The organism is Ruegeria sp. BHSB172 (genome assembly GCF_059613165.1).
The window spans coordinates 1-55410 of record NZ_JBXWRZ010000010.1; the positions used below are offsets into that span (position 1 = coordinate 1).

General features: G+C 64.4%; 55 protein-coding genes and 1 pseudogene (1 of these 56 only partly in view). 33 read left to right on the plus strand and 23 right to left on the minus strand.

All coding sequences use genetic code 11. The features are described from left to right. Window positions 1-349 (minus strand): annotated as a pseudogene (locus AC2FM3_RS07460) (DUF2125 domain-containing protein); the annotation flags it as partial. 134 nt (window positions 350-483) lie between these two features. Here AC2FM3_RS07460 and AC2FM3_RS07465 point away from each other — a divergent pair. The 3 genes from AC2FM3_RS07465 to AC2FM3_RS07475 are packed head-to-tail and all read left to right on the plus strand — an operon-like array spanning window position 484 to window position 2569. Continuing rightward, window positions 484-1233 carry an SDR family oxidoreductase gene (locus AC2FM3_RS07465; protein WP_496680326.1) on the plus strand — a complete coding sequence of 250 codons (750 nt, stop codon included), beginning with the start codon at window positions 484-486 and terminating at the stop codon, window positions 1231-1233. Continuing rightward, complete coding sequence (locus tag AC2FM3_RS07470) at window positions 1230-1838, plus strand: enoyl-CoA hydratase/isomerase family protein (RefSeq protein ID WP_496680327.1); 609 nt, start codon at window positions 1230-1232, stop codon at window positions 1836-1838. The genes AC2FM3_RS07465 and AC2FM3_RS07470 overlap by 4 nt, the downstream gene beginning before the upstream one ends. Beyond that, a complete protein-coding gene (locus tag AC2FM3_RS07475; RefSeq protein ID WP_496680329.1) occupies window positions 1835-2569 on the plus strand; it encodes a VOC family protein in 735 nt (244 codons plus the stop codon). The genes AC2FM3_RS07470 and AC2FM3_RS07475 overlap by 4 nt, the downstream gene beginning before the upstream one ends. On the opposite strand, the gene AC2FM3_RS07480 is transcribed toward AC2FM3_RS07475, so the two are convergent. Next, window positions 2570-2866 carry an HNH endonuclease gene (locus tag AC2FM3_RS07480; RefSeq protein ID WP_496680331.1) on the minus strand — a complete coding sequence of 99 codons (297 nt, stop codon included), beginning with the start codon at window positions 2864-2866 and terminating at the stop codon, window positions 2570-2572. Window positions 2867-2914: 48 nt separating this feature from the next. Here AC2FM3_RS07480 and AC2FM3_RS07485 point away from each other — a divergent pair, with 48 nt between their 5' ends. After that, window positions 2915-4123, plus strand: coding sequence for a TIGR03862 family flavoprotein (locus tag AC2FM3_RS07485; protein WP_496680332.1), 1209 nt, complete (start codon window positions 2915-2917; stop codon window positions 4121-4123). Here AC2FM3_RS07485 and AC2FM3_RS07490 read toward each other — a convergent pair. The 5 genes from AC2FM3_RS07490 to AC2FM3_RS07510 all read right to left on the minus strand — a co-directional run bounded on the left by AC2FM3_RS07490 (window position 4090) and on the right by AC2FM3_RS07510 (window position 9370). Then, window positions 4090-4686: a glutathione S-transferase family protein gene (locus AC2FM3_RS07490; RefSeq protein ID WP_496680334.1), complete on the minus strand. Its 597-nt coding sequence runs from the start codon at window positions 4684-4686 to the stop codon at window positions 4090-4092. The genes AC2FM3_RS07485 and AC2FM3_RS07490 overlap by 34 nt on opposite strands. Before the next feature lie 73 nt (window positions 4687-4759). After that, the gene (gene holA / locus AC2FM3_RS07495) at window positions 4760-5788 is read right to left on the minus strand and encodes a DNA polymerase III subunit delta (protein WP_496680336.1); all 1029 of its coding nucleotides are present in this window, start codon (window positions 5786-5788) and stop codon (window positions 4760-4762) included. Then, window positions 5785-6285: an LPS assembly lipoprotein LptE gene (gene lptE, locus AC2FM3_RS07500; protein ID WP_496680337.1), complete on the minus strand. Its 501-nt coding sequence runs from the start codon at window positions 6283-6285 to the stop codon at window positions 5785-5787. Before lptE ends, holA begins: the two co-directional genes overlap by 4 nt. Next, the gene (gene leuS / locus AC2FM3_RS07505; protein ID WP_496680339.1) at window positions 6272-8809 is read right to left on the minus strand and encodes a leucine--tRNA ligase; all 2538 of its coding nucleotides are present in this window, start codon (window positions 8807-8809) and stop codon (window positions 6272-6274) included. The genes lptE and leuS overlap by 14 nt, the downstream gene beginning before the upstream one ends. Window positions 8810-8881: 72 nt before the next feature. After that, window positions 8882-9370 carry a DUF3576 domain-containing protein gene (locus AC2FM3_RS07510; protein WP_496680340.1) on the minus strand — a complete coding sequence of 163 codons (489 nt, stop codon included), beginning with the start codon at window positions 9368-9370 and terminating at the stop codon, window positions 8882-8884. 279 nt (window positions 9371-9649) lie between these two features. Here AC2FM3_RS07510 and AC2FM3_RS07515 point away from each other — a divergent pair, with 279 nt between their 5' ends. Together AC2FM3_RS07515 and AC2FM3_RS07520 are read left to right on the plus strand one after the other, a co-directional pair. After that, a complete protein-coding gene (locus tag AC2FM3_RS07515) occupies window positions 9650-10663 on the plus strand; it encodes a porin (RefSeq protein ID WP_496680342.1) in 1014 nt (337 codons plus the stop codon). A gap of 102 nt (window positions 10664-10765) precedes the next feature. Then, complete coding sequence (locus AC2FM3_RS07520) at window positions 10766-11425, plus strand: YggS family pyridoxal phosphate-dependent enzyme (RefSeq protein ID WP_496680344.1); 660 nt, start codon at window positions 10766-10768, stop codon at window positions 11423-11425. On the opposite strand, the gene AC2FM3_RS07525 is transcribed toward AC2FM3_RS07520, so the two are convergent. Together AC2FM3_RS07525 and ribA are read right to left on the minus strand one after the other, a co-directional pair. Further along, window positions 11409-11909 (minus strand): L,D-transpeptidase family protein, encoded by a 501-nt coding sequence (locus AC2FM3_RS07525; RefSeq protein WP_496680345.1) that lies wholly within the window; start codon window positions 11907-11909, stop codon window positions 11409-11411. The genes AC2FM3_RS07520 and AC2FM3_RS07525 overlap by 17 nt on opposite strands. Next, on the minus strand, window positions 11906-13000 hold the full coding sequence (gene ribA / locus AC2FM3_RS07530; protein WP_496680347.1) for a GTP cyclohydrolase II: 1095 nt from the start codon (window positions 12998-13000) through the stop codon (window positions 11906-11908). Before ribA ends, AC2FM3_RS07525 begins: the two co-directional genes overlap by 4 nt. Before the next feature lie 160 nt (window positions 13001-13160). On the opposite strand from ribA, the gene AC2FM3_RS07535 reads away from it, so the two are divergent. From AC2FM3_RS07535 to AC2FM3_RS07555, 5 genes are all read left to right on the plus strand, one after another. After that, on the plus strand, window positions 13161-13847 hold the full coding sequence (locus AC2FM3_RS07535; RefSeq protein ID WP_149775464.1) for a response regulator transcription factor: 687 nt from the start codon (window positions 13161-13163) through the stop codon (window positions 13845-13847). A gap of 192 nt (window positions 13848-14039) precedes the next feature. Next, the gene (locus AC2FM3_RS07540) at window positions 14040-14828 is read left to right on the plus strand and encodes an exodeoxyribonuclease III (RefSeq protein WP_496680348.1); all 789 of its coding nucleotides are present in this window, start codon (window positions 14040-14042) and stop codon (window positions 14826-14828) included. Window positions 14829-14916: 88 nt separating this feature from the next. Further along, on the plus strand, window positions 14917-15834 hold the full coding sequence (gene trxA / locus AC2FM3_RS07545; RefSeq protein WP_496680350.1) for a thioredoxin: 918 nt from the start codon (window positions 14917-14919) through the stop codon (window positions 15832-15834). Window positions 15835-15861: 27 nt separating this feature from the next. Continuing rightward, a complete protein-coding gene (locus AC2FM3_RS07550; protein WP_496680351.1) occupies window positions 15862-16503 on the plus strand; it encodes an LON peptidase substrate-binding domain-containing protein in 642 nt (213 codons plus the stop codon). Then, entirely contained in the window at window positions 16500-16685 is a 186-nt protein-coding gene (locus AC2FM3_RS07555) for a Trm112 family protein (RefSeq protein ID WP_496680352.1), read from the plus strand. Before AC2FM3_RS07550 ends, AC2FM3_RS07555 begins: the two co-directional genes overlap by 4 nt. Here the strand turns inward: AC2FM3_RS07555 and AC2FM3_RS07560 are convergent. Next, the gene (locus tag AC2FM3_RS07560; RefSeq protein WP_496680354.1) at window positions 16682-17908 is read right to left on the minus strand and encodes an FAD-dependent monooxygenase; all 1227 of its coding nucleotides are present in this window, start codon (window positions 17906-17908) and stop codon (window positions 16682-16684) included. The genes AC2FM3_RS07555 and AC2FM3_RS07560 overlap by 4 nt on opposite strands. Before the next feature lie 93 nt (window positions 17909-18001). On the opposite strand from AC2FM3_RS07560, the gene AC2FM3_RS07565 reads away from it, so the two are divergent. The 4 genes from AC2FM3_RS07565 (at window position 18002) to AC2FM3_RS07580 (ending at window position 24174) form a co-directional block, all read left to right on the plus strand. Continuing rightward, window positions 18002-19330 (plus strand): amidase, encoded by a 1329-nt coding sequence (locus AC2FM3_RS07565; protein ID WP_496680355.1) that lies wholly within the window; start codon window positions 18002-18004, stop codon window positions 19328-19330. Between the two features lie 109 nt (window positions 19331-19439). Beyond that, window positions 19440-20621 carry an aminotransferase class I/II-fold pyridoxal phosphate-dependent enzyme gene (locus AC2FM3_RS07570; RefSeq protein WP_496680356.1) on the plus strand — a complete coding sequence of 394 codons (1182 nt, stop codon included), beginning with the start codon at window positions 19440-19442 and terminating at the stop codon, window positions 20619-20621. A 13-nt stretch (window positions 20622-20634) separates the two neighbouring features. Beyond that, window positions 20635-23538 carry a DNA translocase FtsK gene (locus tag AC2FM3_RS07575; RefSeq protein WP_496680357.1) on the plus strand — a complete coding sequence of 968 codons (2904 nt, stop codon included), beginning with the start codon at window positions 20635-20637 and terminating at the stop codon, window positions 23536-23538. A gap of 39 nt (window positions 23539-23577) precedes the next feature. Next, window positions 23578-24174 carry a LolA family protein gene (locus tag AC2FM3_RS07580; protein ID WP_496680358.1) on the plus strand — a complete coding sequence of 199 codons (597 nt, stop codon included), beginning with the start codon at window positions 23578-23580 and terminating at the stop codon, window positions 24172-24174. Between the two features lie 13 nt (window positions 24175-24187). Here the strand turns inward: AC2FM3_RS07580 and AC2FM3_RS07585 are convergent, their stop codons facing one another. Continuing rightward, window positions 24188-24766: a transglycosylase SLT domain-containing protein gene (locus AC2FM3_RS07585; protein ID WP_496680359.1), complete on the minus strand. Its 579-nt coding sequence runs from the start codon at window positions 24764-24766 to the stop codon at window positions 24188-24190. A gap of 232 nt (window positions 24767-24998) precedes the next feature. Here AC2FM3_RS07585 and hspQ point away from each other — a divergent pair, with 232 nt between their 5' ends. Further along, complete coding sequence (gene hspQ, locus AC2FM3_RS07590) at window positions 24999-25325, plus strand: heat shock protein HspQ (RefSeq protein ID WP_490361479.1); 327 nt, start codon at window positions 24999-25001, stop codon at window positions 25323-25325. Window positions 25326-25360: 35 nt separating this feature from the next. On the opposite strand, the gene AC2FM3_RS07595 is transcribed toward hspQ, so the two are convergent. The 3 genes from AC2FM3_RS07595 to AC2FM3_RS07605 form a co-directional block, all read right to left on the minus strand. Continuing rightward, window positions 25361-26938: a gamma-glutamyltransferase family protein gene (locus AC2FM3_RS07595; RefSeq protein WP_496680361.1), complete on the minus strand. Its 1578-nt coding sequence runs from the start codon at window positions 26936-26938 to the stop codon at window positions 25361-25363. Between the two features lie 187 nt (window positions 26939-27125). Next, on the minus strand, window positions 27126-27587 hold the full coding sequence (locus AC2FM3_RS07600) for an ATP-binding protein (RefSeq protein WP_496680362.1): 462 nt from the start codon (window positions 27585-27587) through the stop codon (window positions 27126-27128). A gap of 23 nt (window positions 27588-27610) precedes the next feature. After that, window positions 27611-27949, minus strand: a complete 339-nt coding sequence (locus tag AC2FM3_RS07605; RefSeq protein WP_496680363.1) for an STAS domain-containing protein — start codon at window positions 27947-27949, stop codon at window positions 27611-27613. 96 nt (window positions 27950-28045) lie between these two features. Here AC2FM3_RS07605 and AC2FM3_RS07610 point away from each other — a divergent pair, with 96 nt between their 5' ends. After that, window positions 28046-29218: a thiolase family protein gene (locus AC2FM3_RS07610; protein WP_496680365.1), complete on the plus strand. Its 1173-nt coding sequence runs from the start codon at window positions 28046-28048 to the stop codon at window positions 29216-29218. 95 nt (window positions 29219-29313) lie between these two features. After that, window positions 29314-29769, plus strand: a complete 456-nt coding sequence (locus AC2FM3_RS07615; protein WP_496680367.1) for a GAF domain-containing protein — start codon at window positions 29314-29316, stop codon at window positions 29767-29769. A gap of 3 nt (window positions 29770-29772) precedes the next feature. On the opposite strand, the gene AC2FM3_RS07620 is transcribed toward AC2FM3_RS07615, so the two are convergent. Both AC2FM3_RS07620 and AC2FM3_RS07625 read right to left on the minus strand, forming a co-directional pair. Beyond that, complete coding sequence (locus AC2FM3_RS07620) at window positions 29773-30669, minus strand: cation diffusion facilitator family transporter (protein WP_496680368.1); 897 nt, start codon at window positions 30667-30669, stop codon at window positions 29773-29775. Window positions 30670-30706: 37 nt separating this feature from the next. Further along, entirely contained in the window at window positions 30707-30979 is a 273-nt protein-coding gene (locus AC2FM3_RS07625) for a DUF1294 domain-containing protein (RefSeq protein WP_496680369.1), read from the minus strand. A gap of 108 nt (window positions 30980-31087) precedes the next feature. Between AC2FM3_RS07625 and AC2FM3_RS07630 the strand changes: the two genes are divergently transcribed. The 8 genes from AC2FM3_RS07630 to rarD all read left to right on the plus strand — a co-directional run bounded on the left by AC2FM3_RS07630 (window position 31088) and on the right by rarD (window position 41453). Continuing rightward, window positions 31088-31657, plus strand: a complete 570-nt coding sequence (locus AC2FM3_RS07630) for a helix-turn-helix domain-containing protein (RefSeq protein WP_496680370.1) — start codon at window positions 31088-31090, stop codon at window positions 31655-31657. Next, entirely contained in the window at window positions 31657-32280 is a 624-nt protein-coding gene (locus AC2FM3_RS07635) for a LysE family translocator (RefSeq protein ID WP_496680372.1), read from the plus strand. Before AC2FM3_RS07630 ends, AC2FM3_RS07635 begins: the two co-directional genes overlap by 1 nt. 36 nt (window positions 32281-32316) lie before the next feature. Continuing rightward, a complete protein-coding gene (locus AC2FM3_RS07640) occupies window positions 32317-34764 on the plus strand; it encodes a GcvT family protein (RefSeq protein ID WP_496680373.1) in 2448 nt (815 codons plus the stop codon). Window positions 34765-34803: 39 nt separating this feature from the next. Further along, window positions 34804-35850 carry an alcohol dehydrogenase family protein gene (locus AC2FM3_RS07645; protein WP_496680374.1) on the plus strand — a complete coding sequence of 349 codons (1047 nt, stop codon included), beginning with the start codon at window positions 34804-34806 and terminating at the stop codon, window positions 35848-35850. Window positions 35851-35860: 10 nt separating this feature from the next. Next, window positions 35861-36757 (plus strand): homocysteine S-methyltransferase family protein, encoded by an 897-nt coding sequence (locus AC2FM3_RS07650; RefSeq protein ID WP_496680375.1) that lies wholly within the window; start codon window positions 35861-35863, stop codon window positions 36755-36757. 10 nt (window positions 36758-36767) lie between these two features. After that, complete coding sequence (locus AC2FM3_RS07655; RefSeq protein WP_496680377.1) at window positions 36768-37739, plus strand: GlxA family transcriptional regulator; 972 nt, start codon at window positions 36768-36770, stop codon at window positions 37737-37739. 90 nt (window positions 37740-37829) lie between these two features. Next, a complete protein-coding gene (locus tag AC2FM3_RS07660) occupies window positions 37830-40283 on the plus strand; it encodes a GcvT family protein (RefSeq protein ID WP_496680379.1) in 2454 nt (817 codons plus the stop codon). Between the two features lie 264 nt (window positions 40284-40547). After that, window positions 40548-41453: an EamA family transporter RarD gene (gene rarD, locus AC2FM3_RS07665; protein WP_496680381.1), complete on the plus strand. Its 906-nt coding sequence runs from the start codon at window positions 40548-40550 to the stop codon at window positions 41451-41453. Here the strand turns inward: rarD and AC2FM3_RS07670 are convergent. Together AC2FM3_RS07670 and AC2FM3_RS07675 are read right to left on the minus strand one after the other, a co-directional pair. Beyond that, window positions 41444-42157 (minus strand): SGNH/GDSL hydrolase family protein, encoded by a 714-nt coding sequence (locus AC2FM3_RS07670; protein ID WP_496680382.1) that lies wholly within the window; start codon window positions 42155-42157, stop codon window positions 41444-41446. The genes rarD and AC2FM3_RS07670 overlap by 10 nt on opposite strands. 2 nt (window positions 42158-42159) lie before the next feature. Next, complete coding sequence (locus AC2FM3_RS07675; protein WP_496680383.1) at window positions 42160-42570, minus strand: nuclear transport factor 2 family protein; 411 nt, start codon at window positions 42568-42570, stop codon at window positions 42160-42162. 97 nt (window positions 42571-42667) lie between these two features. On the opposite strand from AC2FM3_RS07675, the gene AC2FM3_RS07680 reads away from it, so the two are divergent. The 4 genes from AC2FM3_RS07680 to AC2FM3_RS07695 all read left to right on the plus strand — a co-directional run bounded on the left by AC2FM3_RS07680 (window position 42668) and on the right by AC2FM3_RS07695 (window position 45653). Beyond that, the gene (locus tag AC2FM3_RS07680; protein ID WP_496680385.1) at window positions 42668-43315 is read left to right on the plus strand and encodes an RluA family pseudouridine synthase; all 648 of its coding nucleotides are present in this window, start codon (window positions 42668-42670) and stop codon (window positions 43313-43315) included. Window positions 43316-43447: 132 nt separating this feature from the next. Continuing rightward, window positions 43448-44119: a YiaD family glycine zipper/OmpA-like lipoprotein gene (locus AC2FM3_RS07685; RefSeq protein ID WP_496680387.1), complete on the plus strand. Its 672-nt coding sequence runs from the start codon at window positions 43448-43450 to the stop codon at window positions 44117-44119. 132 nt (window positions 44120-44251) lie between these two features. Beyond that, window positions 44252-44794, plus strand: coding sequence for an NADPH-dependent FMN reductase (locus AC2FM3_RS07690; RefSeq protein WP_496680388.1), 543 nt, complete (start codon window positions 44252-44254; stop codon window positions 44792-44794). 49 nt (window positions 44795-44843) lie between these two features. Continuing rightward, a complete protein-coding gene (locus AC2FM3_RS07695; RefSeq protein ID WP_496680389.1) occupies window positions 44844-45653 on the plus strand; it encodes an HTD2 family dehydratase in 810 nt (269 codons plus the stop codon). On the opposite strand, the gene AC2FM3_RS07700 is transcribed toward AC2FM3_RS07695, so the two are convergent. After that, the gene (locus AC2FM3_RS07700) at window positions 45645-46679 is read right to left on the minus strand and encodes an NAD(P)/FAD-dependent oxidoreductase (RefSeq protein ID WP_496680391.1); all 1035 of its coding nucleotides are present in this window, start codon (window positions 46677-46679) and stop codon (window positions 45645-45647) included. The genes AC2FM3_RS07695 and AC2FM3_RS07700 overlap by 9 nt on opposite strands. 55 nt (window positions 46680-46734) lie before the next feature. On the opposite strand from AC2FM3_RS07700, the gene mnmC2 reads away from it, so the two are divergent. Together mnmC2 and AC2FM3_RS07710 are read left to right on the plus strand one after the other, a co-directional pair. Beyond that, complete coding sequence (gene mnmC2 / locus AC2FM3_RS07705; RefSeq protein WP_496680393.1) at window positions 46735-47400, plus strand: tRNA (5-methylaminomethyl-2-thiouridine)(34)-methyltransferase MnmC2; 666 nt, start codon at window positions 46735-46737, stop codon at window positions 47398-47400. Further along, entirely contained in the window at window positions 47397-48266 is an 870-nt protein-coding gene (locus AC2FM3_RS07710; protein WP_496680395.1) for a DMT family transporter, read from the plus strand. The genes mnmC2 and AC2FM3_RS07710 overlap by 4 nt, the downstream gene beginning before the upstream one ends. Here AC2FM3_RS07710 and AC2FM3_RS07715 read toward each other — a convergent pair. Next, window positions 48240-50213 carry a lytic transglycosylase domain-containing protein gene (locus AC2FM3_RS07715; protein ID WP_496680397.1) on the minus strand — a complete coding sequence of 658 codons (1974 nt, stop codon included), beginning with the start codon at window positions 50211-50213 and terminating at the stop codon, window positions 48240-48242. The two genes, AC2FM3_RS07710 and AC2FM3_RS07715, sit on opposite strands and share 27 nt — an antisense overlap. 133 nt (window positions 50214-50346) lie before the next feature. Between AC2FM3_RS07715 and dapA the strand changes: the two genes are divergently transcribed. Continuing rightward, window positions 50347-51219 carry a 4-hydroxy-tetrahydrodipicolinate synthase gene (gene dapA, locus AC2FM3_RS07720; RefSeq protein ID WP_496680399.1) on the plus strand — a complete coding sequence of 291 codons (873 nt, stop codon included), beginning with the start codon at window positions 50347-50349 and terminating at the stop codon, window positions 51217-51219. Between the two features lie 57 nt (window positions 51220-51276). On the opposite strand, the gene AC2FM3_RS07725 is transcribed toward dapA, so the two are convergent. From AC2FM3_RS07725 to AC2FM3_RS07735, 3 genes are all read right to left on the minus strand, one after another. Then, on the minus strand, window positions 51277-52149 hold the full coding sequence (locus tag AC2FM3_RS07725) for a dimethyl sulfoxide reductase anchor subunit family protein (protein ID WP_496680401.1): 873 nt from the start codon (window positions 52147-52149) through the stop codon (window positions 51277-51279). Between the two features lies 1 nt (window position 52150). Further along, window positions 52151-52900, minus strand: a complete 750-nt coding sequence (locus tag AC2FM3_RS07730; RefSeq protein ID WP_496680403.1) for a 4Fe-4S dicluster domain-containing protein — start codon at window positions 52898-52900, stop codon at window positions 52151-52153. A gap of 112 nt (window positions 52901-53012) precedes the next feature. Then, window positions 53013-55410: the 3' portion of a molybdopterin oxidoreductase family protein gene (locus tag AC2FM3_RS07735; RefSeq protein ID WP_496680405.1), read on the minus strand. 416 nt of this gene lie beyond the right edge of the window; only the last 2398 of its 2814 coding nucleotides appear in the window; its start codon lies beyond the right edge, outside the window; the stop codon is at window positions 53013-53015.

Below are 55410 nucleotides of genomic sequence, written 5' to 3' on the forward strand. Positions count from 1 at the left end.
GTGCGGCAGAAAATGCCTCGCCCTCGGCCTGACCCGAGATGGTCATGGGAAAGCTCTCCGGCAAGCCGATGGTGACGGTGCCGTCGCCATTCTCGGTCAGGGTCATTTCCGGGATGACCATGTCGAACGCGCCATCCTCGTCCGGCAGCTCCATCTTCAGCGTCATGTTCCTGATGCTGGTGACGTTGCCCGAGGTACTCTGATCGCCGGTGACGGCATAGCCCATGCTGCCCATGTAGGACTGCCAGTCGGACCAGACATCGTTGGCGGTCAGGTCTGCCAGCGCGCCTTGCGTCGCGATAACATAGGCCAGGACGGCGCCGCCCGTGCGGCGAAGGAAAACGGACATAAGGGAACCCTTCGTGTTGAAATTCGCGCGCATCGTCGGGCCTGTGGCGCACGCCGTCAAGGGGGCAAGGGGTGGACGCTTTCCCCGTTTGCGCGATAGGACTTGAACGGATTGCAAGCCGAAAGGATTACGGGATGTCCATGCAAGGAAAAACAGTGCTGATCACCGGGGCCAGCCGCGGCATCGGGGCCGAGGCGGGGCGCGTTTTTGCCGCAGCCGGGGCCAATGTCGCGCTGGTGGCCCGCAGCCGCGCGCAGATCGACGCGCTGGCCGCCGAGTTGGGGGGGCAGGCACTCGCGATTGCCTGCGATGTCAGCGACTTCGCGCAGGTCGATCAGGCGGTGGCCGCCTGCGTCGATCGCTTTGGCGGGGTGGACGTGCTGATCGGCAATGCCGGGGTGATCGACCCGATATCGCATCTGGCCAAGGCTGATCCGGCGGATTGGGATAGGGCCATCGACATCAATCTCAAGGGCGTGTTCTACGGTATGCGCGCGGTGCTGCCGGTGATGCGGGCCGCAGGCGGCGGAACTGTGCTGACGGTCTCGTCGGGCGCTGCGTCCAACCCGGTGGAGGCTTGGAGCCATTATTGCGCTTCGAAGGCGGGTGCGAAGATGCTGACCGAGTGTCTGCACCTGGAAGAGTCCCACTACGGCATCCGCGCGATGGGCCTGTCGCCGGGCACGGTGGCCACCGACATGCAGCGGACGATCAAGGCCAGCGGCATCAACCCGGTCAGCCAGCTTGAATGGGAAGATCATATCCCCGCCGATTGGCCGGCCCGCGCGCTGTTGTGGATGTGCTCGGCCGACGCCGACGAATTTCTGGGCACCGAGATTTCTCTGCGCCGCGACGACATCCGCAAGAGGGTCGGCCTGACGTGATCGAACTGACCAAGGAAAACGGCCTGTGGACCGTGGTGCTGAACAATCCCGGCAAGGCCAATGCGCTGACCGGGGCGATGCTGGCCGAACTGGTCGATATCGCCCAGGCGGCGACCGAGGCGCGGGCCTTGATACTGACGGGTGCCGGCAAGGTCTTCAGCGCCGGTGCCGATCTGGACGAGGCGCGGGCGGGTCTGGCCACCTCGGACCTATGGGAACGTCTGTCGGGCGCCATCGCCGCGCTGCCCTGCCTGACCGTTGCCGCGCTGAACGGCACGATGGCGGGCGGGGCCAACGGCATGGCGTTGGCCTGCGACCTGCGCATCGCGGTGCCGGAGGCCAAGATCTTCTATCCGGTGATGCGGCTGGGGTTTCTGCCGCAGCCGTCGGACGTGCTGCGCATGAAGGCGCTGATCGGGCCGGCACGGACCAAGCTGATCCTGATGGCCGGGCAGAAGATCACGGCCGACGAGGCCTTGGCCTTTGGTCTGGTCGACCGGGTGGTGGCCCGCGACATGCTGTTGCAGACCGCGCGTGAGCTGGTTTCCGACAGCCTGGCGGCAGATCCTGATGTCGCCTGCGGAATCGCCGGGATGTGCGCATGAGGCTGGCCGCCCTGCATCTGCGCGTGGCGGACCCGGCCGGGCTGGCGGAGTTCTACCGCCACGCGCTGGGCATGGTGTCGCGCCGTGACGGGGCGGATTGGCGGGTCGGCTACCCTGGCCGGGGTGCGGAAATCGTGTTGCAGCCCGGCGGGGGCGGGTATGTCGCGGATCGTGGGCAGCGGTACTGGAAGATCGGCATCACCTTGCCTGACGTGGACCGGGCGGCGGACTGGCTGCGGCGAAGGGGGGTCAAGGTCAGCCAGCCGACGCAGTTTCTGGACATCGGCTATTTGAGCCATCTCACCGATCCCGAGGGGTTTGCGATCGAACTGCTGCAACATGATTTCGAATGCAACCGCCCGAAGGCCGACCCCGTGCAGGCCCCGTTCGACCGGGCCTGCGTGGGCCAGATCACCCTACGCTCCGGCGACATCCAGGCCGAGGATGCGATCTGTCGCAGCCTTGGGATGCGGCTTCTGGCGATACAGGATGTAACCCCGCACGGCTTCGACCTGCACTGCTATGCCTTCACACAGGAGCGACCGCCCAGCCCTGACCTCTGGGCCGTCGGCAATCGCGAATGGCTGTGGCGACGGCCCTATACCACGCTGGAGTTTCAGCACATTCCCGGTGCCGTCATCGTACCCACGCCCGACCTGCGCGGGATCGGCATCGAAGGGCTGACCGAACCCGTCCGTGCCGCGCATGGCACGGTGTTCGTGCCCGCCTGATCAGCGGCTGCGGCGCTTTCCGGGCACTTTCGACTGGAACCCGGGCGGGCGTTTGCGCACCCAGTCCAGAAACCGCGACAGCCGGGGGTGGCCGCGCAATGCCGCGACCGAGTTGTAGCTGCGGGCCAGCTCGGCCTCGGTCAGGGTGGCGTGAATTTCCTTGTGGCAGATTCCGTGCAGCAGAACCGTGGGACCGCCCTTGCCCCCTTTGAGTTTTGGGATCAGATGGTGCAGGCTGCCGGTCCCGTCGGGGATCGGGCGGTCGCAGAGCGGGCAGATGGGGCAGTCCTCGGTCATGGCGAGGCTAGATTTATCCCGGGCCCGGCCCGAGACAAGAGGAAAGATATGGCGCAGGCATTGGTGATCGGGGCGGGTCCGGCCGGGTTGATGGCAGCCGAGGAACTGGCGCGGGCCGGGCATGCTGTTCTAGTGGCCGAGGCCAAGCCATCGGTCGCGCGCAAGTTCCTGATGGCGGGCAAATCGGGCCTGAACCTGACGAAGGATGAACCGTTCGAGACTCTGCTGCCGGCCTATGGACAGGCGGCGGACTGGCTGCGTCCGATGCTTGCCGATTTCGATGCCGGAATGGTGCAGGACTGGGCGCGCGGTCTGGGGCAAGAGTTGTTTACTGGCTCGACCGGGCGGGTGTTCCCCCGCGCCAAGAAGGCCTCGCCGCTGTTGCGGGCCTGGCTGGAGCGGCTGGACGGGATGGGGGTTGTGATCCGCACCCGCTGGCGCTGGCTTGGCTGGGACGGCGCGGCGGCGGTGTTCGACACGCCCGACGGCGGGCAACGGGTCGCGGCCGGGGCGACGGTGCTGGCGCTTGGCGGCGCTAGTTGGGCGCGGCTGGGCTCGGACGGGGCTTGGGCGCCGGTTCTGGCGGAAAAGGGGGTGCCGTTGGCGCCTTTCGCGCCGTCGAATGCCGCGCTGGCGATGGGTTGGAGCCCGCACATGACGCCGCATTTCGGCCGGGCACTCAAATCGGTGCGGTGGATGGCGGGCGATCGCATCAGCCGGGGCGAGGCGGTGATCTCGGAGAAAGGGCTTGAAGGGGGTGGGCTGTACCCGCTGACCCCGGCCCTGCGCGCGGGCTTGCCGTTACGTGTGGATCTGGTGCCGGACCTGCCGCAGGAAGAACTGCGCCGCCGCCTCGCTGCGACCAGCGCGAAAACCACGCTCAGCCGGTGGCTAAAAAACGGCTTGCGCCTGCCAGCGCAGAAAGTGGCGCTGTTTCACGAAATGACCAAAGGCGAGGTCGTGACCCGGGCCGACTGGGTCGGGCTGCTGAAAGCGCTTCCCGTGCGCCACGCGGGACTGCGCCCGATGGACGAGGCGATCTCGACCGCGGGCGGCGTCATGCGCAGCGGGCTGACCGATGGCCTGATGCTGAAGGCGCTGCCGGGCGTGTTCTGTGCCGGCGAGATGCTGGATTGGGAAGCACCGACCGGCGGCTACCTTCTGACCGGCTGTTTCGCCACCGGGCGATGGGCCGGGCGTTCGGCCGCAGACTGGCTGAGCGCTCAGGCGGTTTTGGCCAGCTCGCCCAGTTTCTGATAGGCCGGCCGCGCGCGGAGGTCCTTGCCATAGGCTTTCAGCACATCCGAATTCATCGGAAAATCGGCGGTTTTGGCCCAGCTCATGCAATGGACGCACAGGATGTCGGCAATCGTCATCTTGTCACCTTGCAGGTACGGTCCCTTTAAGCGGCGGCCCATGCGCTGGAAGCTGCGGTCAAATTCCCATTTCGCGACCTCGACCACCTGCGGAACACGTTTGTCCTGCGGCAGGATGAATGCGTGCCGGGTAGCCAGCCACAGCGGCGCATCGAATTCCTCGAGCATGGCGTTGACCAGCGAATCCTGCTCGGCCCGTTCCAGGGTTCCGGCCGGATAGGTGAAGGCCCCGTGCTTGTCGGCCAGATAGGTCATGATCGCCACGCTGTCCGAGAGCACGGCATCGCCGACCTGAAGAACCGGCACCTTGCCGGATTCATGCAGGGCCAGAACCTGCGGATCATGCGGCCCTGCCGGGATCAAATCATAGGGCTGGCCCAATTCCTCGAGCAGCCAGATCACCCGCGAAGCGCGGCTGTGGACGCGTCCATAAAGTTTGTACATGCCGTGCTCCTGTCTTGGCTGACCTACAGGTTGGTGGCGCAGGGCGGTGCGTCAAGCCCGACGCCCCGTCACGTCAGCGTGACCGAGCCAGCATGGCGATGCGGATCATCGCCCGTTCGACCAGCGCCATGGCCGGCGCGGTCTGCCCGGCCGACCGCAGGGACAGGTCGGTATCGGTCAGCACGGTCAGTGCGGTCTGCAGTTTCTGCGCCCCCCAGGCCTGCGCCTGCCGCAGGATGCGGTCGCGCCGCTTGCCATAGATCGGCGGACGCAGCTTGCCGATGCCCTGGGCCGCGCCACCCGGGTCCGAAGCGCAGGCATAGAGAGTACGGAAATGCCGCGTGGCGCCGATGCACAGCGTCACCGGGTTGGTGCCCTGCGCCTGCAGGCGTCGGATCAGCGGGCCGATCTCGGGCGCGCGGCCCTCGGCCACCACGTTCAGAACATCGTCCAGCGCGGCCTCGTTGGATTGCGGGGCGCAGGCCTCGATGTCCTCGACTGTCAGCGCGGTGCCGTCCCCGCGTTTGTACAGGGCCAGCTTTTCCAGCGTCTGCGCGAAATCGCCGGGGCTGAGCTCGGCTGCCAGATCCCCTAGCATCGCCATCGAATCGCGCGGGATATCGGTCAGGCCAGCCTGTGCCAATGACCGCTCGATCTCGGCGCGGCTGGGTGGGTCGTCATAGATGCCCACCGCATAGGCGTTGCGATGGGCCTCGAAGGCCTTGCGCAGCTTGGAACTGGCCTTGAGCTGGCCCGCGGTCACGATGATCTGCGCGTCGCCCGGGGCCCAGTCCTCGAGCGCGGTCAGAATCGCAGGGGCGGCGGAGTCGGTTGCCTCCTCGACAAAGACGGCACGCGGGCCGGGAAAGAACCCGACCGCCTTGACCGCGTCCAGCAGCATGGCCGGGTCGCCGCGCAGATCGGCGCCGGGCATCCGGGTCAGGCGCATCTCTTCCTCGGCGGTAGGGCCAAGCAGCGCGGCCAGAACCTGCTGGCGTTTCAGCGCCACGCGCATCGCGTCGGCGCCGTAGATCAGCAAGCCCGTCTTGTCGGGGTCCGGTTTGGAAAAATACCCGTCAGCCTCGCGTGGCGAAAGCTTCATGAAGCCAGTTCCGGTGTGGAATACAAGCGGGTCACGATCTGATCGGCCAGGATGACCATCAGGCGATCCTTTGCGTCGCGCTCGTCAGCCAGGGTCGAGACCGTCGAACCCGATGCCGAGTAACCCACGAAATCGGTCACGGTGCCCGACGCGACGACCTGCCCGGTTTCAGCCGAGGTCAGGGTGAAATTCGCGCGCCCATCTATTGTATAGCGGTTGGTCTCGTTGGTCGTGGTGATCGCTGCCCCGCGGGTTGCGGTGGTGACCTTCACGTTCAACCTATAATCCTTGGCCGAACCGGCGCCGCGCCCTAGCCGCTGTTCCAAATTCTGTACCAGCAGATAGCTTTCGACCGTGTCCGGGGCCGAAACCGCGACTTTGCCATAGAGAGCGGACCCCGCCGCCCCCGGCGCGTAGACGGGTTGAAACCCGCAGGCTGCCGCCAACGCACAGGCGGCCAGCGGCAGCATCAGTTTTCTGCGGTCAAACAACGACATTCACGATCCGGCCCGGAACAACGATCACCTTCTTCGGAGCAGCGCCATTCAGCGCCTTCTGCACAGCTTCGGTGCTGAGCGCGATTTTTTCAACCTGCGTCTTGTCCAGATCTTTGGCCACGCTGATTTCGGCGCGGCGTTTGCCGTTGATCTGGATGGGCAGGGTGACGGTGTCATCGACCAGCATCGACTCGTCCGCCACCGGCCAGGGCGCCAGCGCCACCAGCCCTTCGCCGCCCAGCATCTGCCACAGCTCTTCGGACAGGTGCGGGGTCATCGGCGACATCAGCTGCGCCAGCGTCTTGGCCGCCTGCCGCTTGGCCTGCGCGCCCGCCTTGGATTTGGCCAGCGTGTTGGTAAAGGCATAGAGCTTGGCGATCGAGGCGTTGAAGCCGAAGGATTCGACCCCGCCGGTCACGTCATGGATGGTCTTGTGCATCTCGCGCAGCAGCGCTTCGTCCTCGGCATTGGCCGGGGCGTCGGATGCGGCGATCTCGGACACGATGCGATGCACGCGGCTGAGGTGCTTGTGCGCGGCCTCGGCGCCGGCGGCGGTCCATTCCACGTCACGCTCGGGCGGCGAATCGGACAGCACGAACCAGCGCGCGGTATCCGCCCCAAAGGCTGAGATGATGCTGACCGGGTCCACCACGTTCTTCTTCGATTTCGACATCTTGGCCGAGGGGATGATCTCGACCGGCTCGCCCGTCGCCTTCAGCTTGCCGTCCTCGACTTCTTCGGGAAGGTGATAGACCGGGCGGCCCTTGTCGTCGCGGGTCTGATAGATTTCATGGGTGACCATGCCCTGGGTGAACAGCGCGTCGAACGGCTCGATCGCCTTTTTCGGCAGATGCCCCGTCAGATGCATGGCCCGGGCGAAGAACCGCGAATACAGCAGGTGCAGGATCGCGTGTTCGATGCCGCCGATATACTGGTCCACGTTCATCCAGTATTCGGCTTCGGCCAGATCGGTGGGCGTTTCCGCGCGTGGGGCGGTGAAACGGGCGAAATACCACGACGAATCGACGAACGTGTCCATCGTGTCGGTTTCGCGCTTGGCCGGCTTGCCGCAAGACGGGCAGGCACAGTCGCGCCAGGTCGGGTGACGGTCCAGCGGGTTGCCCGGTTTGTCGAAAGTGACATCGTCGGGCAGGCGAATCGGCAGGTTTTCCTTCTTTTCGGGCACCACGCCGCAGTCGTCGCAATGCACCACCGGGATCGGACAGCCCCAGTAGCGCTGGCGCGACAGGCCCCAATCGCGCAGGCGGTACTTGGTCACGCCCTTGCCCCAGCCGGCTTTCTCGGCAAACGCGATGGTCGCGTCGATGGCTTCCTGTCCGGTGGCCTCGGTCAGACCGGCGAAATGGTTGACCCAGCGCACTTTCTGTTCTTTCGGCGGGACGAAAGCGATCTTGTCCACCGGCGTGTCGTCATCCAGAGCAAAGAAGGTGTCGATCACCGGCAGGTCATATTTGCGGCAGAAATCTAGGTCGCGCTGGTCGTGCGCGGGGCAGGCGAAGATCGCGCCGGTGCCGTAATCCATCAGGATGAAATTCGCGATCCAGACCGGCAGTTCCCAGTTCGGGTCCAGCGGGTGCTTGACGCGGATGCCGGTGTCGAAACCCAGCTTCTCGCCGGTTTCGATGGCCTCTTCCGTGGTGCCGCCCTTGCGGCATTCCGCAACGAATTCAGCGACTTCGGAGTTGTCGGCCTCAAGCTGCTTGGCGATCGGGTGATCGGGCGAGATGCCCACGAACGAGGCCCCCAGCAGCGTGTCGGGCCGCGTGGTATAGACGGTGATGGGCGCGCCGCCGTCGGTGCGCTCGAATGCAAATTCCAGCCCGCGCGACTTGCCGATCCAGTTCTCCTGCATCAGGCGCACCTTGGCGGGCCAGTTCTCGAGCGTATCCAGCGCCTCGAGCAGCTCTTCGGCGAATGCCGAGATCTTGAAGAACCACTGGGTCAGCTCGCGTCGCTCCACCAACGCGCCCGAGCGCCAGCCGCGCCCGTTTTCAACCTGTTCGTTGGCCAGCACGGTCATGTCCACCGGGTCCCAGTTGACCACGGCGTTCTTGCGATAGACCAGCCCCGCATCGAGCATATCCAGGAACAGCGCCTGCTGCTGGCCGTAATATTCCGGGTCGCAGGTCGCGAACTCGCGCGACCAGTCGATCGACAGGCCCAGCGGCTTCATCTGCGCGCGCATGTCGGCGATGTTGCCATAGGTCCAGTCCTTGGGGTGGCCACCGATGGCCATGGCCGCATTCTCCGCAGGCATTCCAAAGGCATCCCAGCCCATCGGGTGCAGCACGTTGTGCCCGGTGCTAAGCTTGTAGCGGGCGATCACGTCACCCATGGTATAGTTGCGCACATGCCCCATGTGGATGCGCCCCGACGGATAGGGGAACATTTCCAGCACATAGTATTTCGGCTTGTCCGCCGTGCGTTTGGCGGTGAAGATCCCGGCCTTGTCCCAGGCCTCTTGCCATTTTGCTTCGATTTCGTTGGCCGAGTAACGCGACATCATGCGGTCCTTCGTGAATGAAAACGCCGGGCAGGGGCCCGGCGTGGTAATATTGTGATTTTCTGCGGGTTGCTAGAGCTTGTTGTCCGCGATCCGCAGCTGGCGCGCCCGCGACAGGATCGCATCTTCGACCGCACGCGTGGTGGCGGCGCTGACCGGCGCGCCTCCGCTGGTCTGCAGCGCCACCGAAAGGGACCGCGCCGCCAGGGCCGGATCCTTGATGTGCACCGTTGCCCGATAGGACCGCCCGCCGCCCGGCGGTCTGCCGTAACCCGTTACGATCACGCCGGTAAACGGATCCACCTCTTCGATCGGCAGGAAATTCAGCACATCCAGCGAGGCCGCCCACAGGTACCGATTGACCTGTGTCACTTGTTCCGAGTTGTTGGGGCCGAACACATCCCAGATGGTCGAACGATTCGGATCATTGAGTTCACGAGCCTCTGACGAACTGCCGTCGGTGGTTAGATAGTTCGGATTGGGCTGTGCCGAGCGATTCTGCCCGCAGGCCGCAACCGAGACGGTCAAAATCAACAAACCCGAAATCGTCTGCAGGCGCATCGTCGGCATGTCCTGTTCTGCTGGTTAGACTGTTGGGTGATACTCCTAGACAAGCTGTTGTGTTGCAACAAGCCCATTCTTTCCAAAGGCGCCATGGCGATGCCGAAAACACGCCCTCAAACCGACTGTGGCATCCTTGCACCAATTCCGGGGCAATGACTGCAAAAGAATTAAGGCAAGCTTGCGCTGAGGGGGCAAAAAGAGCGAAACGGTCTGCGTGCTGAGACATGTGCAGCAGGCATGTGTCGAGTAGAAATTACTGAAACCGAGGGAAACAAGATGAAAAAAGTTCTCTTCGCATCGACCGCACTGATCGCAACCGCATCGGTTGCCGCGGCCGAAGTTAAGTTCAGCGGCTATGGCCGCTTTGGTATCGGCTACCAAGAAGACCGTACCGGCGTTGTGACCAACTTCACCACCACTGCCAGCGGCACCACCACCGGCACCGCTGCTGTCGCGACCGACGAAACCATCCTGGTTTCGCGCTTCCGCCTGAACATCGATGGCATCGCGGAAACCGACGGTGGCGTCCGTTTTGAAGCACGCGTCCGCCTGCAGGCCGACGAGAACGCCGGCACCGGTGAAGCCAACTCGGCTGGCCTGAACGGCGCACGTTTCTCGGTCATCTACGGTGGTCTGCGTGTTGACGCGGGCAACGTTGCCGGCTCCTTCGACAACCTGGCCAACTACTACGGCAACGAACCGGGCCTGGAAAACTTCATCGGCCAGTACTCGGGCGTCGACTACAGCTTCCTGGGCTATTCGTCGACCGGTTCGGGTTCGAACGCTGTGTTCTTCCAGTACGCAGTCGGCGACTTCGCCTTCGGTGCGTCGTATGACCAAGCCACCTTTGGTGTGAACGGCGTTGCAACCGATGCCGACCGTTGGGACATCAGCGCAACCTACACCTTCGGCAACATCACTGCCGCTCTGGCCTACGGTGAGACCGACGCTCTGGCAGGCAAAGATCCGAGCCTGACCGTCTTCACCCTGGGTGGTGAATTCGGTGACTTCTCGGGCACCCTGTTCGTTGCTGACGACGCAACCCAAGTTGCAGCAACCGACGGCACCGCCTACGGTCTGTCGCTGGCCTACAACGTTGGCTCTGCTCTGACCCTGACCGCCGCTTACGGTGACGGTTCGGCTGACGCCGACACCCAGCAGTACGGCATCGGCGCCATCTACGACCTGGGCGGCGGCGCATCGCTGCGCGGTGGTATCGGTGTGTCGGACTGCGACGTCTGCGTAGACTCGACCATGCGTGCCGACTTCGGTGCTCAGTTCAACTTCTAAGTTGATCTGAACCGCAAGGTTTGGGGCGGGTCTTCGGACCCGCCCTTTTCTTTTGCGCCGACATGGTGTTTTTCTGGCGCGAAACCGGAACAGGGGAAATCCATGTCGTTGCAGGAAATCAAAGATCGCATCGCAAAGGCCGAAGCCGCCGCCGGGCGGCAAGCCGGGTCCGTGACCCTGATTGCCGTATCCAAAGTTCAACCAAATGACAGGGTTCAGGCCGTGCTCGAGCAGGGCCACCGCTGTTTCGGCGAAAACCGGGTGCAGGAGGCCGCCGCGAAATGGCCCGCCTTCCGCGAGCGGTTTTCCGGCATCGACCTGCATCTGATCGGCCCGCTGCAGACCAATAAGGCGCGGCAGGCGATGGATCTTTGCAATGCCATCCATTCAGTGGATCGGCCCAAATTGGCAAAGACCCTGGCGCGGTTGGCGCAAGAGACGGGCGCCTGCCCTGATCTGTTCATCCAGGTGAACACCGGAGAGGAACCGCAGAAAGCCGGCGTTTTGCCCGCCGATGCGGATGCCTTCATCGCCGAATGCCAGGGGCTGGACCTTCCCGTGCGCGGCCTGATGTGCATCCCGCCGGTGCACGAGGAACCGGCGCTGCATTTCGCCCTTCTGGCCAAGATCGCCGCGCGCAACGGGCTGCAAGGTCTCTCGATGGGCATGAGCGGCGATTTCGAAACCGCGATCGCGTTGGGGGCCACCCATGTCCGGGTGGGGTCGGCGATCTTTGGCGAACGGGTCAAAGCGGGGGAATGATCACTCGGGTGCCCAGGGTGACCCTTTGCGCGATCCAGTGCAGGTGGTCACGGCGGAAGGCCAGGCAGCCCTCGGTCGGATAGCCCGTCCGGCGCCATTGGTGGATGAAGATGGCTGATCCGCGTCCAGGCACTGCATCGGGCCAGTTCCAGTCGGTGATCAGAACCAAATCGTACAGCGGATCGGCCCGCCGAAGGCGTTCATGGCTGAACCCGTGCGGCGCCCGCACATGCCGGTTGTAGTCCGGGTCAGCACCATCATCCGACCACAGGTCTCGCGGCCCGATCGGCAGGGCCCAGGGGGCGGTTGGCGCAATCCGGTCGGGCCGGTACAGCATGCCTACGATCCGCAGAACGCCAGTCGGGGTGGCGCCGTCGCCTTCGCGTTTGGCGTTGGTCAGGCCGCCTTTGCCGATCGTGCAGGGGAACGTCCTGCCGTGAAACCGCACGCCGCGCCAAGACAGGACCAGATCGTGCGGGCTCACAACAGATGGCCCGACTTGGCCGCCTTGGTCGCCAGATAGCCGCGATTGTGCGCTGTTTCCCCGACCTTGAGCGGCACACGTTCGGTGACGGCGATCCCGGTGCGTTCCATCATCGCGATCTTGGCGGGGTTGTTGGTCAGCAGTCGCACCGAACTGAAGCCCATTGACTTCAGGATGTCGGACCCGAGGCGGAAGTCGCGCTCGTCATCCTCAAACCCAAGCCGGTGGTTCGCTTCGACCGTGTCGAACCCCTGATCCTGAAGGAAATAGGCGCGCATCTTGTTGGCCAGGCCGATCCCGCGGCCCTCCTGGTTGAGATACAGCAGAACGCCGTGGCCCTCGGCTCCCATCTGCGCCAGGGCGCCGCGCAGCTGCGGGCCGCAATCGCATTTCAGGCTGCCCATCAGGTCGCCGGTGAAGCAGGCAGAATGCAGCCGCGCCAAAACCGGTTTCGAACGGTCGGGCCGGCCGATTTCGATGGCATAGTGTTCTTCACCGCCGTCCTCGGGGCGAAATACATGCAGCCGCCCGGCCTCGGAGACCTCCATCGGCAGGCGGGCGGCGACCACCTCGTGCAGGGGGCTGCGATCGGCCAGATGTGGGGCGGTGCGGGTATGGTCAATGCAGGTCAGCCCATGGGAGGCGGCAAAGGCGCGCCCGTCCTCGACGGGTACGACCACTGCCGCCGGCAGCAGGCGCGCGGTCTTGGCCAAGGCGATGGCGATGCGGTGCAGGTTGGTATTGCCGCTCCGCTGGGTCATCAGCGGACCCTTCATCGGGGAATCGAGGTCATCGGACGGGTCTGCCACGGCCTGCACCCAGGCAAGGTCGGCATCGGCGGGGATTACGACACGAGCCAGATCGCCGTCATAGGCGCGCGCCTTCAGGGTCTCGGCCCGGCGGTTGGTGATGGCAACCACGGGCTGATCGCCCAGACCGCGGAGATCGGACAGACGTTGCGGCCCCAAGGTCTCGGCCGCCGCGGCCACTACGCCACGGCCGCCGTCATCGACCAGCACCACGGGAACGCCCATGCGCAGATCCGCCCGCGCGCGCGCCAGCAATTCGGTGATGTCGGGAATCAGACTCATCGATGTTATCCTGTAACGTTTGTCTCGTCCTAGCCCGTTCGCCGCCGAATGTGAAACATTTCCCGTCCATCAGACACGAGGGCGTGAGAGCGTTGCAGCAAAACTTGTGGATTGCATATTCCAAGCTCAAGTGATGCAAAAGCAAAAGGAGGACCGGGACATGGCGCAACTCAAGAAAATCCTGCTGGTCGATGACGACGAGGACCTGCGCGAAGCGCTGAGCGAACAGCTGGTGATGACCGAGGATTTCGACGTGTTCGAGGCCTCGGACGGTCAGTCTGCTTTGGAGCGCGCGCGCGAGGCGATCTATGACCTGGTGATTCTGGATGTGGGCCTGCCCGACACCGATGGGCGCGAGCTGTGCCGGCTGATGCGCAAGCAGGGGGTCAAGAGCCCGATCCTGATGCTGACCGGCCATGACAGCGACGCCGACACGATCCTGGGGTTGGATGCCGGGGCCAATGACTACGTGTCGAAACCCTTCAAGTTTCCAGTGCTTCTGGCCCGCATCCGCGCGCAGCTGCGCCAGCATGAACAATCCGAGGATGCGGTTTTTGTTCTTGGGCCCTACACCTTCAAGCCGGCGATGAAGATGTTGATCACCGAGGATGACCGCAAGATCCGCCTGACCGAGAAGGAAACCAACATTCTCAAGTTCCTGTACCGATCCACCGACGGTGTCGTACCGCGCGATGTTCTGCTGCACGAGGTCTGGGGCTATAACGCAGGTGTCACCACGCACACGCTGGAAACCCACATCTACCGTCTGCGCCAGAAGATCGAGCCCGATCCCTCGAATGCGCGCCTTTTGGTCACAGAATCCGGCGGATATCGCCTGGTTTCCTAACGATTGGTGGATTGATGTGGATCAAAGTGATACTCTATAGACATCTTTAGGTTACTCGCAACCCGCGCATGTCCGGGTCATGACATGTACCTCCCTGTTGGACTGCCGGGCCTTTGGCCCGGCTTTTTTTCGGATGGCACCCCGGCAATTGCCGCGTTAGGTTGCCCCGGTCGCGACAAGGGAACCCCGATCATGCCTTTCACTCTGGCCACCTGGAACATCAATTCCGTTCGCCTGCGCGAGCCGATCGTGCAGAAACTGCTGCAGGAGGAGGCACCGGACGTGCTGTGCTTGCAGGAATGCAAATCGCCGGTCGACAAGATCCCGACCGAAGGTTTCGCGGAACTGGGTTACACCCACATGATTGCCCGCGGGCAAAAGGGCTACAACGGTGTGGCCATCCTGTCGCGCCTGCCGATCACCGACCTGGGTGACCGGGATTTTGCCGGGCTCGGCCATGCCCGCCATGTCGCAGGGCAACTGGAAAACGGTGTGATCATTCACAATTTCTACGTCCCTGCAGGCGGCGACGTTCCCGACCGGGAGGTGAACGAAAAATTCGGCCAGAAACTGGACTACCTGACCGACATGCGCGACTGGTTCCACGCCGAAAAGCCACAGAAATCCATTCTGGTTGGTGACCTGAACATCGCCCCGCGCGAGGATGACGTATGGTCGCACAAGCAACTGCTCAAGGTCGTGTCGCACACGCCGATCGAGGTCGAGCAGCTGGCCGAAACGCAGGAGGCGGGCGGCTGGGTCGACATCACCCGGCAGGACATCCCCGAGGGGCAGCTGTACAGCTGGTGGTCCTATCGCGCTCGCGATTGGGATGCGGCTGACAAGGGGCGGCGCCTCGATCACGTCTGGGCGACGCCCGACATCTCTAACGCGGGTCATTCCAGCCGCATCCTGCGCGAAGCGCGCGGCTGGGAGAAGCCCAGCGACCACGCGCCGGTTTTTGCGACCTTTGATCTCTGATCCGCCCTGAACCGGTGCGACGGCTCTTGGTTTCCGCCGCGCCCGGTTGCATATAAGGGCCAAGACTGAATTCCGGAGAGTGAATGCCATGGAACTTCTGAACGGCGCAGGCAACCCCGCCGCCACCGATCTGATCAAGGACGGAACCGAGGCCACGTTCATGGCCGATGTCGTCGAAGCGTCGCAGGAAACCCCGGTGATCGTGGATTTCTGGGCGCCGTGGTGCGGCCCGTGCAAAACGCTGGGTCCGGCCCTTGAAGAGGCCGTGACCGCCGCCAAAGGCGCGGTGAAAATGGTCAAGATCAACGTGGACGAGGCGCAGATGATCGCTTCGCAGATGCGAATCCAGTCGATCCCGACCGTCTATGCCTTTTTCAAGGGTCAGCCGATCGACGGGTTCCAGGGCGCGCTGCCCGGCTCCGAGATCAAGGCGTTCATAGACCGCGTGATCGAGGCTGCTGGCGGCCAGAGCCCCGGCGGACAGCTGGACGAGGCAGTGGAGGCCGCCGAAGAGATGCTGGCCGAGGGCGCGGCAGTAGATGCGGCCCAGACCTTTGCCGCCATTCTGGGCGAAGACCCGAACCATGCCGCGGCCTATGGCGGACTGGTGCGCGCCCATATCGCAATGGGTGATCTGGAGCAGGCCGAGGCGATTCTGAACGGCGCTCCGGCCGAAATCTCAACGACGGCCGAGTTGGAGGCTGCCCATGCGCAGTTGGAGCTTGCCAAGCAGGCCGCAAATGCCGGCCCGGTGGCCGAGCTGACCGCTGCGGTCGAGACCGACCCCGACAACCATCAGGCCCGGTTTGACTTGGCGCAGGCGCTCTATGCCAACGGCAAGGCCGCCGAGGCGGTCGATCAGCTGCTGGAGCTGTTCCGTCGCGACCGCGAATGGAACGATGGTGCAGCCAAGACCCAGCTGCTGACGATCTTCGACGCGCTCAAGCCGAATGATCCGATCGTGCTGAACGGACGGCGCAGGCTGACTTCGATGATATTTGCCTGATCGCATATCAGAGCTAGAACACATTACATGATGCATCCCGCCGATCTGCCGGACACGGTGTCCGTGTTCCCGTTGCCCGGGGCCCTTTTGCTGCCCCGGTCCCGGCTGCCGCTGCATATATTCGAGCCGCGCTATCTGCAGATGCTGGACGATGCCCTGAAAACCAAGGAACGGCTGATCGGCATGGTCCAGCCGAATCCGGGCCCCGGCCATGGGGCTCGATTGCACCGCATCGGCTGCGCCGGGCGCGTCACCCAGTTTTCCGAGACCGAAGACGGGCGCTATCTGATCACCTTGACCGGCGTGTCGCGGTTCCGCATTCAGTCCGAGGTCGAGGGCTTCACGCCCTATCGCCGCTGTGCCGTCACCTGGGAGGGGTTCGACCGCGACCTGGGTCAAGGCGAACGGGATGCCGGGTTCGACCGGGCCGCTTTCCTGCGGTTGCTCGAAAGGTATTTCTCGGCCCGTGCGCTCTCGACGGATTGGGAGACGCTGAACGAGGCGGATGACGAATTGCTGGTCAATTCCCTGTCGATGCTTCTGGATTTCGATCCTGAGGACAAGCAGGCCCTGCTTGAGGCACCCTGCCTGCGAACCCGGCGCGAAACGCTGGTCACACTGATCGAATTCTCGCTGCGCGGGGGTTCAAACGAGGAACAACTGCAATGACTGAGACGGAACCGGGTTTCGACCGCCATATGCTCGAGGCGCTGATCTGTCCCCAGACTCATACCACGCTGGAATATGACGCCGAGCGGCAGGAACTGGTCTCGAAAGCCGCTGGTCTGGCCTTTCCGATCCGCGACGGGATTCCGGTGATGCTGGTGGATGAGGCGCGCAAACTCGACTAGATCGGGCGGCCCTGCAACAGCCTAGGCAGGTCGCCTGTCAAACCGGCGGCCTCGCGCACGAAGCCGCGGCGCAGACCGGGCAGGGACCCGACAATGCCCATGCCGATGTCGCGCCCGAGGCGCAGGATAGGATTGTCGTTCGAAAACAGCTTGTTAAACACATCCGTCGCCATTGCCAAGGCCGCCGTGTCAAAGCGGCGCCATTCCTGATAGCGCTCCAGAACCAGAGTCGAGCCGATGTCCTCGCCGCGTCGACCGGCCAGCGTCAGCACCTCGGCCAGCGCGCCTACGTCGCGCAGCCCGGCGTTGAGCCCCTGACCGGCGATCGGGTGCATGCCATGGGCCGCATCACCCACCAGAGCCAGCCGGTCCGCGATGAAGGAATTGGCGATGGTCAGGTTCAGCGGATAGGTGAACCGGTCGCCCTGTAGGCGGATGTCACCCAGAAAATCGCCGAACCGGGGCCGCAGGACCTGAAGGTAATCGGCCTCGTCCAGCGCGTTGATGCGCTGTGCGGTCTCGGTGCGTTCGCTCCACACGATCGAGCTGCGGTTACCGGTCAACGGCAGGATCGCCAGCGGGCCGGGGGGCATGAAGAACTGATGTGCAATGCCGTGATGGGGCAGGTCGTGCTCGATCGCGCAGACCAGCGCAGTCTGGCCGTAGTCCCATCCGGTCCGCTTGATCCCGGCGCGGGAGGCGGTGCCGCTGCGGCGGCCGTCGCACCCCACCAGAAGCCGACCGGACAGCGCAGATCCATCATCCAGCGTCACGGTCACGCCGCCTGGCCCGGTTTCCTGCGCAACCACGGTTTTGCCATCCACCCGGGTGATCGCCGGTTCCGCCTGCATCGCCGCAAGAAATGCGCGCCGCAGGTGACGGTCCTCGACCATATAGCCCATCGGGCCTTCCTCGATCTCGGCATGGTCGAAATGCATGAAAAACGGCGACGGACCTGTGCCTGCGTGGCCATCGGTGACCTTGATCTCCAACATCGGCTGGGCGTGGTCCGCAACCCGTTCCCAGACGCCGATCGCGGCCAGCAACCGTTGCGAGGCCAGCGCCAGTGCATAGGCACGCCCGTCGAACGCCGCGTTCTTGCGCAGCTTCTCGGCCAGCGCGTCTATCACGGTGACGCTGTGTCCGGTCTGCGCCAGCGCCAGCGCCAGGGCGGGGCCGTTCAGCCCGCCGCCAACGATCAAGATATCGGAAACCTGTGTCATTCGGTGCAATATGCGCGCCCTTTCGGGATTGTCCATGTGCAGTCCTGTCGCTACCGTCGCCGAAATACGAATTTTTCCGACAAGGGGGCAAAGATGCAGGACTGGCTGACCATGACGGCATGTGACCTGGGCCGCGGGATCGGCATGGGTCAGATCGATCCCGAGGAGCTGACCGAGGTCTATCTGGCGGCCATCGATGCCCATCCGCATCGGGACGGCATCTATGCCCGCGTCACGCATGACCGCGCCCGCGCCGAAGCCCGCGCGGCCAAGGAGCGGGCGGCCCAAGGTCTGCGCCGGTCACTGCTGGATGGGGTGCCGATCAGCTGGAAGGATCTGTTCGACACCGCCGGGATCGGCACCGAGGCCGGATCGGCCCTACTGCGCGGCCGGGTGCCCGAGCATGACGCAACCGTTCTGCGCAACACGACGGCCATGGGCGCGGTCTGTCTGGGCAAGACGCATATGAGCGAATTGGCCTTTTCGGGCCTTGGCTTGAACCCCGTGACCGCGACGCCGCCCTGCGTGAATGACGAAGAGGCGGTTCCGGGCGGGTCGTCCTCGGGCGCGGCGGCGTCGGTGGCCTTTGGTCTGGCGGCCTGCGGAATCGGCTCGGACACGGGCGGATCGGTGCGCATTCCGGCCGCATGGAACGATCTGGTAGGGCTGAAAACCACCCCGGGGCGGCTGAGCCTTGAAGGCGTGGTGCCCCTGTGCCTGCGGTTCGATACGGTCGGCCCGCTGACTCGGTCGGTCGAGGATGCGGCGCAGATGCTGGCGCTGTTGGAGGGCGGAACGCCGGCCGATCTGCGGGGCGCCAGCCTGAAGGGGCGGCGGTTTGCGGATCTGCAGACCATCGCGCAGGACGATCTGCGCGACGCGCCACGCCAGGCCTATGCCGACGCGCTGGACCGCTTGCGTGATGCAGGGGCCGAGATCGTGCCGTTGGAGGTGCCGGAACTGGCCGAGGCGATGGGCCTGTCCGGTGTCCTTTATACCACGGAAGCCTATGGCCTGTGGCGCGACGTGATAGAGGCCAACCCCGAGGCGATGTATCCCGAGATCCTTGAGCGGTTCCGCGCGGGCAAGGCGCATTCCGGACCGGATTACGTGGCGGCGTGGTCGCGGTTGAAGGCCTGCCGATCGGCCTGGGACACGGCCACCGCCGGGTTCGACGCGATTCTGGCGCCGACGGCCCCGATCCTGCCGCCGGATCTGGACCGACTGATGAACGACCATGACTATTACGTCACCGAGAACCTTCTGGCCCTGCGCAACACCCGGATCGGCAACCTGATGGGGCTGGCGGCGCTGTCGTTGCCCACCAAGACACCGTCCTGCGGGCTGATGATGTTGGGTTATCCGGGCTCGGAAGAGGCGCTTTTGCGGCTGGGTGCGGCGGCCGAGGCGGTTCTGACCTGAATGCCACAATCCCCTGATTCGGAACCTCTTTGTCTGGACGCGCGGGGGTTCGGCCTGTAATCTGCTGGAAAACCGGGGCGCCAATGATCCCGGTATCGAGGCAGCAGTCATGAATTTCCCCGAGCGGTTTTCGAACCTACCGGCCTATGCTTTTCCGCGTCTACGCGCCCTGCTCGACCATCACGCGCCGGGCGGCGATGTCGTGCATATGACGATTGGCGAGCCCAAGCATGACTTTCCGGCCTGGGTGACCGATGTCATCGTGGAAAACGCAGCAGGGTTTCAAAAATACCCGCCGAACGAGGGGTCCGACGCGCTGCGCGGGGCCATCGCCGACTGGATCGACCGCCGCTATGGCGTGCGGATGGACCCCGAAACCAACATCATGGCGCTGAACGGCACGCGCGAGGGGTTGTACAACGCCGCCATGGCCCTGTGCCCCGAGCAGAAGAACGGTCAGCAGCCGATCGTTTTGTGCCCCAACCCGTTCTACCAAGTCTACATGGTGGCCTCGATCTCGGTCGGGGCGCAGCCGTATTTCGTGCCGGCCACCGCGGCCACGGGGCATCTGCCGGACTATGCCGGCCTGCCAGAGGATGTGCTGAACCGCACCGCTGTGGCCTATATCTGTTCGCCCGCCAACCCGCAGGGTGCCGTCGCCTCGCGCGACTACTGGGCCGAGTTGATCCGGCTGGCCGAGAAGTATGACTTCCGCATCTTCGCCGACGAGTGCTATTCCGAGATCTACCGAGACGCGCCGCCCACCGGCATCCTGACCGTCGCGCAGGAGCTGGGCGCCGACCCCGAGCGGATCACGCTGTTCAACTCGCTGTCGAAACGCTCGAACCTGGCGGGGCTGCGGTCGGGGCTGATCGCGGGCGGGCCGGAAAGCATCAAGCGGGTCAAGCAGTTGCGCGCCTATGCCGGGGCGCCCTTGCCATCGCCGTTGCAGGCCGCCGCGGCCAAGGTCTGGGCCGATGAGGCGCATGTTCAGGAAAACCGCGCGCTGTATCAGGAAAAATACGCCATCGCGGATGAGGTGTTTGCGGGCGTTCAGGGCTATATGCCGCCCGAGGCGGGGTTCTTTCTTTGGCTGCCCGTCGAAGATGGCGAGCAGGCCGCATTGAAGCTGTGGCAGGAAACCGGGGTTCGGGTCCTGCCGGGCGCCTATCTTTCGCAAGGGGAGCCGGGGCAGAACCCGGGCAAGGGCTTTATCAGGGTCGCTTTGGTGGCCCCAAAAACAGAGATGCAGCGCGGGCTGGTCACGCTCCGCGACTGCATCTATTCGTGAGGTACGAGGGCACATGGCATCTTACAACGCGCGCAACCGCGACCCATTGTTGGACAGCACCACCCAGGCCGCGATCGAGCGGCGCAGCAAGGAACTGATCGGGATCGCCCTGATCTTGGCCGGCCTGGCGGCTGCTGCGATGATCTGGTCCTACACGCCGGATGATCCGAACTGGATGGTCTCGACCGACGCGCCGGTGCAGAACTGGCTGGGCCGGTTCGGCGCCTCGATCGCCGCGCCATTGTTCATGATCGTAGGCTGGGGCAGCCTTGGCATCGCGCTGGTGCTGGTCGGCTGGGGCGTGCGGTTTGCCGGCCATTTCGGCGAGGATCGCGCCGTGGCCCGCCTGATTTTCGCGCCGATCTGGATCGCCGCCCTTTCGGTCTATGCCGCAACGCTGGTGCCCGGTGCCGAATGGCGCGCGACGCACAGCTTTGGCTTGGGCGGTCTGTTTGGCGATACGGTGATGGGCGCTCTGCTGACGCTGTTGCCGATTTCGTCGCATTTCATGGTCAAGTTGATGTCGCTGGCCATGGCGGCCGGCATGCTGGCGCTGGGCGTCTTCGTGCTGGGCTTCACCAAGTCGGACGTCCGGCGCGGGGTCCGGGCTTTCCTGCTGGGTCTCGTGATGGCCTATGACATGCTGATGACCGCGCTGGGGCAGGGGGCCTCGGCCACCGCCCGTGCCGCGCAGGCGCGCCGGGAAAAGTGGCAGGACCGCAAGACAACCCGGGCCGCCGGTGCCGAATTTGAGGATGAGCTGGCCTATGCCGATCCGGTCTTTGAAGAGCCCGAGATCGCAGCCCCCGAACCGGTCAAGACAGGCCTGCTTGCACGTATGCCCGGCTTGATCCGCCGCCCCGAGCCGATGCCCGAACCCGAGCTGGTCGACCCCGAACCCGTCACCGGATATGACGAGATGCCGGGCGAAGACCGGATCCGCTCGAAGATTTCTGCGGTGATCCGGAACCGCAAGGTCGCCACCGGTGAAATCGCGCCCGAGCCCGATCCGAACCGCCCGCTGACCAAAGGGCGCGGCCGTGGCCCCGACCCGCTGATCCTGAACGCGCCGCGTGCGGGAACCCTCCCGCCCGAGCCTCCGCTGACTGCAGGCGGGCTTCCGCCCGAGCCGCCGTTGACAGGTCACCCGGCGCAGTCGTCTGCGGAAATGGAGACGTTAACGGAAGACCCGCTCTCGGCGTATGCGCCTGAAGATTTCGACGAAGATCAGGTGTTCGAGGATGTCCCGGAACCGATCGCCCCGCCGCGCCCGGCAATGAAGATCCCGGTTGCCGAACCGCGCAAGCCGGTTGTGGCGCAACCCGTCCGGCGCAACGTCCTGCCGTCGCGCCGCGCCCAGGCCGAGGCCCAGCCCAGCCTGTCCTTCGAAGAGAGGCATTCGGATTTCGAACTGCCGCCGCTCAGCCTGCTGACCAACCCGGCCGGCATCCCGCGTCATCACCTGAGCGACGAGGCGTTGGAGGAAAACGCGCGGATGCTGGAAAACGTGCTGGATGACTATGGCGTCAAGGGCGAGATCGTCAGCGTCCGCCCCGGCCCCGTCGTCACCATGTACGAACTGGAACCCGCGCCGGGCCTGAAGGCCAGCCGCGTCATCGGCCTGGCCGATGACATCGCCCGGTCGATGTCGGCGCTGTCGGCGCGGGTGTCGACGGTCCCCGGACGCTCGGTCATCGGCATCGAATTGCCCAACGAGAACCGCGAGATGGTGGTTCTGCGCGAAATCCTCGCCAGCCGCGATTTCGGCGATGGCAACCACGCGCTGCCGCTGGCGCTGGGCAAGGATATCGGCGGTGAATCCGTGGTCGCGAACCTGGCCAAGATGCCCCACTTGCTGATCGCGGGGACGACCGGCTCGGGCAAGTCGGTGGCGATCAACACGATGATCCTGTCGCTGCTCTACAAGCTGACGCCGGACGAATGCCGCCTGATCATGATCGACCCAAAGATGTTGGAACTCAGCGTCTATGATGGCATCCCGCATCTGCTGTCGCCGGTCGTGACCGACCCGAAAAAGGCGGTGGTCGCCCTGAAATGGGTCGTCGGCGAGATGGAGGACCGCTATCGCAAGATGTCCAAGATGGGCGTGCGCAACATCGCCGGCTACAACGGTCGAGTGAAGGACGCGCTGGCCAAGGGCGAGATGTTCAGCCGCACGGTCCAGACCGGGTTCGACGACGAAACCGGAGAGCCGATCTTCGAGACTGAGGAATTCGAACCCAAGGCCATGCCGTATATCGTCGTCATCGTCGACGAGATGGCCGACCTGATGATGGTGGCGGGCAAAGAGATCGAGGCCTGTATCCAGCGCCTGGCGCAGATGGCGCGGGCCTCGGGCATCCACCTGATCATGGCTACGCAGCGGCCCTCGGTGGACGTCATCACCGGCACGATCAAGGCCAACTTCCCCACCCGGATCTCGTTCCAGGTGACGTCCAAGGTCGACAGCCGCACCATCCTGGGTGAGATGGGGGCCGAGCAGCTGCTGGGGCAGGGCGACATGCTGTACATGGCCGGTGGCGCCAAGATCACCCGCTGCCACGGGCCGTTCGTGTCGGATGAAGAGGTCGAGGAGGTCGTGAACCACCTCAAGCAGTTCGGCCCGCCCGATTATGTCGGCAGCGTGCTGGATGGTCCGTCCGAGGACAAGGCCGACAATATCGACGCGGTTCTGGGTCTGAATACCGGCGGCAACACCAATGGCGAGGATGCGCTGTACGATCAGGCGGTCGCCATCGTGATAAAGGATCGCAAGTGTTCGACCTCGTACATCCAGCGGAAACTTGCCATCGGCTACAACAAGGCCGCGCGGCTGGTCGAGCAGATGGAGGAGGAAGGTGTTGTTTCGGCGGCAAATCACGTGGGCAAACGCGAAATCCTCATCCCGGAGCAGTAGGATATTTAATAACAAGGGCAAAGCGCATATCTGAGTGTCATGAAACAGATTGCCTTTGCCCTTGCCCTCGCTTTGACCGCCCCGGCAGCCTGGGCCGCCGACAAGCTGCCTTTGTCACAGATCTCGAACTACCTGAACGGTCTGAAAACCGTTCAGACGACGTTTACCCAAGTCAACGATGACGGATCGCTGAGTACCGGCAAGCTGTGGTTGCAGCGCCCCGGCAAGATGCGGTTCGAATACGACCCGCCCAACAGCGCGGTGGTGCTGGCGAATGCCGGCACCGTGATGGTGTTCGACCCCAAGTCGAACCAGCCGCCCGAGCAGTATCCGCTGAAGCGCACGCCGCTGTCGCTGGTCCTGGCGCGCAACGTGAATCTGTCGCAGGCCGATATGGTGGTGGGGCATACGTTCGACGGCACTGCCACGGTCGTAACCGCTCAGGATCCCAAGAACCCCGAGGCCGGGCGGATCGAACTGATGTTCACCAGCGATCCGATCGAACTGCGGAAATGGGTCATTCACGACAACGCAGGCAGCCAGACCACCGTACTGCTGGGGCCTTTGGACGACAATGTGCGTGTAGACAGCGATCTGTTCTCGAACAAGGCGCGGCGCGGGTCAGACAACCGCTGACCCGCGGCGAGGTTCAATACCGGCAGCTCGACAACTGAGCCTGGTACATCTGCGCGCGTGCATCCACGTCATTGGCGACGTTCAACAGCCAAGTCTTGCCATAATGGCTGCCGCGGGAGTATCCGGTGTGCCCTTCGTGATAGGCGAGGTACTGGTTGCGCGCGTCGGCGGGCGAGATCCCGTTCCGCTCGCGGCTTTTGTTCATGTACCAGCCCACGAAATCCGACGCGTCGCGGATGCGGTCCCGCTTGGCGCGGCGCTTGCCGGTTTCACGTTGATATTGCTCCCACGTGCCATCCAGCGCCTGGCTATAGCCGTATGCGCTGCTTTGACGACCCATCGGGATCACGCCCAGCACGTATTTGTGCGGGGTCCGCGCGTCATGGCGATAGCGGCTTTCCTGATAGATGGTGGCCATCTGGACATGAACGGGCACGCCCCATTTACGCTCGGTGCTTTTGAACGCCTTGATCATGTCGGGCCGCTCGCGCGCGATGGCGCAGGCGTCGTTGAGATTTGTCGGCGGACGCTGCCCGCCGCCACAGGATGCCAAAAGCAGCACCCCGAAGAGTACGAGAAGTTTTCTGCTCATGTGCCTCGTGCCTTTTTTGCGTATTCTAGCGCAAATTGAAGGCCGAGGAAATGACAATCGTTGCGGAATCTCCGCTGGAAATGGGCGCTGGTCGACGCGCGAGGTGGGTGTTCAGCCACTTTGTGGGGAGGGACTGTCACTATTGCCGCCACAAACTGTTTCTTGCAAATTTGGATCAATTATTGGCATTTCGGCCCCGAAACGGGTAAAAAGGTTTGTGGGGGCAAAAGAAATGTTGAAGACGCAAGCCAAGTACAGTCTGGGCCAGGTGGTGCGCCACCGGAAACATCCCTTTCGAGGGGTGATTTTCGACGTGGACCCCGAGTTTTCGAACACCGAGGAGTGGTATCAGGCCATTCCCGAGGAAAGCCGCCCGGTCAAGGATCAGCCATTCTATCACCTGCTGGCCGAGAACGACCAATCCTTTTATGTTGCTTACGTTTCTGAGCAAAATCTGGTGGAGGACCAGTCGGGAGAACCGGTGGACCACCCCGATATCCCCAATATGTTCGGGCCATTCCAGGATGGCGCCTACCCGCTGCATTTCCAGCTGAACTAGGTTGCGTCGGCGGTTGCGCCAAGGGGTTTCAAACGTCAAAATCCCAGGGCGCACCCATCTTTTCGCGGGTCGCTTGCGCCTTCCAGAATGCCGTCGCTTCGGATCCTGATCGCTTGGGCGCCTCCCAATGGCGTTTCTGTCAGCACTACATTGTGCCCAAGCTCTGCCAATTGTTTCCTTGCGCTGTCTTTATATCCCGGCTCCACTTTCAGAACGCCGCCGTCTGCAAAGGCTCTGGGTGCGTCGATGGCGGCTTGAAGATCCAACCCGAAATCGGTCAGGTTGGACACAAGCCTGGCGTGCCCGGTCGGTTGATAGGCGCCGCCCATCACGCCGAAGGGCATGGCGGGCTCACCGTCGATGCGCAGCATGCCGGGGATGATCGTGTGCATGGGGCGTTTCCCGCCGCCCAGTTCGTTGGGGTGACCGGACTGCAGGGTGAAGCCGGCTCCTCGGTTTTGCAGCAGGATGCCGAACTTTTCCGAAGCGATCCCCGAGCCGAAACCGTGGAAGATGGAATAGATCAGCGAAACGGCCATCCGGTCGCGATCCACGACCGTGACATAGACCGTGTCCTTGTGAACGGCCTCGACGATCGGGGCGGCTGACGGCATGGCCCGCTTCGGGTCGATCCGGGCGGCCAGGTCTTCGGCGGTCTTCGGGTTCAGCATCCAGTCCAGTTGCTGGGATCGCTCGGGGTCCGCGATGAAGCGGTTGCGCGCCTCGTAGGCCAGTTTGGCTGCCTCGGCCTCGATGTGAACGCGCGCGGCCCCCCACGGGTCCATTTTGGCGATATCGAAATGCCGAAGAATGTTCAGCAGCAGAATGGCCGTCGCGCCCTGCCCGTTGGGCGGATGCTCCAGAAGTTCGACGTCCTTGTAGGTTCCGCCGATGGGCAGGGTCGGAACGCAGGCCGTCCGTTCGAAGTCTTCACCCGTGTGGACGCCGCCGAGGTCTTGCAGCGTGGCCAGCATGTCGTCGGCGATTTCGCCGGTATAGAAGGCATCTCTTCCGTCGCGGGCGATCCGGCGCAGAACTTCGGCCTGGCCGGGGGCACGGAACATTTGCCCCACCTGCGGGGCCTTGCCGTCGATCAGAAAATGGCTCCGGGCGGCCCCTTGAAGGGTCCCGGCGTCGCGTGCCCAATCGTGGGCGACGCGCGGCGCAACCGGTACGCCGGCCTCGGCATAGTGTATGGCGGGCTCCAGAACCGCACCGAGACCCAATCGGCCCTCTGTGCGGGAGAGATAACAGAATGCATCCACGGCCCCGGGTATCGTAACCGCATGCGGGCTGGTCAGCGGAACGGCGTCAAACCCCTGTTGCCGCAGGTGCTCGGCCGAAGCGGCCGCCGGCGCGCGGCCCGACCCGTTCAATGCGCGGACTTCGCTCTCGCCGGCGCGGTTGTACAGCACAAAGCAGTCGCCGCCCAAACCCGTCATCTGAGGCTCGCAGATGCCCAGAAGCACGGCGGCGGCAATGGCCGCATCCATGGCGTTTCCGCCCTGGTCCAGTATGTCCAGGGCGACCTTGGCGGCCAAGGGATGCGAGGTCGCGCACATTCCGTCGGTTGACAGAACCTCGGACCGGCCGGGAAAATGAAAGTCGCGCATGATACCCCCTGCGGTTGTCACGACGACACTAGATGGCTGTGCGTCTTTGTCCATAGGGGGGGAGCGGAGGAAGTCCTCGGCGCCATACACTGGGTGGGGGCTGTGACAGTGGCGCCGAGGGAAGCTATCTGAGCTACCCTTTCTGTATGATCCCGCTTTTGGGCGCAACAATGGTTCGATCTGGGCTTTATTGTGGCCGCTTTTCAGTGGAGGAGAAGGCGAAGGACAGCCTCAGGCGGTTTTCTCCGTCGGTCCGATCGTACCGAACATTGTCGCAAAGCTGGCGGATCAAGAACCAGCCGAATCCGCCTTCGGGCAGATCCTCGCGTGCTGTCTCGACGCTGGCCGGGATGCCGTCAGGGACGCTCAGTCCGGGCAGAGGCCGGCCACGATCGGTGATCAGGATGCTCAGGCCGTTCCGATCCATCGTGGCCTGCACCTGTACGCGGCCTTCGGGATTGTCCGAATAAGCGTGTTCGACGACGTTGTTGATGGCCTCGGCCAGGGCGATCTTCACGTCGCAGTTGCGTTGATGCGGCACCCCAAGCGCATCGAGGCTGCCATGCAGACAGGCGATTGCGGTGCTTGCATCGACCTCGTTAGCGGCGAAGCTCAGGTCCATTCCGCCGTTCTTGCAGTTGACAGTCACGCAATCTCACCCAATGTGCCGTTTCACTCCGCTTGTGCGGCCAGCGCGTCGTCCAGGTCGGGAAACAGCCGAAAGACGGTATCCATTCGAGTCAGCCGAAAGACCTTCTCGACCACGGGCTGAAGCCCGGCCAGATCCAGCCTTCGGTCGCCGCCCAGTTGCTTCATGGATGCGACGATCGCGCCCAGCCCGCTCGAGTCGATGAACTCCACCGCCGACAGGTCCAGGATCACACGCCGCGCGCCGGAGTCGGTTTCAAGGCGCATGTTCTCCTTGAACTGAATCGCCATGGCAGCATCGATTCGGTCTGCATCGACCCGGATCACCTGAGTTTCGCCGGTCGTATTGCTGCTCAATGCCAAAAGGCCACCCTCCACAATTGAAAGTCGATCGTAGAAATACGCTAGACGGCAATTCTTACGATTCTGTATCCAAGGCCCGAACACAGGAGGAGTCGCATGAAAGAGGTCGTGATTGCCGGGGCCGCCCGGACCCCGATGGGGGGGTTCCAGGGAATGTTTGACGGGGTGCCCGCGGCCGAGTTGGGCGGTGTTGCCATCCGTGCTGCGTTGGACAATGCCAACACGCAGACCGTGGACGAGGTTCTGATGGGCTGCGTCCTGCCCGCCGGGCAGGGCCAAGCGCCGGCGCGTCAGGCCGGGTTCGCGGCGGGGCTGGGCGAAGACGTTCCGGCCACGACGCTGAACAAGATGTGCGGGTCGGGCATGAAGGCCGCCATGATGGCGTTTGACCAGATCGCGCTGGGTCATGCCGACCTCATGGTCGCCGGCGGCATGGAGAGCATGACCAACGCGCCTTACCTGCTGCCCAAGATGCGCGGCGGCGCGCGGATCGGACATTCCCAGGTGATCGACCACATGTTTCTGGACGGGCTCGAGGACGCTTATGACAAGGGCCGCCTGATGGGCACCTTTGCCGAGGATTGTGCCGAAGCCTATCAGTTCACCCGCGAGTCGCAGGACGAATACGCGCTGAAATCACTGTCGAACGCGCTTGAGGCGCAGGCCAGCGGTGCGTTTGACGGTGAAATCGCGGCGGTGACGGTCAAGACCCGCAGGGGCGAAGTCACTCAGGACGCGGATGAACAACCCAAATCGGCCCGCCCCGAGAAAATCCCGACGCTCAAGCCCGCCTTCCGCAAGGACGGCACCGTGACGGCGGCCAATTCTTCGTCGATCTCGGACGGCGCCGCGGCGCTGGTTCTGGCGTCGGCGGATGTGGCCGAGGCTCGCGGCCTGAACGTGCGCGCACGCATTCTGGGCCATGCCAGCCACGCCCAGGCTCCGGGCCTGTTCACTACCGCCCCGGTTCCGGCCGCGCAGAAGCTGCTGGAGCGGATCGGCTGGAGCAAGGATGACGTGGACCTGTGGGAGGTGAACGAGGCCTTTGCCGTTGTTCCCATGGCCTTCATGCACGAAATGGGGCTGCCACGCGACAAGGTGAACGTGAATGGCGGGGCCTGTGCCCTGGGTCACCCCATCGGAGCCTCGGGTGCGCGGATCATGGTCACGCTGCTCAACGCATTGGAAAAACGCGGCCTGCGGCGCGGTGTAGCGGCCATCTGCATCGGCGGGGGCGAAGGCACCGCGATTGCCATCGAACGGGTTTGACCCTTCTCCCGTTTGCAAATAGTGCGTAGGTGATTTGAGCCGCAGGCTCGGCAGGGGGCGGCGCCCCCTGCAGTTCGTTTACGACAGGCCCGACCATGACCGCAGATTATGACACTCTTGCCAAGACCATCGCCGCGCTGACCGAAGGCGAGACCGATCCGATCGCGCTGATGGCCACGGTCGCCTGCGAGGTTCATCATGCCGACGACCGCTTTGACTGGACCGGTTTCTACCGCGTCACCGAACCCGGAGTGCTGAAGATCGGGCCTTATCAGGGCGGCCACGGATGCCTGGTGATCCCGTTCTCGCGAGGGGTCTGCGGGGCCGCGGCGCGCACCGGCGAGGTGCAGCTGGTTCCGGATGTGGACGCGTTCGACGGGCATATCGCCTGTGCGTCCTCGACCCGGTCGGAACTGGTTCTGCCGGTGCGGGACGGCGCGGGCCGGATCATTGCCGTGTTCGATATCGACAGCGACCAGCCCGATGCGTTCACCCGGGCCGATGCGGATGCGCTGTCGCAAATCCTCGCGCAGGTCTTCGGGCGGATCTGAGGCTTACTCCGGCTCGATGCCCGTCGCTTCCAGTTTGGTGTCCGGCTCCACGTGGATGATAGTGCGGGCCTCGGGCAGCTTCTCGGCAATGGCGTCCTCGATCGCGTCGCAGATGTCATGCGCATCGCCCACGGACATGTTGCGGTCCACCACGAGGTGGAATTCGATGAACACCGCCTTGCCAGCACGGCGCGTGCGCAGGTCGTGGATCTGCAACGCGCCTTGGGACGAGTTGCGCACGGCCTCTTTGATGATGTCCGTGTCGTCGCTGTACGCAGCCGAATCCATCAGGTCGCCGGCTGAATGAAAGATGACCTTCCAGCCCTCGCGCAGGATGTTGGCGGCGACCAGAATGGCCAACAGCGGATCGAGAACGACCCAGCCGGTCAGCAGCACCAGCACAAGCCCCAGCAAGACCCCGGCCGAGGTCCAGACATCGGTCATCAGGTGGCGTCCGTTCGCCGTCATGGCCGGTGACCGCCGCTGCTCGCCCGCTGCGATCAGCACCCGCGCCCAGATCAGGTTCAACACCATGGCCGCGGCGTTGACCGCTAGCCCGACCGGCCCGAGCTGATCGAGATGTGGGGCGAACAGCGCGCCCCATGCCTCTTGCAGGATCAGGATCGCGGCCAGCACGATCAGGGTGCCCTCGGCGATGGCCGAGAAATTCTCGGCCTTGTGGTGCCCGAACGGGTGGTTGGTGTCGGCCGGGCGCTCGGCCATGCGGATGGCAAACCAGGCCAGCAGTGCGGCCACGACATTGACCAGCGACTCCATCGCGTCGGAATACAACGCGACCGAACCGGTCAGTCGCCAGGCCCAGATCTTGAGCGCCAGCACCAGCAATGCAACGGCCACCGACCCGATGGCCAGCGACTGGGAGGATGTTCTGTCGATCATGCCGCAGCTTTGCCCGATCCGGCCCGCGATTGCCAGTTCAAGCCGCGCCCTGCGTCATATACAGCCACGCCGCGGCGACCTGCAGCAGCACGATGGCATACAGGCTGACCCTGATCCGCGATTTGCGGGTCTTGTGGTTGAACACCCAACTGCCCAGCAGCGCACCCGGACCGCCGCCCAGCAGGGCCAGCCGCAGCAACCACCGCTCGGGCACACGCCGCCTGCGCCGGCGCGCCTGCAGCTTGTCCCAGCCGAAAACCACCAAGGTCAGCCCGTTGATGGCCCAGAGATATGCGATGGCGATCCACATGTCCGCGCTTTACCCGAGTGGCCACATGTTCGGAAGTGAAAAACCGCTTGGTTTTTTCATCGATTCGGGTCATCGTGAAAATATGCGCAAAAATTTCACGAGGGTGACGTGGACGATCAGGGTCAGACCGGGGCGACATTGGGGGCTGACATCCGGGCCTTGCGCAAAACGCGCGGGCTGACGCTGACGGATGTGGCCAAGCGGCTGGATCGGTCGGTCGGCTGGCTCAGCCAGGTCGAGCGCGATCTGTCCGAGCCGTCGATTTCCGACCTGCGCCAGATCGCGGAATGCCTCGGCGTGCCGATGTCGATGCTGTTTGCCCACTCCGCCGCGCCGGCGGACGAGCAAGGCTACGTGGTGCGCGCCGGCGCTCGCCGCCCGATGGGCTCGGGCGAGGAGGGGCTGATCGAGGAACTGCTCTCGCCCGATCTCACCGACGATTTCGAGATGGTGCATTCCACCTTTCAGCCTCGCTCGCGGATGCAGACCCCGGCCGACCGGCCCACGCAAGAGGTGGGCTACATGATCTCGGGCCGCCTCGACCTGACGATCGGCGGGCGCAGCTTCACCGTCGGGCCGGGCGACAGTTTCCGCATCAAGCACGAACCCTATCACTGGTCGAACCCGTATGATGAGCCAGCGGTGGCCATCTGGGTCATCGCCCCGCCGGTCTACTGATGAGCTTCGAGGCCTGGACCATATTCGCGCTGTTCTGGGTGGTGTTCGTCACCACGCCGGGGCCGAACGCGGTCAACTGCATCTCGAACGGGATGAGCCTGCCTTTTCCCAAGGCGATGCTGGGGGTGCTGGCGATCCTGACACAGGCCAGCGCCTTCCTGATCCTCTCGGCGCTGGGGGTGACGGCGCTGATCGCGGCCTCGCCCACCGGGTTCTTCATTGCCAAGCTGATCGGCGCGGGGTTCCTGATCTATGTCGGTGTGCGCGGCTGGATCAACGCCGGGCAGCCCGCGCCCGCAGCCGAACGTCCTGCGCGGCATGTCTATCTGCACGCGCTGGCGGTGGCGACGATCAACCCCAAAAGCGTCGCGGGCTATCTGGCCGCGTTTTCGCAATTCGTGCAGCCGGACGTGCCGATCTGGCGGCAGATGGCGGTGATCATGCCCACGGCGCTGACCATCACCACGCTCAGCTACACGGGCTTTACCCTGCTGGGCGCGCTGATGGGCAAGGCGGCGCTGGGGGCCGTGTTCAACACCTGGGTGCGCCGGGTAATGGCCACCTGCTTCATCATCTACGGGGTCTTGCTGGGCACCAGCGCGACCCCGGCGGGAAAAACGTGATGCCGCTCGCGGCAGTCTGACAGGGAGCAAAAACCTATGAGTGATTTTCCGACAAAGGCCCGCGTGGTCATCATCGGCGGCGGCGTGGTGGGGACCTCCTCGCTGTATCATCTGGCCAAGAAGGGCTGGACCGACTGCGTTCTGCTGGAAAAGAACGAGCTGACCGCCGGATCGACCTGGCACGCGGCGGGCAACGTGCCGACCTTCTCGACCTCGTGGGCGATCATGAACATGCAGCGCCATTCGACCCAGCTGTATTCGCGCCTGGCCGACGAGGTCGATTACCCGATGAACTACCACGTCACCGGCTCGATCCGGCTGGCCCACAGCAAGGAGCGGATGCAGGAATTCGAGCGCGCCGCCGCCATGGGCCGCTATCAGGGCATCCCGATGGAGATCTGGACGCCGGAACAGGCCAAGGAGCGGTATCCGTTTCTGGAACTGCACGATCTGGTCGGGGTTCTGTATGACCCGACCGACGGCGATATCGACCCGGCGCAGCTGACGCAGGCGCTGGCCAAGGGCGCGCGCGACATGGGGCAGAAGATCATCCGCTTCTGCCCGGCCACCGGCGTGACCCAGCATGACGACGGCACCTGGACCGTGCATACCGAGAAGGGCGACATCGACTGCGACTATGTCGTCAACGCCGCCGGTTATTACGCGCAGCGCGTGGGCGAATGGTTCAAGCCCTTTGGCGGCCGCACCGTGCCCGCGATGGTCATGAGCCACCAGTATCTGCTGACCGAGGAAATCCCAGAAATCGAGGCCTGGTCCAAGGAAAACGGCGGCAAGCTGCCACTTCTGCGCGACGTGGATGTTTCCTACTACCTGCGGCAGGAAAAGAACGGCTTCAACCTCGGCCCCTACGAGCCCAACTGCAAGGGCCACTGGATGACCGAGGACGACCCGATGCCCGAGGATTTCAGCTTTCAGCTGTGGAACGACGATCTGGACCGGATCGAGGACATCGTGACCGACGCGATGGAACGGGTGCCGCTGATGGCGACCTCGGGCGTGGGGCGGGTGATCAACGGGCCGATCCCCTATGCGCCCGACGGCCTGCCGCTGATCGGCCCGATGCCCGGCGTCAAGAACGCGTTCGAGGCGCATACCTTCACCTTCGGCATTGCCCAGGGCGGCGGTGCAGGCAAGGTGCTGGCCGAGTGGATCGTGGATGGCGCCACCGAATGGGACATGTGGGCCGTCGATCCGCGCCGCTATACCGACTACACCGATCAGGACTACTGCAACCAGAAAGGCATGGAGGTCTATGGCAACGAATACGCCATGCACTTCCCCCGTCACGAATGGCCCGCCGCGCGCGACAAGAAGCTGTCGCCGGTGCATGCCAAGGTCAAGGAACTGGGCGGCGTCATGGGCGTCTACAACGGCTGGGAGCGCGCCAACTGGTTCGCGCAGCCGGGCGACGACACTTCCGAGGAAAGCACCCACACCTGGGGCCGTTCGGGCCCGTGGGAGCAGCGGATCAAGGAAGAATGCGTGGCCGTGCGCGACCATTGCGGCGTGCTTGACCTGCCGGGTTTCTCGCGCTTCGTCGTCAAGGGCGAGGGCGCGGCCGAGGCGCTGCGCGGGCTGATCACCGGCGGCCTGCCCAAGGTGGGGCGGATCAACCTGGTCTACATCGCCGACAATCGCGGCCGCATCCTGACCGAGATGTCCTGCATGCGTCTGGGCGAGGATGACTTCGTGATGATCACCGCCGCCACCGCGCAATGGCACGACCGCGACATCCTGAGGAACGCGATGCCCGCGGGCGTCACGGTCGAGGACGTGACCACCACCCGCGACACGTTGATTGTGACCGGGCCAAAATCGCGACAGATCCTGTCGGGCCTGACCGATGCCGACCTCTCGCTGGGCTGGCTGACCCATCAGGCCGCCACCGTGGCCGGGCAACCCGCCCACCTGATCCGCGTGTCCTTCGCCGGTGAGTTGGGCTGGGAGGTGCATGTCCTCAACGAGCACATGCCCGCGATCTATGACGCGATCCTCGCCGCGGGGGCCAAGCCGTTCGGCATGTATGCGTTGAACAGCCTGCGCATCGAAAAGGGGTATCGCGCGTGGAAGGGCGATCTCAGTACCGACTACTCGCTGCTCGAAGGTGGGCTTGAACGTTTCATCAAGTTCGACAAGCCGCAGGATTTCCCGGGCAAGGCCGCGTTGCTGGCGGAAAAGCAGCAGGGCGTCAAGAAACGCTTCGTCACCCTGATCGTCGAGGCCGGAGACTGCGACGCGCCCTACATGTCCTGCATCTGGAAGGATGGCGAGATCGTGGGCGAGACCACCTCGGGCGACTGGGGCTATCGCGTGAACGCCTCGATCGCGCTGGGCATGGTCCGCAGCGATCTGGCGGTGCCGGGCACCGAGCTTCAGGTCGAAATCTATGGCGAGAAGTGTCGCGCCGTGGTTCAAGAGGACAAACCCCTCTGGGACCCCGAAAACGAACGCCTGCGAGCCTGACCTCTGGCCCGGCCCGCCGTTGTCGAAAGGACAAGACCAATGAGCAAGACCATGCAGGGTGTCTATCTGACCCGGCACGGCGGGCCCGAGGCGCTCGAATGGCGCGAAGACATCCCTGTTCCGGTCCCAGGGCCGGGGCAGGTGCTGGTCCGCGTAGCCGCGGCCGGCGTCAACAACACCGACATCAACACCCGCATCGGCTGGTATGCGCCAGAGGTCACTGGGGCAACAGATGCGGTCGATCATGATGTCGAGGCCGGAGGCTGGGGCGGCGCCCTTTCGTTCCCGCGCATTCAGGGCGGCGACCTGTGCGGCATCGTCGAACAGGTCGGCCCCGGTGCTGGCTTCAAACCGGGCCAGCGCGTGACCTGCCCGATCAACCTGCCGCGTCCTAGGCCGGGCAACCCGACAGGCTTCATCGCGCTGGGCTCGGAAATCGACGGAGCCTTTGCGCAGTATTGCCTGCTCGAGGCCGACGACCTCTATGACGTCACCGCCTCGCCCCTGTCGGACGTGGAAATCGCCGCCATCCCTTGCGCGTTCGGCACGGCCGAAAACCTGCTGACCCGCGCGGGCGTGACCGCCGGGCACAAGGTGCTGATCACCGGCGCTTCGGGCGGCGTCGGGCTGGCGGCGGTGCAGCTGGCCGCCCTGCGCGGGGCCTCGGTCGCGGGCGTCACCAGCGCGGCCAAGGCGGATACCGTCCGGGCGCAGGGCGCTTCGGAAACCTTCGAGCGCGACGCACCGCTGCCGCGCGACGCGTTCGACGTGGTGATCGACGTGGTCGGCGGCCCGGCCTTTCCCGGCCTGATCCGGGCGCTGAAACCGGGCGGTCACTATGCTGTGTCCGGCGCCATCGCCGGGCCGATCGTGCAGGCCGACCTGCGCGAGATCTATCTGCGCGACATCACCATCCACGGCTGCACCCATCAGGCCTTCGAGGTCTTTGGCCGGCTGGTCGAGATGATCAACGCAGGCCGGATCCGGCCGCTGGTGTCGAAGACCTACCCCCTGCGTGACATCGCCGAGGCGCAGGAGGATTTCCAGTCCAAGGCCTTTCCCGGCAAACTGGTTCTGATCCCTTAACGAGGTGCGCATGACCGATATCACGCTTCTGGATGGCTCGATCGGGCAGGAACTGGTGAAACGCAGCGGCGACCGGGCGACGCCGCTCTGGTCCACGCGGGTGATGATCGACCACCCCGACCTTGTGGGCGAAGTCCATGCCGACTATTTCCGGCGCGGCGCCACCATCGCGACCACCAACACCTACGCCCTGCACCGCTCGCGCCTTGTGAGGGTGGACATGGAAGACCAGCTGCCCGCCTTGATCGACACCGCGCTGGCCCAAGCCGAACGCGCCCGCGCCGGGTTCCCGCAGGGCCGCATCGCGGGCTCTCTCGGCCCTTTGCTGGCCTCGTACCGCCCAGATCTGAACCCCGACCCGGCCGAGGCGGCGGAAAAATTCCGCGAGATCGTGCAGATGATGGCCGATCGTATCGATCTGTTTCTGATTGAAACCGTCTCGTCAGTGCAGGAGGCCGAGGGCGCGCTGCGCGGCACCGAAGGCTGCGGCAAGCCGGTCTGGCTGGCGCTGACCGTGATGGATGACGACGGCACCCGCCTGCGCTCGGGCGAGCCCTTGGCCGACATCGCGCCCCTGGTGGACCGCTACGACCCCGAGGCGGTTCTGATCAACTGCTCGCGCCCCGAGGCGATCCCGGCGGCGCTCGAGATCATCAAGGGCTTCGGGCGGCCCTTCGGCGCCTATGCCAACGGCTTCACCCGCATCTCCGAGGGGTTCCTTCAGGACGCGCCCACCGTGGACGCGCTGGAACAGCGGCAGGATCTGGGCCCAGAGGCCTACGCCGATCACGCGATGGGCTGGGTCGCGCAGGGGGCCACGATCGTCGGCGGCTGCTGCGAGGTCGGCCCCGATCACATCGAGGCACTGGCGGGCCACCTGCGCGCGGCGGGTCACCGGATCGTCTGAGGGGGAAGGCTTGGCAGAGCGGACGGCACCCTTTCCCGAACGGCAATGGCAGGTGGACATCCTCGTCGCCGACGGGTTCGTGCTGACTGAACTGGCCGGGGTGGCCGACGTGCTGCGTATCGCCAACCGGGTCTGCCCGGTGCCGCCCTTCACCTATACCTACCGCTCGCTCAGGGGCGGCACGATCGCCTGCCGCGCCGGGGCTTATGTCGAGACCGAGCCGGTGATCCGGCAGCCCACTGCGGATTACCTCTTCGTCATCGGCAACACCGACCCGGACCACCCCGACCTGTCGCTGGCGCGGGTGATCTCGGACTATACCCACCGCGGCGCGCAGGTCTTTCTGCTGGCCGAGGCCGCCAGCCGCTACATCAAGGACAAGGGCGCCGAGGATCACGCGACGCATTGGGAAAACGCCTCGTTCCTGCGCGAACGCGGGGCGGGATTCAACGCCAAGTTCTCGATCGCGACGGAACATGGCCCCGTCGTCACCTGCGCCGGAATGGGCGCGACCGTGGATGTGACGCTGGCGCTGATCGGCCGGCATGTCTCGGGCGCGGCCAAGATGACCGTCGCCGACATCATGCTGCATGAAAACATCCGCGATTTCGGCTCGATGCAGCCCTTCTCGGGCGTCAAGGCGACCACCACCGGCGACGACAAGCTGGACCAGTGCATCAAGATCATGCAGGCCAATATCGAAGACCCGGTGCCGATCAACGAGATCGTCGCGGCCCTCGGCCTGTCGAACCGCTCGCTGGAGCGCAAGTTCAAGACCTATCTCGGCGCCACGCCCAACGGATTCTATCGCGAAATGCGGCTGGCCAAGGCCAACAACCTGCTGCTGAACACCACCATGAGCGTGCGCGAGATCGGGCTGGCCTGCGGGTTCCCGAACGGGTTCTCGACCATCTACAAAAGCGTCTACGGCGTTACCCCCTTCGTCATGCGCCGTCAGAGGCGCACGCCCGGCTCACGGTGATTATCGCCGGTTTCGTGACGTTTTTGATGGATTTCCTGCCGCCTTCCCGTGGCAGACTTCGCGCAAGACCCAAGATTCGGAGACATCGGAATGGTTGATCTTCCCAGCAAGGCCCGCGTGGTCATCATCGGCGGCGGCGTGATCGGATGCTCGGTCGCCTATCACCTGACCAAGAAAGGGTGGAAAGACGTGGTGCTGCTGGAACGCAAGCAGTTGACCAGCGGCACCACATGGCACGCGGCGGGCCTGATCGCCCAGCTGCGCGCCACCGCCAACATGACCAAGCTGGCGAAATACAGCCAGGAACTCTACGGCTCACTCGAAGAGGAAACCGGCGTCGCCACCGGCTTCAAACGCTGCGGCTCGATCACCGTGGCGCTGACGGAGGAGCGCAGGGAGGAGATCTATCGCCAGGCCGCAATGGCCCGCGCCTTCGGAGTCGAGGTCGAGGAGATCTCGAACGAGCGGGTGGCCGAACTGTATCCGCATCTCAATCTGGATGGGGTCAAGGGTGCGGTCTATCTGCCGCTGGACGGGCAGGGCGACCCGGCCAACATCGCGCTGGCGCTGGCCAAGGGCGCGCGTCAGCGCGGCGCCATCGTCAAAGAGCGGGTAAAGGTCACCGACATCGCCAAACAGGGCCGCCGCGTTACGGGTGTGGACTGGGTGGCTGATGATGGCAGCGCCTCGGGCCATATCGAGTGTGACATGGTGGTCAACTGCGCCGGCATGTGGGGGCATGAGGTCGGCCGCATGGCGGGCGTGAACGTGCCGCTGCACGCCTGCGAACATTTCTACATCGTGACCGAGAATATCGAGGGCCTGACCCAGCTTCCGGTGCTGAGGGTGCCGGACGAATGCGCCTATTACAAGGAAGACGCCGGGAAAATCCTGCTGGGCGCCTTCGAGCCCAGCGCCAAGCCCTGGGCGATGGACGGCATCCCCGACAGTTTCGAGTTCGACCAGCTGCCCGAGGATTTTGACCATTTTGAACCGATCCTCGAGGCCGCCTGCAACCGCATGCCGATGCTGGCCGAGGCGGGGATCCACACCTTCTTCAACGGCCCCGAGAGCTTCACGCCCGACGATGCCTATCACTTGGGCCTTGCGCCCGAGATGGACAATGTCTGGGTCGCCGCCGGCTTCAACTCGATCGGGATCCAATCGGCGGGCGGCGCGGGCATGGCGCTGGCCGAATGGATGGACAGCGGCGAGAAACCTTTTGACTTGGGCGATGTGGACATCAGCCGGATGCAGCCCTTCCAGGGCAACAGGAAATACCTGTTCGAACGCTCGAAGGAAACGCTGGGTCTGCTTTATGCCGACCACTACCCCTATCGTCAGAAGGCCACAGCGCGCGGTGTGCGCCGGACGCCGTTCCACCACCACCTGAAAGAACACGGGGCAGTGTTCGGTGAACTGGCCGGGTGGGAGCGCGCCAACTGGTTCGCGAACGAAGGGCAGGAGCGCGAATACCGCTACAGCTGGAAGCGCCAAAACTGGTTCGAGAATTCGGCCGCCGAACACCGTGCGGTGCGCGAGAACGTGGGCATGTACGACATGTCCTCCTTCGGCAAGATCCGGGTCGAAGGCCCTGATGCCGAAAAGTTCCTGAACTATGTCGGCGGCGGCGACTATGCGGTGCCCGTGGGCAAGATCGTCTATACCCAGTTTCTCAACCGCCGCGGCGGGATCGAGGCCGACGTGACCGTCACCCGCCTTTCCGAGAAAGCCTATCTGGTGGTCACCCCGGCGGCGACGCGTCTGGCGGACCAGACGTGGATGATGCGCCACGCAGGGAACTACAACGTGGTCATCACCGATGTCACCGCGGCCGAAGGCGTTCTGGCGGTGATGGGGCCGAATTCACGGGCCTTGCTGGAAAAGGTATCGCCCGACGACTTCTCGAACGCGGCAAACCCCTTCGGCACCGCGCAGGAGATTGAGATCGGCATGGGCCTCGCCCGCGCCCACCGCGTCACCTATGTGGGCGAGCTGGGCTGGGAGATCTACGTCTCGTCCGACATGGCGGGCCACGTCTTTGAAACGCTGCACGAAGCGGGGCAGGAGATGGCGCTGAAGCTGTGCGGCATGCACATGATGGACAGCTGCCGGATCGAAAAGGGTTACCGCCATTTCGGCCACGACATCACCTGCGAGGATCACGTGGTGGATGCCGGGCTTGGCTTTGCCGTCAAGGTGGACAAGGGTTGTAACTTCATCGGCCGCGAAGCGGTGATCGCCCGCAAGGAAAGCGGCCCGAAATCGCGCCTGGTGCAATTCCGCCTGACCGATCCCGAGCCGCTGCTTTTCCACAACGAACCGATCATCCGGGATGGCGAGTATGTGGGCTATCTCAGCTCGGGCAATTATGGCCACACGCTGGGTAGCGCCATTGGTTTGGGCTACGTGCCCTGCGAGGGGGAAAAGGCAGCCGACGTGCTGGCTTCGACCTACGAGATCGACGTGTGCGGAACGAAAGTCCGGGCCGAGGCGTCGCTCAAGCCGATGTATGACCCGAAATCCGAACGGGTGAAGGTGTGACCTGCCGGATTGGTGGGGGCTCTGCCCCCGCCGCCTTCGGCGTCTCCCCCGGGATATTTTCAGCCAGATGAAGTGGGCTCTCCCCTTCTTCATCTGGCCCCAAATATCCCGGAGCGCGAGGCAGAGCCTCGCAAAATATTCTTCAACCAAGGCGGGACGTGTCGTGTCCGATCAAGACCCGTGATGGCCGACGCAACAGAAATCCGTATTCCCTTCGCGGCGCAACCTGCCATATGAACCGGGTACAACGCTCGGAGAACCTGCATGGCGCAGCCCGCATTCACCACCGACTCCGGGGACACGCCCAAGGGGCTGGCCCTCGCCGTCACGGCCTATCTGCTGTGGGGGTTCCTGCCGCTTTACATGAAGGCCATGGCGCATATTTCTCCGGTCGAAGTGGTGGCCCATCGGATTATTTGGTCGGTGCCTGTTGCGGGGCTGCTGCTGATCGCGCTGGGCCGGACTGGCGATCTGAAGGCTGCTCTGCGTGATCCGGGCATGCTGGGAATGGCTTGCCTGACTGCTGCGCTGATCTCGGTGAACTGGGCTATCTATGTCTGGGCCATTGCCAGCGGCAACGCTTTGGATGCGGCGCTGGGGTACTACATCAACCCACTGTTCAGCATTGCGCTGGGGGCGATCCTGTTGCGGGAATCTTTGACGCGCACTCAAAAGATCGCTGTTGGTCTGGCGGCCCTGGGCGTGCTGGTTCTTATCCTCGAGGCCGGGCGCCTGCCTTGGGCCGCCTTGGGTCTGATGATCAGCTGGGGGTTTTATGCCTTTTTCAAGCGGTCTCTGCCCATCGGGCCGAACCAGGGTTTTCTGCTCGAGGTGCTGATCCTGTTGGTGCCGGCGCTGGCCTATGTGACCTGGCTGGGTGCCATGGGCGAAGGGCATTTTGGTTTGGTGGCCAGCGACACTTTGCTTCTGGCGGGCGCAGGAATCGTCACGGCGGTGCCTCTGCTGGTCTATGCCAACGGGGCCAAGATGGTGCGGCTGTCGACCATGGGCATCCTTCAGTACATCGCGCCAACGATGATCTTCATCACCGCGATCACCGTTTTCGGCGAGCAGGTCGACCGGGGACGGATGATTGCATTTCCGCTGATCTGGTCGGCGCTGGTGGTGTATTCACTGCCGATGATCCGGCAGGTGCGCGGTCAGGCCTGATCGAGGATCAACCGAGCCACTTGCTGCGCCCAGAGAGCATAGGCCTTGGGGCTGGGGTGGTACCCGTCCGGTGCCGCCAGGGCCGGATCGTCCGGCAGGTTCAGGGCCAGGTGTCGCGCTTGCGGATACCGGCTCATGGCCTTTTGCAATCCGGTGTCCAGACGCGCCGCTTGTCGGCCCAACACCCAGGCCAAAGGCTGCGGCAAGGCCGGAAACCGCTCCATCTGTGGGACGCTGGTTGCGATGATACGACGGACACCCAGGTCGCGGGTGAGGCAGTCAAACAGATCGAATTGGTGTTTCTGGAACTGTTTGACCGTCGCACCACGGGTCACGTCATTCACCCCAAGCGCGGTGACGGCAACGTCGAAGGTATCGGTCATGTCACTCAGTGCCTCGATCGTGTCCCGCGTGGTGTGACCGGTGGTCGCGATCAGGCGCCACTCGACGCTGAAATGCGGTGCAAGCTGGCGGATCAATTGCCCCGAGAGCGCCTGATCCTGGGTGCCGGCGCCTACGCCCGCCGCCGAGCTGTCGCCGGCAATCAGCAGGCGTAGCCGGGGGCCTTTTCCATGACGCCCCTCGCGCCGACCCAGAGGCTCGGGCAGTCGCAGCGCGCGTTGGCGCACCAGTAAGGCCTGCACCGCCAGCAGCGGAAGCAGAGGCAGTCGGGCGATCTGGTCCACACCGACGGGGGCAGCCATGGTCAGCCCAACGCTGACTTGAATTCCAGGAAACGGGCGTCGGTCATCACGCGCGCCATCATCGCCTCGCGCAGCGCGCCGATGGTCTTGTAGGGGCGCATGACTACCTCGAAGGTCTGGATAAGCCCGTCGTCGTTCAGAGTGATCAGGTCCACGCCCACCGCGTCCAGATCGCCGACCTTGCACTGAAACTCCAGCGCCCAGTCCTTGCCCGCGCCCATGATCCGGCGATAGCGGAACTGGGAAAACACCTGGCCTACATGGGCCAGCACCGCCGCCACCGGCGCGCGTCCGGTCCAGGTGCTGTAGTAGGTCGGCGGCATGAACCGTACATCTTCGGCCAACAACTCGTGGATCAGGCTCTCGTCGCCCTTGGCAACCACCTCCTGTATGCGTTCGATCGTTGGGTGCATCTCGTCTCCTCCGCTTGGGGGGTGAGAGTTGCGCGAACGGCACCCTTATCGCAAGGACGACGTTGCGAGAACCCGCGCCCTGCGATAGGCAGCGCGCATGAGCGATACCTATGATCCGCCCCAAACCCCGCTGGACGTGCTGCACGAGGACGCGCAGGTAATCGTCGTGAACAAACCGGCGGGTTTGCTGTCGGTGCCCGGGCGGGGGGCGCATCTGGCCGATTGCCTCCTGACCCGCGTTCAGGCGGCCTTTCCCCAGGCGCTGCTGGTGCATCGGCTGGACCGCGACACATCGGGGGTTATGATCTTTGCCCAGACGCCGCATGCGCAGAAATACCTGGGCCAGCAGTTCGAGAACCGGCAGACCCGCAAGACCTATATCGCGCGGGTCTGGGGGCGGGTCGAACCCAAGACCGGAACCGTCGATCTGCCATTGATCGTGGATTGGCCGAACCGTCCGCGGCAGATGGTCTGCCACGAAACCGGCAAGCCTGCGGTGACCGATTGGCGCGTGGTCCGGCACGACGGCGACACGACCCGCATCCGCCTGTATCCCAAGACCGGGCGCTCGCACCAGCTGCGGGTCCACATGCAGGCGCTTGGCCATCCGATTCTGGGCGATCCGTTCTATGCCGAAGGGCCCGCGCGGAATTTTCCGCGCCTGATGCTGCATTCCGAGGAGTTGCGCGTCAAACACCCCGAGGATGGCGTGTCGATGAAATTCCGCTCCGCGCCCGATTTCTGACCCTCTTTGCCCCGGCGGGCAGGTATTCGCCGATCTCGCCATTTTGTCGCTTGAGCCGTATTGCTGCTGGCATGATAAAATGTCGTCAACGAAGTAGCCCGAAAAACGGGTACAGGAGCAGAAGGTGATTCCATGACGATTTCCAGATTCGCGCTGCCGCTGGGACTGAGCGCTGCCCTTATTCTGGGCGCGTGTACCGATCCGGGTACCCTGCGAGTGCAGGACGACCCGAACCAGAACACCAAGCAGGGCGCCATTCTGGGTGGCCTGATCGGGGCTGGTGTGGGGGCCATCGCCAATGATTCCAACCCCGGACTGGGCGCGTTGGCCGGGGCGGCCATCGGTGCTGCTGGGGGCGGGTTGATCGGCAACCAGTTGGACAAACAGGCCGCCGAGCTGCGCCAGCAACTGGCCAATGACGGCATCACCATCGTGAATGCCGGTGACCGGCTGATCGTCACCGTGCCCAACGACATCACCTTCGACACCGACAGCGCCACTGTCCGTCCGGCGCTGCGGGCCGACCTGGTGCGGGTCGGTCAGAACCTTGTGAATTACCCCAAGTCCAATGTGCAGATCATCGGCCATACCGACAGCGACGGCGATGCGGGCTACAACCAGGCCCTGTCGGAACGTCGCGCCAATGCGGTCGCCGACATCCTGCAGGCCAACGGGGTCAGCTATGCGCGCATCACGACCATCGGGCGGGGTGAAAATCAGCCGATCGCCTCGAACCTGACGCCCGAGGGCAAGGCACAGAACCGACGGGTCGAGATCGTGATCGTGCCCAGCGGGAACGCCTGACACGCGACAGACAACACGATGGGGTCGCGGCGCGCGACCCCTTCTTTTTGCACATTGACTGCGCGTCAAGCGCGCTATGGTTAGCGGCTGGAACGGCTAAACTGCAACCAGACACGATGATGGAGTTTCCCCATGTCCGACCCTATCCTTCTGGGCCTGTCCGGCTCGTTGCGGCAGAACGCCACGAACCGCAGGCTGCTGCGAGAGGCCGCCCGGCTGTTCAATCCTGGCACGTTCATCGAGGCTGATCTGAACCTGCCGCTCTATGATGGCGACCTCGAAGACAGCGCCGGGATACCGGACAAGGTGCAATTGCTGGCGGATCAGATCACCCAGGCGCATGCGGTGGTCATCTCGACGCCCGAATACAACAAGGGGCCGTCGGGCGTGCTGAAGAACGCGCTGGATTGGGTCAGCCGCACCAAGGGGCGGCCCTGGGCCGACAAGCCTGTGGCGGTGATGTCGGCGGCGGCAGGCCGGGCCGGGGGCGAACGGGCGCAGATGATCCTGCGGGCGTTCATGGTGCCGTTTCAGCCGCGCGTTCTGGCAGGGCCGGAACTGCACCTGGCCGACAGTTCGAACGAATTCGACGATCAGGGACGACTGATCAGCGACCGATACGAGGCGACGCTGCGCGAGTTGATGCAGAAGTTGCGGGCCGAAGCCGGGTTTTAGGCCGATGGGCCATCTTGCCGGCCGGATGGGCGCGGCCTAGGGTGCCGCCATGACCGACCGTTCCGCCGAAACCCGAACCGACGTGATGGACCCTGCCCGCGCTGCGGCCTTGCAGATTGCGTTGGGTCAAACCGCATCGATCGAGGCCGGCTCAGCACTGCCGCCCTTCTTTCACCAGCTGTATTTCTGGTCCCCGCGCCCGCCGGCCGAGCTTGGGCGCGACGGGCACCCGGCCGTAGGGGATGGGCTGATCCCCGACCTTGGGCTGCCGCGCCGGATGTGGGCGGGCGGGCGGCTGCGTTTCCACTCGCCGCTGCGAGCAGGCGTCATGGCCGAGCGCCGCTCGGTGCTTGAGCAGGCCACCACGAAAACTGGACGCACCGGGCCTTTGGGCTTCGTCACCCTGCGCCACGAGATCCGTCAGGGCGGAACCCTGTGCCTGACCGAATGGCAGGATCTGGTCTATCGCCAGGACCCCGCAGCGGATGCGCGTAAGCCGATTCCGCCTGTCGCGCGGACCGACGAGACCGATGCGCGCACCGTCACGTTCGATTCGACGCTGCTGTTCCGCTACTCGGCGCTCACCTTCAATGGCCACCGCATTCACTATGATCTGGACTATGCCCGCGATGTCGAAGGCTATGACGGGCTGGTCGTGCATGGCCCGTTGCTGGCGCAGCATCTGATGCTGCTGGCGACCGATCTGCTGGGGCCGCTGGCCGAGTTCTCGTTTCGGGCCTCGTCGCCGCTGATGCATTTCGAACCGGCAAATTTGTGCCGCAACGGGAATGACCTCTGGGTGCGCGGGCCGGACGGGCGGCAGTGCATGCAGGCCTGCGCCGTCGCGCAGTCAGAGTGACGCGTCGGGTCGGAAACCCTCGGGGATGGTGTCGCGGTCTTCCAGAACCAGATCGGCCATGACTTGGGCCACTTTGGGGGCCATGCCGAACCCGATCTTGAACCCGCCATTGGCGATGAACTGACCCTTGTGCAGTGGATGCGCGCCCAGCATCGGCGCGCGGCTTTTGCTGCGGGGGCGCACACCGGCCCAGCGTTCGATCACCTCGGCCCCGTGCAGCACCGGCACCGCGCGCAGGGCGCGTTCGATCACGTCGTCCAGGGCAGCATCGGTGCTGGTGGGGTCATCATAGTCGCGCTCGGACGTCGATCCGATTGCCAGCGTCCCGTCGGCATGGGGCACGATGTGGATCGCATCGGCAAACAGCTGCGGCACGTCGCCCGCGTTGAAGCGCAGCAAGGCCGCCTGCCCCTTGACGCCGCTGCCGACGGTCCTGCCGAAGGCCCGCGACAGCTCAAGCAGCCCGGCCACGCCGGTGGCATGGATCACCCGGCCCCGGTCGGGCGCTTCGGCAGCGACCTCGACCCCCATCGTGGCCAGGGCGGCCACCAGCGCGGCACAGGCCCGGCGCGGGTGCATCCGCGCGCTGAGCGTGTCGTGAATGACAAATCCAGTGGGGCTGGGCGGGCACCAGGCGCCGACCTCCTCGACCCGCCGCACCGTCCAATCGGCGCGGCCCTGCCACAGGCTGCGGGCGGTCTCGGCGCGTTGATGCGCCAGGTCCAGCCCGCGCTGATCGGCGATCGGCTGCAGCCGCCCCAACCGGGCGTAGCCGGGCGACACGCCGCCGGTGGCCTCGACTTGTGTCCAGAAGGGTTCGGCCATCAGCAGGCTTTCGAACTGAAACGCCTTCTTGTCGTTCCAGTTTTCCGGCACATGCGGCGCCAGCGCCCCAACCAGCCCGCCGCTGGAGCCGGCGCCCGGGCCGAACGGGTCAACGACCTGAACCCTGGCACCACGCCGGGCGCAGGTCCAGGCGATGGACAGGCCGAAAATCCCGGCGCCGCGGATCGTAACATCGACCATTGCCAAACCTCTTTCCCTTGTTCAGTGTCGCGCCGCCTAGCTACAGGATTCCCTAATGGCAGACCAGCGCGCCGAATTGTCGTGGACGGACGAAACCATCCCGGTGTCGAACCGGTTCGACGACCCTTATTTCAGCCTGCAAAACGGGCTGGAGGAGACCCGCCACGTCTTTCTGGCGGGCAATGACCTGCCGGCCCGGTTCGCCCCCGGCTTTCACATCGCTGAGCTGGGCTTTGGCACCGGGCTGAACATGCTGACGGCCTGGGCCGCGTGGGAGACCTCGGGGCAGAGCGGCCCGCTGACCTTCACCAGTTTCGAGGCGTTTCCGATGGACCCGTCCGACATGGCGCGCGCGCTGGCGGCTTTTCCCCGGATCTCGCCCTGGGCAGGCCGGTTTCTGGACGCGTGGCAGGGCGGGACCTGTGATCTGGGGTCGTTGCGCCTGACGGTGATCGAAGGGGATGCCCGCGAGACGCTTCCGGGTTGGGCCGGCCAGGCGGATGCGTGGTTTCTCGATGGGTTTTCACCGGCCAAGAACCCCGAGTTGTGGCAGCCAGACCTGATGCGGCAGGTGGCCGATCACACTGCCCCCGGCGGCACGGCGGCCACCTACACGGCGGCCGGATTCGTGCGCCGCGGCCTGCAGGAGGCCGGGTTCGAGGTTGCCCGCGCACCGGGCTACGGCCGCAAGCGGCACATGACCCGGGCGGTCAAGCCATGAGCCAGCAGAACAACGTGAAGGCCGGCATTGCCCTGATGGTCGGCGCGACCATCGTGTTTGCCCTGCAGGACGGGATCTCGCGTCACCTGGCGGGCACCTACAACACCTACATGGTGGTGATGATCCGATACTGGTTCTTCGCGCTTTTCGTGCTGGCGCTTGCGGCGCGGGCGCCGGGCGGTCTGGCCGCTGCGGCGCGGACCCAGCAGCCGGGGTTGCAGATCCTGCGCGGCCTGCTGCTGGCGGGCGAGATCTGCGTGGCGGTCTATGGGTTCACCATCCTAGGTCTGATCGAAAGCCAGGCGGTGTTCATCTGCTATCCGCTTCTGGTGGCCGCGCTCAGCGGGCCGGTTCTGGGCGAGACGGTCGGCTGGCGCCGGTGGGCCGCGATCGGGGTGGGGTGCATCGGCGTTCTGATCATCCTTCAGCCGGGGATGGGCGTGTTCAACCCTTGGGCGGTAATCCCGCTGATCTCGGCGTTGATGTTCGCGGTTTACGGGTTGCTGACGCGCTATGTGGCGCGTCAGGACAGCACCGCCACCAGTTTTTTTTGGACCGGCGTGGTGGGCGCCGTGTTCATGACCGCGATCGGCCTGTGGTTCTGGGAGCCGATGGTGCCGCGCGACTGGCTGTGGATGGGCCTGCTGTGCGTGACCGGGGTTCTGGGGCACTGGCTGCTGATCAAGTGCTATGAGATGGCCGAGGCCAGCGCGGTGCAGCCCTTTGCCTATTTCCACCTGATGTGGAGCGCCATCCTGGGGATCACGATCTTTGACGAAACCCTGCGCCCTGCCGTGGTGGCGGGCGCTGCGCTGGTGGTGGCCGCGGGGCTGTTCACCCTATGGCGCGAACGCCGCCAGGGTTGATCCGTTCAGTTCCCTCGAAAACGGGATAGGCAGCGCCGGCTTGCCCAGCCGCGCGCGATAGACGGGCAGGCTTTCCGTTACCCGCATCACATAGTTGCGGGTCTCGGAAAACGGGATGGTCTCGATCCAGTCGATCATGTCCACCTCACCGCGCAACGGGTCGCCGTAGCGTTCCCTCCACGAGATCGGCCGGTTCGGTCCGGCATTGTAGCCGGCGGCCATCATCACGACGTTTCCGTCGAAATCGGCCGCCAATTTGGCAAGGTAATTGGCCCCCAGCTTGGCGTTGTACTGCCAGTCTGCGGTCAGCCGAGGGGTCTTGTGCCCGCTTAGAATGCCCAATTCCTGCGCCACCAGCTTGGCGGTGGCGGGCATCACCTGCATCAGGCCGCGCGCACCCGCGCCGCTGACCACTACCGGGTCGAACTCGCTTTCTCGGCGGGCGATGGCCAGAACCATCTCTTCGGCCATCGGCAGGCGCATGTCGGCCACGGGGTGCATCGGGTAATAGGCCGCGGGCAGAACGACCCCTTCGGTCGCCGCGCGCTTGGCGATCATCACGGCCAGGTGCGGCTCGTTCAACTCGATAGCCAGGTCGCCCAATTGGCCGGCCTGTACCGGGTCCAGCCCCTCGACCAGATGGGTCAGGAACCGTTCGGCAAGGTCGCGTTCGCCCGCGCGCAGCAGCAGCAACCCGGCCTGCAGAACGCTGGAATTCGCAAAATCGGCCTGTTTCCAATGTGGCGCCCGGCGCGGGTTGGCCAGATCGTCGTCGAACGGGCGGCCGATTTGTTCGGCCGCCAGCAGCCCGTAGAACGACGTCTGATAGTCCGCCCCCAGGGCAAAGGCTTCATAGGCTTTCTCGGCGTTGCCCTGCGCGGCATAGGCCCGGCCCAGCCAATACCCGCCCCGACCCATCGAGATCGGGGATTGAACCGCGCCGAGGAAATTCCGGAAATGCCGCACCGCCGTGTAGGGATCGTTCAGCCTGCGCAGGGCCAGAAACCCCGACAGCCACTCGAGGTCGGCATAGCCATAGCCCATCTCGGGGGTCATGTGGTGGTTGGCGGCAATGGCATAGGCGCGGTTCGCATCGCCCTGACGCATCTCCAGCCGCGCCAGCCGGCGCCGCCCCTCGGCCCATTTGTCGGGCTCGCCCAAGGTCTCGGGGCTGGTCGAGCGGGCCAGCATCAGGTCGATGGCGCTGTCGTCCAGTTCCTTGCGGTCACGCCATACGAAACGGTCGAAGGCCAGCCCCGGATCATCGGCCAGCGCTTTGGGCACCGCGGCGATCTTGGCATCCACGCCGGGCGCGCGCTTTTGCAGCGCGATCCGGGCCTCGGCCAGTTTGCGATAGTCGCTGCCCACAAGCGGCAGCATCTGAGCCGCGCTGATCAGGTGCCCGTCCCACAGCATCCGGTCCAGCCGGGCCTGATGATGCGGTTTCAGCAGTTTACCGAAGTTTTCAACGTAGTCCTTTTGCAGGCCCTCTCCCATCGGCATGGTGCGCCACGCAGTCACGATATCGGCCTGCGCGTCGCCGACCCGTCCCTTCGCCATCAATGCGATGGCATGGTTCAGGGCGCCTTCGGCCGTTTGCGGAGGGGTGTCCCGGTAGAATTTAAGAACCCGGTCGGGGTCGGCGCCGGTGAAGGTCGGCTCGCTTTTGCGGCGCAACCAGGCCAGTCCGGGCCAGTCGGGTCGCCGGTCAAGAAATACCAGAACGTCGCCCGAACTGCCGAATCCCTGGCGCAGCCAGTGCCACACGATGATGTCGCGCGAAACCGAGCCGCGCGCGCCTGCGACGCGTAGGGCTTCGTTCCAATCTCCGGCACGCATTTCCGCCAGTCCGGCCCGCAGGTCGGCCACGCTGTCGGCGCGCGCGTTTCCGATCTGCATCGTCATCGCCAGAATCGCCGTGGCAATCAGCGCCAGAATCCGTGTCATCCCTTGCATTTCCCGACCAACCGTGGATACAGCCATTCAGGATAAACCTTGCGCCGCCGGGATCAACTCAAGAAACCTAAATTCGTATCGGCCCGCGACGCACATCACACGATTGAACCTCAAGGAGCGTTCCATGTTCAAAGGCTCGATGCCAGCTCTTGTCACCCCGTTCCGCAACGGCGAGTTGGACCTGGATACGCTCAAACAATTGGTGGAATGGCAGATTGCCGAAGGGTCGACCGGTCTGGTGCCGGTGGGCACGACCGGCGAGAGCCCGACGCTGAGCCACGAGGAACACGAAACCGTGGTGGCCGAGGTGGTCAAGGCCGCCGCGGGGCGCGTGCCGGTAATTGCCGGGGCCGGGTCGAACAACACGGTCGAGGCGATCCGGTTCGTGCGATTCGCGCAGAAGGTCGGCGCCGATGCCGCTTTGGTCGTGACGCCCTATTACAACAAGCCCACCCAACGGGGGCTGTTGACCCATTTCCGCGCCTTGCACGACTGCGCCGACATTCCGATCATCATCTACAACATCCCCGGCCGGTCGGTCATCGACATGACCCCGCAGACGATGGGCGAACTGGCCCAGCTGCCGCGGATCGTCGGCGTCAAGGACGCCACCGGCGATCTGGCCAGGGTCAGCCAGCAGCGCGCCACCTGCGGTACCGATTTCATCCAACTGTCGGGCGAGGACGCGACGGCGCTGGGCTTCAACGCCCATGGCGGGGTCGGCTGCATCTCGGTCACCGCGAACGTGGCGCCGAAACTATGTGCCGAGTTCCAGCAGGCAACACTGGCGGGCGATTATGCCACGGCGCTGGAGTACCAGGACCGCCTGATGCCGCTGCACGAGGCGATCTTCATCGAACCCGGCCTTGTCGGTGCCAAATATGCCCTCAGCAAGCTGGGCCTGTGCTCGGAAGAGGTGCGCTCGCCGCTGACGACGCTGGAGGACGGCACAAAGCAGGCCATCGACGCGGCGATGCGCCACGCGGGCCTTCTCTGATCCGGCGCGGGCTGTCCGCCCGCCTGCCTCCGGGAGTGAGCGGCCGGGGGTCTCTCGTCAGCGCTTGCCGTAGTACAGGCCGACCACATGTTCGGCCTGGGCAAAGAACAGCCATCGGGAAACGGCCACGCCAGCAAGGTGCGACAGCACCGCCAGCGCGGCGAACAGGTGGTTGAACGGTAGCGCCAGCAGAAGCACGGGCAGCACGAAGGCCAGACCAAAGGAAATCACCCGCAGCTTTTCGGCATGTTTGCGTCCGACGACGTGCACGAACTCCCGCAGCAGATAGTTGGTGCCCGTATGTGGGGGCTCGAAGGCGCGCACGGTGCCGCGGTCGCCCAGACCGGTGGCCGTGGCGAGCGTGGTGCCCGCATTCGCGAAAGCCTGGTCGCCCTGACGCCAGTACAGGATCTGGATCAGGGCCGCGATCAGCAGCAGTGGAATGGCCAGGGCCGTCTGCCCCGCCAAAAGCGCCCCGCCCGCCAGGCTGAAACTGAGAAACATGGCCGGGGTCAGCTTCATGTTCCAGCGCGGGATCGTCTTGAGCTGCGTGTAGATCATCGCAGTCGTGAATACGGTCGCCAGCGACAGCAGCGATCCCAGCAGGCCCAGCCCGGCCCAACGCTGGCCGAGGAAAATCACGCCGATAGCATAGAGCCCCATGACCATCAGGGCCAGAACCGCGCACCAGCCCTCGCGGCTGAGCCAACTGGTCTTCCATTGGGTGAACGCCTTGAGCGCGCGTTCGGGATGGCCGAGGTGAAAGGTCGAGGCCAGAAGCCCGCCCACCGCCAGCGCATAGGCGATGGCGAAGAACACGAACGCCACCCAACCCGAGACATTCGGCAAGCCCAGCCCCAGAAAAAACATCAGGCCGAAGCCCAGCCCCGACAGGGTTGTGAACACGATGACAGAGGGTGCGGGATGCATGTCAGAGCTTCTCCAATGCCTTGTCCAGCCAGCCAAGGAAGCCCTTCGGCTCGTCGGCGACCGGCGCCAGCAGGGGCGCCAGGATGTCGATCTGGTCTTCGACCGTGTCCTTGGGGCGGGGTGGCAGGTATTTGTTGATGGGTTTGGTGCCCATTTCAGGCATCAGATCCATGCCGCCGCGCTCGGCCACCAGTTGGCTGACCGCGCTGTCGGGGTCGCCCAGGTCGCCGAAATGACGGGCGCCCGCGGGGCAGGTCCGCACGCAGGCGGGAACGCGGTCTTCCTCGGGCAGGTTGTCGTTGTAGATGCGATCGACACACAGGGTGCATTTCTTCATGACGCCCTCTGCGGCGTCCAGTTCGCGCGCGCCATATGGGCAGGCCCAGGCGCACAGGCCGCAACCGATGCAGTCGCTTTCATTGACCAGCACGATCCCGTCCTCGACCCGCTTGTAGCTGGCGCCGGTTGGGCAGACGGTGACGCAGGGTGCATCCTCGCAATGCAGGCAGGATTTCGGGAAATGGACCAGCTGGGCGGCACCTTCGGCCGGCTGCACCTCGTAGGAGTGTACCCGGTTCAGAAAGGTGCCCGAGGAGTTGGCGCCATAGGCGTCCTGATCGGACAGGGGGGCGCCGTAGTTCTCTGTGTTCCAGCCCTTGCAGGAGATCACGCAGGCATGACAGCCGACGCAGGTATCCAGGTCGATGACCAGGCCCATCTTTCGTTCGGTGGATTGGGGGAGTTGGGTCATAGTGTCTGCTCGTGTTCCGGGCCGGGATAGGTGAGGGTGCCAGCCCCCTCTTGAGCCTGGCGGCTCAATTCACCCCCGGGATATTTCGGGCCAGATGAAGGACGGGGCAGGGTCATTTGCCGACCTTCCACGCAAGATCCCTGGGGCCGGTGCCGACCGGAGATTTGATTGGCGGGAATTCCGGTTGGCTTTGGGCGTCTGCCGGTGCTTCGGCTTTTTCGATCTTGACCTTCAGATCAAACCAGGCGGCCTGTCCCGTGATCGGGTCGGAATTTGCCCAGCGCAGGCCGTCGCCCTTGGGCGGCAGCAGTTCGTGGATCAGGTGGTTGAGCAGGAAGCCCTTGTTCGCCTCGGGCGCGTCGGGCTGCAGGGCCCAGGCGCCCTTGCGTTTGCCGATGGCGTTCCATGTCCAGACGGTGTTTTCGTTGAGCGCGGCCATCTCCATGACCGGCACAGTGATTTCGCCGTGTGGGGAGGTGACGCGAGCCCAGTCGCCGTCTTTCAGCCCGTGCTCCCGCATCAGTTTGGTGGGGACATAAAGCGGGTTGCGTCCATGCAGTTGGCGCAGCCACGCGTTCTGGCTGCCCCAGCTGTGATACATTGCCATCGGGCGCTGGGTCAGGGCGTTGATGGTATAGCCATCGTTGCCGGTCTGGTCGGTTTCGTACCAGATGGGCAGTGGATCCATTTTGTGTCTGATCTGGTCGCGCAGGTGGTCGGGCGGCTGGCGGTCGCCGTGACCTTCAGCGGCCAGCTGGAATTTGCGCATCGGCTCGGAATAGAGTTGGAACAGGTAGGGTTGAGGGCTGTCATACAGGCCCATTCCCACCGCCCAGTCCTGATACGCAGTGTTCCAGGGTTTGTAGTAGAGCGCCGCATCGGGAATGTGCTCGACGAAAAACCCACCGTTTTCGATGTAGCGGTTCAGCTGGTCGGGGTTCACATCGCCGCGCCCCACCTGCGAGCCATCGGCGCCGCGGAAGCCGGCCAGCGGGCCGATGCCTGGTTTGCGCTGGTGGTTGACCATGTAGTCGGCATAGTCGGTCCATTTCGGGCTTCCATCCTCGTTGGTGAAGCCCGGCAGTTTCATGCGGTTGGCCAGTTCGATCAGAACCGATTGAAAGCCACGCACGTCGCGGTCGGGTTCGATGACCGGCCAGCGGATCGCGTCGGCGGCGGCGTCGGCCTCGCAGATCGGGCGGTCGAGCAGCGAAATGCAGTCGTGACGCTCGAGATACGTGGTGTCGGGCAGGATCAGGTCGGCATAAGCTACCATTTCCGAGGAATAGGCATCGGAGTAGATGATGCGCGGGATGGCATATTTGCCGTCTTCGTTCCGGCGGGTCAGCATCTCGATCACGCCGCTGGTGTTCATGGTCGAGTTCCACGACATGTTCGCCATGTACATGAACAACGTGTCGATCTTGTAGGGATCACCCGCCGCCGCATTCGATATCACCATGTGCATTAGCCCGTGGGCTGACATGGGGTTTTCCCAAGTGAAGGCCTTGTCGATGCGCTGCGGCGTGCCGCAGTCGTCCAGCAGAAGGTCCTCGGGGCCGCGGGGAAAGCCAAGATGCGGACCATCCAGCGGTCGGCCGGGGCGGCGATCGCCATGTGGTGTAGGGTGGGCCTCGACGGGTTTGGGATAGGGCGGTTTGAACCGGAAGCCGCCGGGAACTTCGACCGTGCCCAGCAGGATCTGCAGGCTGTGCAGCGCACGACAGGTCTGAAACCCGTTGGCATGGGCCGAAATGCCGCGCATGGCATGGAAACTGACCGGCCGCCCCACCATTTTGCTGTGCGTCTCGCCGCGGAAGTCTGTCCATTCCTGGTCCAGCTCGAACGCCTCGTCAAAGGCGACGCGGGCCAGTTCGGCGGCGATGGCCCGGATGCGTTGGGCCGGGATGCCGCATGTGTCGGCAACGGCTTCCGGCGCGTATTCGTCGCTGAGGTAACGTTCGGCCATCAGGTGGAAGACCGGCCTGTGGGTGACGCCATCGCGTATGTATTGCGCCGACAGGTCGGGGCGCACGCCGGGTTTGTCGAATGCCGCAGGCTGCCCGGTAATGCGGTCGATCACAAGCGGCTTGCCGTCGACGTCGCGCAGAAACAGACCCTTTTCCGGGCCTTCCTGGGCATTCACCAGAACGGGTGCGTTGGTATAGCGGCTAAGATAGTCCAAATCGATCTTGCCGGCTTTCATCAGCACATGGATCAGCGACAGGATGAAAAGCCCGTCGGTGCCCGGAGTTATCCCCACCCAGTCGTCGGCAACCGCGTTGTACCCCGAGCGGACCGGGTTCACGCCGATCACGCGTGCGCCGCGCGCCTTGATCTTGCCGATCCCCATCTTGATGGGGTTGCTGTCGTGGTCCTCGGCCACCCCGAACAGCATAAACAGTTTGGTATGGTCCCAGTCGGGCTGTCCGAATTCCCAGAAAGCACCCCCCATCGTATAGATTCCGCCTGCCGCCATGTTGACCGAACAGAACCCACCATGCGCGGCA

Bases quoted from the DNA above. Each gene is read 5' to 3' on its own strand.
- leuS (WP_496680339.1), bottom strand. From the start codon at position 8,809: ATGTCGCGTTACTCGGCCAACGAAATCGAAGCAAAATGGCAAGAGGCC.
- AC2FM3_RS07670 (WP_496680382.1), bottom strand. From the start codon at position 42,157: ATGGCTGCCCCCGTCGGTGTGGACCAGATCGCCCGACTGCCTCTGCTT.
- AC2FM3_RS07465 (WP_496680326.1), top strand. From the start codon at position 484: ATGTCCATGCAAGGAAAAACAGTGCTGATCACCGGGGCCAGCCGCGGC.
- AC2FM3_RS07710 (WP_496680395.1), top strand. From the start codon at position 47,397: ATGAGCCAGCAGAACAACGTGAAGGCCGGCATTGCCCTGATGGTCGGC.
- AC2FM3_RS07475 (WP_496680329.1), top strand. From the start codon at position 1,835: ATGAGGCTGGCCGCCCTGCATCTGCGCGTGGCGGACCCGGCCGGGCTG.
- holA (WP_496680336.1), bottom strand. From the start codon at position 5,788: ATGAAGCTTTCGCCACGCGAGGCTGACGGGTATTTTTCCAAACCGGAC.
- AC2FM3_RS07520 (WP_496680344.1), top strand. From the start codon at position 10,766: ATGTCGTTGCAGGAAATCAAAGATCGCATCGCAAAGGCCGAAGCCGCC.
- AC2FM3_RS07490 (WP_496680334.1), bottom strand. From the start codon at position 4,686: ATGTACAAACTTTATGGACGCGTCCACAGCCGCGCTTCGCGGGTGATC.
- AC2FM3_RS07660 (WP_496680379.1), top strand. From the start codon at position 37,830: ATGGTTGATCTTCCCAGCAAGGCCCGCGTGGTCATCATCGGCGGCGGC.
- dapA (WP_496680399.1), top strand. From the start codon at position 50,347: ATGTTCAAAGGCTCGATGCCAGCTCTTGTCACCCCGTTCCGCAACGGC.
- AC2FM3_RS07675 (WP_496680383.1), bottom strand. From the start codon at position 42,570: ATGCACCCAACGATCGAACGCATACAGGAGGTGGTTGCCAAGGGCGAC.
- AC2FM3_RS07695 (WP_496680389.1), top strand. From the start codon at position 44,844: ATGACCGACCGTTCCGCCGAAACCCGAACCGACGTGATGGACCCTGCC.
- AC2FM3_RS07625 (WP_496680369.1), bottom strand. From the start codon at position 30,979: ATGTGGATCGCCATCGCATATCTCTGGGCCATCAACGGGCTGACCTTG.
- AC2FM3_RS07690 (WP_496680388.1), top strand. From the start codon at position 44,252: ATGTCCGACCCTATCCTTCTGGGCCTGTCCGGCTCGTTGCGGCAGAAC.
- AC2FM3_RS07620 (WP_496680368.1), bottom strand. From the start codon at position 30,669: ATGATCGACAGAACATCCTCCCAGTCGCTGGCCATCGGGTCGGTGGCC.
- AC2FM3_RS07635 (WP_496680372.1), top strand. From the start codon at position 31,657: ATGAGCTTCGAGGCCTGGACCATATTCGCGCTGTTCTGGGTGGTGTTC.
- AC2FM3_RS07700 (WP_496680391.1), bottom strand. From the start codon at position 46,679: ATGGTCGATGTTACGATCCGCGGCGCCGGGATTTTCGGCCTGTCCATC.
- AC2FM3_RS07560 (WP_496680354.1), bottom strand. From the start codon at position 17,908: ATGACACAGGTTTCCGATATCTTGATCGTTGGCGGCGGGCTGAACGGC.
- mnmC2 (WP_496680393.1), top strand. From the start codon at position 46,735: ATGGCAGACCAGCGCGCCGAATTGTCGTGGACGGACGAAACCATCCCG.
- AC2FM3_RS07540 (WP_496680348.1), top strand. From the start codon at position 14,040: ATGCCTTTCACTCTGGCCACCTGGAACATCAATTCCGTTCGCCTGCGC.
- AC2FM3_RS07510 (WP_496680340.1), bottom strand. From the start codon at position 9,370: ATGCGCCTGCAGACGATTTCGGGTTTGTTGATTTTGACCGTCTCGGTT.
- AC2FM3_RS07565 (WP_496680355.1), top strand. From the start codon at position 18,002: ATGCAGGACTGGCTGACCATGACGGCATGTGACCTGGGCCGCGGGATC.
- AC2FM3_RS07680 (WP_496680385.1), top strand. From the start codon at position 42,668: ATGAGCGATACCTATGATCCGCCCCAAACCCCGCTGGACGTGCTGCAC.
- hspQ (WP_490361479.1), top strand. From the start codon at position 24,999: ATGTTGAAGACGCAAGCCAAGTACAGTCTGGGCCAGGTGGTGCGCCAC.
- AC2FM3_RS07615 (WP_496680367.1), top strand. From the start codon at position 29,314: ATGACCGCAGATTATGACACTCTTGCCAAGACCATCGCCGCGCTGACC.
- AC2FM3_RS07485 (WP_496680332.1), top strand. From the start codon at position 2,915: ATGGCGCAGGCATTGGTGATCGGGGCGGGTCCGGCCGGGTTGATGGCA.
- AC2FM3_RS07610 (WP_496680365.1), top strand. From the start codon at position 28,046: ATGAAAGAGGTCGTGATTGCCGGGGCCGCCCGGACCCCGATGGGGGGG.
- AC2FM3_RS07650 (WP_496680375.1), top strand. From the start codon at position 35,861: ATGACCGATATCACGCTTCTGGATGGCTCGATCGGGCAGGAACTGGTG.
- AC2FM3_RS07550 (WP_496680351.1), top strand. From the start codon at position 15,862: ATGATGCATCCCGCCGATCTGCCGGACACGGTGTCCGTGTTCCCGTTG.
- AC2FM3_RS07570 (WP_496680356.1), top strand. From the start codon at position 19,440: ATGAATTTCCCCGAGCGGTTTTCGAACCTACCGGCCTATGCTTTTCCG.
- trxA (WP_496680350.1), top strand. From the start codon at position 14,917: ATGGAACTTCTGAACGGCGCAGGCAACCCCGCCGCCACCGATCTGATC.
- ribA (WP_496680347.1), bottom strand. From the start codon at position 13,000: ATGAGTCTGATTCCCGACATCACCGAATTGCTGGCGCGCGCGCGGGCG.
- AC2FM3_RS07645 (WP_496680374.1), top strand. From the start codon at position 34,804: ATGAGCAAGACCATGCAGGGTGTCTATCTGACCCGGCACGGCGGGCCC.
- AC2FM3_RS07555 (WP_496680352.1), top strand. From the start codon at position 16,500: ATGACTGAGACGGAACCGGGTTTCGACCGCCATATGCTCGAGGCGCTG.
- AC2FM3_RS07575 (WP_496680357.1), top strand. From the start codon at position 20,635: ATGGCATCTTACAACGCGCGCAACCGCGACCCATTGTTGGACAGCACC.
- AC2FM3_RS07535 (WP_149775464.1), top strand. From the start codon at position 13,161: ATGGCGCAACTCAAGAAAATCCTGCTGGTCGATGACGACGAGGACCTG.
- lptE (WP_496680337.1), bottom strand. From the start codon at position 6,285: ATGTCGTTGTTTGACCGCAGAAAACTGATGCTGCCGCTGGCCGCCTGT.
- AC2FM3_RS07585 (WP_496680359.1), bottom strand. From the start codon at position 24,766: ATGAGCAGAAAACTTCTCGTACTCTTCGGGGTGCTGCTTTTGGCATCC.
- AC2FM3_RS07715 (WP_496680397.1), bottom strand. From the start codon at position 50,213: ATGACACGGATTCTGGCGCTGATTGCCACGGCGATTCTGGCGATGACG.
- rarD (WP_496680381.1), top strand. From the start codon at position 40,548: ATGGCGCAGCCCGCATTCACCACCGACTCCGGGGACACGCCCAAGGGG.
- AC2FM3_RS07580 (WP_496680358.1), top strand. From the start codon at position 23,578: ATGAAACAGATTGCCTTTGCCCTTGCCCTCGCTTTGACCGCCCCGGCA.
- AC2FM3_RS07480 (WP_496680331.1), bottom strand. From the start codon at position 2,866: ATGACCGAGGACTGCCCCATCTGCCCGCTCTGCGACCGCCCGATCCCC.
- AC2FM3_RS07685 (WP_496680387.1), top strand. From the start codon at position 43,448: ATGACGATTTCCAGATTCGCGCTGCCGCTGGGACTGAGCGCTGCCCTT.
- AC2FM3_RS07640 (WP_496680373.1), top strand. From the start codon at position 32,317: ATGAGTGATTTTCCGACAAAGGCCCGCGTGGTCATCATCGGCGGCGGC.
- AC2FM3_RS07515 (WP_496680342.1), top strand. From the start codon at position 9,650: ATGAAAAAAGTTCTCTTCGCATCGACCGCACTGATCGCAACCGCATCG.
- AC2FM3_RS07730 (WP_496680403.1), bottom strand. From the start codon at position 52,900: ATGACCCAACTCCCCCAATCCACCGAACGAAAGATGGGCCTGGTCATC.
- AC2FM3_RS07595 (WP_496680361.1), bottom strand. From the start codon at position 26,938: ATGCGCGACTTTCATTTTCCCGGCCGGTCCGAGGTTCTGTCAACCGAC.
- AC2FM3_RS07725 (WP_496680401.1), bottom strand. From the start codon at position 52,149: ATGCATCCCGCACCCTCTGTCATCGTGTTCACAACCCTGTCGGGGCTG.